The organism is Oleiphilus sp. HI0067 (genome assembly GCF_001635735.1).
Map to the genome: position 1 here is coordinate 1 of NZ_LWFI01000878.1, position 46312 is coordinate 46312.

Annotated in this window: 49 protein-coding genes and 2 pseudogenes; 24 read left to right on the plus strand and 27 right to left on the minus strand. The window is 44.4% G+C overall.

Going from position 1 to position 46312, the window contains the following annotated elements; all coding sequences use genetic code 11:
* From A3739_RS09680 to A3739_RS30815, 3 genes and pseudogenes are all read right to left on the minus strand, one after another.
* Positions 1–381: fatty acid desaturase (locus A3739_RS09680; protein WP_197472249.1), on the minus strand; the 381-nt coding region annotated here is incomplete at its 3' end.
* 151 nt (positions 382–532) lie between these two features.
* On the minus strand, positions 533–997 hold the full coding sequence (locus tag A3739_RS09685) for a nuclear transport factor 2 family protein (RefSeq protein WP_068480602.1): 465 nt from the start codon (positions 995–997) through the stop codon (positions 533–535).
* Between the two features lie 125 nt (positions 998–1122).
* Positions 1123–1806 (minus strand): annotated as a pseudogene (locus tag A3739_RS30815) (MBL fold metallo-hydrolase).
* Between the two features lie 359 nt (positions 1807–2165).
* On the opposite strand from A3739_RS30815, the gene A3739_RS09700 reads away from it, so the two are divergent.
* The 4 genes from A3739_RS09700 (at position 2166) to A3739_RS09715 (ending at position 5287) form a co-directional block, all read left to right on the plus strand.
* On the plus strand, positions 2166–2450 hold the full coding sequence (locus A3739_RS09700) for a LysR family transcriptional regulator (protein WP_068480604.1): 285 nt from the start codon (positions 2166–2168) through the stop codon (positions 2448–2450).
* Positions 2451–2501: 51 nt separating this feature from the next.
* Positions 2502–3287 carry an enoyl-CoA hydratase/isomerase family protein gene (locus A3739_RS09705; RefSeq protein ID WP_068480607.1) on the plus strand — a complete coding sequence of 262 codons (786 nt, stop codon included), beginning with the start codon at positions 2502–2504 and terminating at the stop codon, positions 3285–3287.
* A 103-nt stretch (positions 3288–3390) separates the two neighbouring features.
* Positions 3391–4362, plus strand: coding sequence for a nitronate monooxygenase family protein (locus A3739_RS09710; RefSeq protein WP_068480609.1), 972 nt, complete (start codon positions 3391–3393; stop codon positions 4360–4362).
* A gap of 238 nt (positions 4363–4600) precedes the next feature.
* Positions 4601–5287, plus strand: coding sequence for a zinc metallopeptidase (locus A3739_RS09715; RefSeq protein ID WP_068480612.1), 687 nt, complete (start codon positions 4601–4603; stop codon positions 5285–5287).
* A 225-nt stretch (positions 5288–5512) separates the two neighbouring features.
* Here A3739_RS09715 and A3739_RS09720 read toward each other — a convergent pair whose 3' ends face one another.
* The 3 genes from A3739_RS09720 to A3739_RS09730 form a co-directional block, all read right to left on the minus strand.
* On the minus strand, positions 5513–5953 hold the full coding sequence (locus tag A3739_RS09720; protein WP_068475432.1) for a DUF2141 domain-containing protein: 441 nt from the start codon (positions 5951–5953) through the stop codon (positions 5513–5515).
* 95 nt (positions 5954–6048) lie between these two features.
* Positions 6049–6417 carry a hypothetical protein gene (locus A3739_RS09725; RefSeq protein ID WP_068480615.1) on the minus strand — a complete coding sequence of 123 codons (369 nt, stop codon included), beginning with the start codon at positions 6415–6417 and terminating at the stop codon, positions 6049–6051.
* A 27-nt stretch (positions 6418–6444) separates the two neighbouring features.
* Complete coding sequence (locus A3739_RS09730) at positions 6445–6816, minus strand: hypothetical protein (RefSeq protein ID WP_082878345.1); 372 nt, start codon at positions 6814–6816, stop codon at positions 6445–6447.
* Between the two features lie 133 nt (positions 6817–6949).
* On the opposite strand from A3739_RS09730, the gene A3739_RS09735 reads away from it, so the two are divergent.
* Together A3739_RS09735 and A3739_RS09740 are read left to right on the plus strand one after the other, a co-directional pair.
* Positions 6950–7531, plus strand: a complete 582-nt coding sequence (locus A3739_RS09735) for a hypothetical protein (protein ID WP_068475193.1) — start codon at positions 6950–6952, stop codon at positions 7529–7531.
* Between the two features lie 33 nt (positions 7532–7564).
* Positions 7565–7810: a Rho-binding antiterminator gene (locus A3739_RS09740; RefSeq protein WP_068480618.1), complete on the plus strand. Its 246-nt coding sequence runs from the start codon at positions 7565–7567 to the stop codon at positions 7808–7810.
* Here A3739_RS09740 and A3739_RS09745 read toward each other — a convergent pair.
* The gene (locus A3739_RS09745) at positions 7807–8262 is read right to left on the minus strand and encodes a thioesterase family protein (protein ID WP_068480621.1); all 456 of its coding nucleotides are present in this window, start codon (positions 8260–8262) and stop codon (positions 7807–7809) included. The genes A3739_RS09740 and A3739_RS09745 overlap by 4 nt on opposite strands.
* A 20-nt stretch (positions 8263–8282) precedes the next feature.
* Positions 8283–9446 carry an iron-containing alcohol dehydrogenase gene (locus A3739_RS09750; RefSeq protein ID WP_068480624.1) on the minus strand — a complete coding sequence of 388 codons (1164 nt, stop codon included), beginning with the start codon at positions 9444–9446 and terminating at the stop codon, positions 8283–8285.
* A 140-nt stretch (positions 9447–9586) separates the two neighbouring features.
* Here A3739_RS09750 and A3739_RS09755 point away from each other — a divergent pair, with 140 nt between their 5' ends.
* Positions 9587–10462, plus strand: a complete 876-nt coding sequence (locus A3739_RS09755) for a crotonase/enoyl-CoA hydratase family protein (RefSeq protein ID WP_068480626.1) — start codon at positions 9587–9589, stop codon at positions 10460–10462.
* Between the two features lie 58 nt (positions 10463–10520).
* Here A3739_RS09755 and A3739_RS09760 read toward each other — a convergent pair whose 3' ends face one another.
* Positions 10521–11456 carry a LysR family transcriptional regulator gene (locus A3739_RS09760; RefSeq protein ID WP_068480629.1) on the minus strand — a complete coding sequence of 312 codons (936 nt, stop codon included), beginning with the start codon at positions 11454–11456 and terminating at the stop codon, positions 10521–10523.
* Between the two features lie 164 nt (positions 11457–11620).
* On the opposite strand from A3739_RS09760, the gene A3739_RS09765 reads away from it, so the two are divergent.
* From A3739_RS09765 to A3739_RS09815, 10 genes are all read left to right on the plus strand, one after another.
* A complete protein-coding gene (locus A3739_RS09765; protein ID WP_068501177.1) occupies positions 11621–12460 on the plus strand; it encodes a sterol desaturase family protein in 840 nt (279 codons plus the stop codon).
* Positions 12461–12639: 179 nt separating this feature from the next.
* Complete coding sequence (gene imuA, locus A3739_RS09770) at positions 12640–13353, plus strand: translesion DNA synthesis-associated protein ImuA (RefSeq protein ID WP_068480635.1); 714 nt, start codon at positions 12640–12642, stop codon at positions 13351–13353.
* A gap of 10 nt (positions 13354–13363) precedes the next feature.
* Positions 13364–14788 carry a DNA polymerase Y family protein gene (locus A3739_RS09775; protein WP_068480639.1) on the plus strand — a complete coding sequence of 475 codons (1425 nt, stop codon included), beginning with the start codon at positions 13364–13366 and terminating at the stop codon, positions 14786–14788.
* Positions 14788–17868 carry an error-prone DNA polymerase gene (locus tag A3739_RS09780; protein ID WP_068480641.1) on the plus strand — a complete coding sequence of 1027 codons (3081 nt, stop codon included), beginning with the start codon at positions 14788–14790 and terminating at the stop codon, positions 17866–17868. Before A3739_RS09775 ends, A3739_RS09780 begins: the two co-directional genes overlap by 1 nt.
* 1073 nt (positions 17869–18941) lie before the next feature.
* Entirely contained in the window at positions 18942–19376 is a 435-nt protein-coding gene (locus tag A3739_RS09790) for a hypothetical protein (RefSeq protein WP_068480646.1), read from the plus strand.
* 79 nt (positions 19377–19455) lie between these two features.
* A complete protein-coding gene (locus A3739_RS09795) occupies positions 19456–20562 on the plus strand; it encodes an HlyD family secretion protein (RefSeq protein ID WP_197472250.1) in 1107 nt (368 codons plus the stop codon).
* 346 nt (positions 20563–20908) lie between these two features.
* Positions 20909–22531, plus strand: a complete 1623-nt coding sequence (locus A3739_RS09800) for an FMN-binding glutamate synthase family protein (RefSeq protein ID WP_068480800.1) — start codon at positions 20909–20911, stop codon at positions 22529–22531.
* Positions 22532–22937: 406 nt separating this feature from the next.
* Positions 22938–23666, plus strand: a complete 729-nt coding sequence (locus A3739_RS09805; protein WP_068477877.1) for an SDR family NAD(P)-dependent oxidoreductase — start codon at positions 22938–22940, stop codon at positions 23664–23666.
* A 56-nt stretch (positions 23667–23722) separates the two neighbouring features.
* Complete coding sequence (locus tag A3739_RS09810; RefSeq protein WP_068478548.1) at positions 23723–24322, plus strand: 2-hydroxychromene-2-carboxylate isomerase; 600 nt, start codon at positions 23723–23725, stop codon at positions 24320–24322.
* A 193-nt stretch (positions 24323–24515) separates the two neighbouring features.
* Complete coding sequence (locus tag A3739_RS09815) at positions 24516–25514, plus strand: putative solute-binding protein (RefSeq protein WP_068478546.1); 999 nt, start codon at positions 24516–24518, stop codon at positions 25512–25514.
* A gap of 32 nt (positions 25515–25546) precedes the next feature.
* Here A3739_RS09815 and A3739_RS31385 read toward each other — a convergent pair.
* From A3739_RS31385 to leuS, 9 genes and pseudogenes are all read right to left on the minus strand, one after another.
* Positions 25547–25891, minus strand: a pseudogene (locus tag A3739_RS31385) (hypothetical protein); the annotation flags it as partial.
* A 154-nt stretch (positions 25892–26045) separates the two neighbouring features.
* Positions 26046–26690: an outer membrane beta-barrel protein gene (locus tag A3739_RS09825; RefSeq protein ID WP_156502517.1), complete on the minus strand. Its 645-nt coding sequence runs from the start codon at positions 26688–26690 to the stop codon at positions 26046–26048.
* A 174-nt stretch (positions 26691–26864) separates the two neighbouring features.
* A complete protein-coding gene (locus tag A3739_RS31390; protein WP_197472251.1) occupies positions 26865–26975 on the minus strand; it encodes an Ig-like domain-containing protein in 111 nt (36 codons plus the stop codon).
* Complete coding sequence (locus tag A3739_RS09830) at positions 26976–27209, minus strand: hypothetical protein (RefSeq protein WP_156502518.1); 234 nt, start codon at positions 27207–27209, stop codon at positions 26976–26978.
* Positions 27210–27297: 88 nt separating this feature from the next.
* On the minus strand, positions 27298–28416 hold the full coding sequence (locus tag A3739_RS09835) for a hypothetical protein (RefSeq protein ID WP_068478543.1): 1119 nt from the start codon (positions 28414–28416) through the stop codon (positions 27298–27300).
* Between the two features lie 24 nt (positions 28417–28440).
* Positions 28441–28758, minus strand: coding sequence for a hypothetical protein (locus A3739_RS09840; RefSeq protein ID WP_068478540.1), 318 nt, complete (start codon positions 28756–28758; stop codon positions 28441–28443).
* Between the two features lie 169 nt (positions 28759–28927).
* Positions 28928–29944 (minus strand): DNA polymerase III subunit delta, encoded by a 1017-nt coding sequence (gene holA / locus A3739_RS09845; protein WP_068478538.1) that lies wholly within the window; start codon positions 29942–29944, stop codon positions 28928–28930.
* Positions 29934–30467 carry an LPS assembly lipoprotein LptE gene (gene lptE, locus A3739_RS09850; protein WP_068478536.1) on the minus strand — a complete coding sequence of 178 codons (534 nt, stop codon included), beginning with the start codon at positions 30465–30467 and terminating at the stop codon, positions 29934–29936. The genes holA and lptE overlap by 11 nt, the downstream gene beginning before the upstream one ends.
* Positions 30457–33042: a leucine--tRNA ligase gene (gene leuS, locus A3739_RS09855; protein ID WP_068478534.1), complete on the minus strand. Its 2586-nt coding sequence runs from the start codon at positions 33040–33042 to the stop codon at positions 30457–30459. Before leuS ends, lptE begins: the two co-directional genes overlap by 11 nt.
* Positions 33043–33243: 201 nt before the next feature.
* Here leuS and A3739_RS09860 point away from each other — a divergent pair, with 201 nt between their 5' ends.
* The 3 genes from A3739_RS09860 (at position 33244) to bfr (A3739_RS09870) (ending at position 34497) form a co-directional block, all read left to right on the plus strand.
* Positions 33244–33456 carry a (2Fe-2S)-binding protein gene (locus A3739_RS09860; protein WP_068477645.1) on the plus strand — a complete coding sequence of 71 codons (213 nt, stop codon included), beginning with the start codon at positions 33244–33246 and terminating at the stop codon, positions 33454–33456.
* Between the two features lie 89 nt (positions 33457–33545).
* Positions 33546–34019: a bacterioferritin gene (bfr, locus tag A3739_RS09865; protein WP_068478532.1), complete on the plus strand. Its 474-nt coding sequence runs from the start codon at positions 33546–33548 to the stop codon at positions 34017–34019.
* Between the two features lie 10 nt (positions 34020–34029).
* A complete protein-coding gene (gene bfr / locus A3739_RS09870) occupies positions 34030–34497 on the plus strand; it encodes a bacterioferritin (RefSeq protein ID WP_068478530.1) in 468 nt (155 codons plus the stop codon).
* 30 nt (positions 34498–34527) lie between these two features.
* Here bfr (A3739_RS09870) and lnt read toward each other — a convergent pair whose 3' ends face one another.
* Genes lnt through miaB form a run of 5 tightly spaced genes read right to left on the minus strand, consistent with a single transcriptional unit; the run spans position 34528 to position 39712 of the window.
* Positions 34528–36039: an apolipoprotein N-acyltransferase gene (lnt, locus tag A3739_RS09875; RefSeq protein WP_068478528.1), complete on the minus strand. Its 1512-nt coding sequence runs from the start codon at positions 36037–36039 to the stop codon at positions 34528–34530.
* 33 nt (positions 36040–36072) lie between these two features.
* Positions 36073–36909, minus strand: coding sequence for an HlyC/CorC family transporter (locus A3739_RS09880; protein ID WP_068478525.1), 837 nt, complete (start codon positions 36907–36909; stop codon positions 36073–36075).
* Between the two features lie 20 nt (positions 36910–36929).
* On the minus strand, positions 36930–37379 hold the full coding sequence (ybeY, locus tag A3739_RS09885) for an rRNA maturation RNase YbeY (protein ID WP_068478523.1): 450 nt from the start codon (positions 37377–37379) through the stop codon (positions 36930–36932).
* Position 37380: 1 nt separating this feature from the next.
* Positions 37381–38370, minus strand: coding sequence for a PhoH family protein (locus tag A3739_RS09890; RefSeq protein ID WP_068478520.1), 990 nt, complete (start codon positions 38368–38370; stop codon positions 37381–37383).
* Positions 38360–39712, minus strand: a complete 1353-nt coding sequence (gene miaB / locus A3739_RS09895; protein ID WP_068478518.1) for a tRNA (N6-isopentenyl adenosine(37)-C2)-methylthiotransferase MiaB — start codon at positions 39710–39712, stop codon at positions 38360–38362. Before miaB ends, A3739_RS09890 begins: the two co-directional genes overlap by 11 nt.
* A gap of 191 nt (positions 39713–39903) precedes the next feature.
* On the opposite strand from miaB, the gene A3739_RS09900 reads away from it, so the two are divergent.
* The 4 genes from A3739_RS09900 to A3739_RS09915 are packed head-to-tail and all read left to right on the plus strand — an operon-like array spanning position 39904 to position 42658.
* A complete protein-coding gene (locus tag A3739_RS09900; protein WP_068478516.1) occupies positions 39904–40215 on the plus strand; it encodes a DUF1820 family protein in 312 nt (103 codons plus the stop codon).
* A 17-nt stretch (positions 40216–40232) separates the two neighbouring features.
* Entirely contained in the window at positions 40233–40637 is a 405-nt protein-coding gene (locus tag A3739_RS09905) for an MAPEG family protein (protein WP_068477754.1), read from the plus strand.
* Positions 40634–41320 (plus strand): tRNA (guanosine(18)-2'-O)-methyltransferase TrmH, encoded by a 687-nt coding sequence (gene trmH / locus A3739_RS09910; RefSeq protein ID WP_068501180.1) that lies wholly within the window; start codon positions 40634–40636, stop codon positions 41318–41320. Before A3739_RS09905 ends, trmH begins: the two co-directional genes overlap by 4 nt.
* Positions 41321–41329: 9 nt before the next feature.
* A complete protein-coding gene (locus A3739_RS09915) occupies positions 41330–42658 on the plus strand; it encodes an MATE family efflux transporter (protein WP_068478512.1) in 1329 nt (442 codons plus the stop codon).
* Between the two features lie 18 nt (positions 42659–42676).
* On the opposite strand, the gene A3739_RS09920 is transcribed toward A3739_RS09915, so the two are convergent.
* The 4 genes from A3739_RS09920 to cysN all read right to left on the minus strand — a co-directional run bounded on the left by A3739_RS09920 (position 42677) and on the right by cysN (position 46230).
* Positions 42677–43102 carry a hypothetical protein gene (locus tag A3739_RS09920; RefSeq protein ID WP_068478510.1) on the minus strand — a complete coding sequence of 142 codons (426 nt, stop codon included), beginning with the start codon at positions 43100–43102 and terminating at the stop codon, positions 42677–42679.
* A gap of 2 nt (positions 43103–43104) precedes the next feature.
* On the minus strand, positions 43105–43413 hold the full coding sequence (locus A3739_RS09925; protein WP_068476061.1) for a Bor/Iss family lipoprotein: 309 nt from the start codon (positions 43411–43413) through the stop codon (positions 43105–43107).
* Between the two features lie 100 nt (positions 43414–43513).
* A complete protein-coding gene (locus A3739_RS09930) occupies positions 43514–44530 on the minus strand; it encodes a nucleoid-associated protein (protein ID WP_068476062.1) in 1017 nt (338 codons plus the stop codon).
* 68 nt (positions 44531–44598) lie between these two features.
* Positions 44599–46230, minus strand: a complete 1632-nt coding sequence (cysN, locus tag A3739_RS09935) for a sulfate adenylyltransferase subunit CysN (protein WP_068478508.1) — start codon at positions 46228–46230, stop codon at positions 44599–44601.
* Between the last annotated feature and the right edge of the window lie 82 nt (positions 46231–46312).

Here is a 46312-nt window from a genome sequence, read left to right on the forward strand (position 1 = left end):
AAAGTCAGGGTCCTTGTCAGCTTGGTTAGTATGTCGATGATGAGTCATGTGCTCATATCTGTGCGACGCGTATGGCACTGAAATAAGTGGTGCGGCGAGGTAACCGCATAGATCATTGAGCCACTGAAGCTTTTTGTTATTCCCGTTAATGTTCCCATGCGCCGCTTCGTGCAGTGCGCTATAAGAAAAATAAGTCAAAGCTGCTAGACCAACGACCGCAGGAATAAGAGGAATATCACCTTGCGAATAGAAGTAGAGAAACGCAATTGTTCCGATCACAACGCTAAAAGTATATATGACGGTAAGCCAGCTTATTTTGCCCATGTATTTTTGAGCTGACGCGATAGCTTCTTTGTTGAGTTGGGTTAAGTCGTCTGACATATTAGCTCCATTACTATTCTTTTTTGGTGCTTCGTTTGGAGTGTCTATTACATGTCTTAATCAGACAATTTAGAACAGTATGTCACGCCATAAGATCGTCAATATCTGCCATGTAGTGCTACCAAAAAGAAGATTTTTAGCGCTCGTAGCATTATTTATTTGAGAAGTGCCCTTTTATAAACTGCGGGAAAGCCGCTTTGCCGTGGGTCTGTTTACTTATGATTTTAAGTTCCTCATCAAAGATGAAGTAATCAACGCCATGCCAGAAAAAGGGACTTCCGTTGCGCATTTTAAGCGCTTTGAACAAGAATTTATTGGGAAGGTTGAGACTCGCACTAGAAAGCATTTCATGCTGGCATGCCCACACAAAACTGGCCTGTCGTTTTTCCTGGTCGACAATCATGTTTTTTGGAATAAATGTGACCTTGCCATAAGCGCCATCAAAAAGACGTTGAAAAGCTTTTGTAATAGCGTTCTTTCCCTTTGCTGTTTTTCCGTTGAGATCTTTAAATTCTGACTGTTCAGCGAAGTAACTCATTACTTGGTCAAGGCGTTGGCTAGAAAAATCGTCATTAAAGCGTTCGATGAGTTCTTCAAGGTTGAATGTGCTTGGCATTAGATTTCCTATGTTTGGTATCAGATGATGGGCTAGAGAGGATGATGAGAGCCATGTTGTATTGTCACAAATACATCATGATCAACCTTGTGTTTGTTGAGGGCCTTCGTAAGTTGGATCGGTGGCTAATTCATTGGCTTATCAGTAAGAATAAAACTCCCCCAATGCATGCTAATAGATTGTTTAGACTTAACGTCTAAATGAATACGAACGGCTTCTTCAGGATTAACGTGCACTTCCTTCATAAACCATCGGGGTTCGTATGCGCCAATAGGAGTGAGCGCGAGATCAATAGGACCATGCTCATTACCTATATCTTTAAAGTCTTTGGAATATCCCGTATCTCCGGCGAAGAAAATTTTATGAGGAGTTTCATTAGATAGTGGGTTAGATTCAATAACCCAGCCCGCCCAGAGGGTAGGGTTAGGCTTTAATCCTCGTCCACTAAAGTGTTGTGTCGGTACACAATGAAATTCAATATCCCATATTTTGGTAGATTGCCACTAATCTAATTCAACCCAATTGTGGATGCCGCGTTTGTCGAACCAAACCCCACATTTAAGCGGGAGGATGAACTGTGGTTTGAAGTGTTCGTTGAGCTCAAGTACTGAGTTTTCATCAAGATGGTCGTAGTGATCATGCGAGAGAACAACGTAGTCGATTGGAGGTAAATCTTTAATAGCACATGCTGGTGGTGTCGCGCGTTTTGGACCGACGACTTGGGAAGGGGATGCGCGATCAGAGAATACTGGGTCGGTCAGAATATGCTTGCCATTAATACTGATCAGAAAGTGGCATGCCCAATCCATGTGGTTCCTTCACCGCGGTTCTTAATGTCATCAACTGATACAATCGGTAATTGTTTTGGTATGACTTTGGGCGCGTGTAATTTCCATCTAATAATATTGCTGAGCTTGGTATGCAGATTTCTTGTAATGGTGTTATTTCGAAATCGGCCTTTGTAATGGTGTTGTGGCGTGGTCATAAAGTTTGGGTATTGATGTTTTTATGATGACATCATATAAACGTTTACATGACAGTGTTTCTGAAAAAACTTGCTCGGGTATGACAATAAAATGAATAAGCCTGCGTTGTATGAACGCGATTGAGAGGGGCGCGTAAACTTTTTCAATACCTTGATGAGATTGTATCGACTTAAGATTATGAGATGAAAAACATCAATGATTACGCGTCGATCTCCTTGTTGCTTAACCATAAGGCTGCGTCTGCATGTCTCGTTGAATATGGCGGAATACCTCGAGCATCGAAGCTTACTGGTATCTCCTCATCAACCTATCACAGGCGCATTAAAGCGCTTGAGGCATATACGGGCGTAAAGCTCGTGGAGCGCATCAGAAGACCTCTTAAGTTGACCCATTACGGCATGGCCTACTATCACTGCTGCAGCGCGATGTTAGAACATGCAAAGGCAGCCAATAATGTGTTTGAATGAGGTCACTAAGGTCAATTATTGCCTTGTTAAAACAATAAATATGAGAATCCTATGACGTATCAAAACCTGAGCTTTACCGTTAGTGGCGCTGTCGCGACAATTTGTCTTCAAAGGCCCGATGCTGGAAATACCTTTAATCTTGAGCTGGCGAAAGAGTTTGAGAGTGTTGTTCGAGATTGTATGTATGCTGAGTCCGTGCGCGTTGTTGTGATAACTGGTTCGGGAAAGCTGTTTTCGGGCGGTGGTGATCTAAAGTACATGCAAGACAATTCAAGCTCGATCGACAAAGCTATTAAAGAGCTTGCAGACACTCTGCATTCGGCCTATTCAATGTTGGCACGCATGGAGAAACCTGTTGTGGTGGGTGTTAATGGCACCGCAGCAGGGATCGGTTTGAGTTTAGCTCTTCTTGGCGATGTCATCATTTCGGTAGACAAAGCAAAGTTCGCTACCTCATATGTAGGTATTGGTTTTAGCCCAGACGGTGGTCTGACTTATACGCTTCCGCGCTTAATCGGAGATAAACGAGCGCGCGAGTTAATTCTTACGAATCGTGTGCTGGGCGCGCAAGAAGCATTAGATTGGGGAATGATTACAACAGTTGTGACATCGGATGAGTTCGAGCCAGCACTTACGTCGCTAGCGGATAAATTAGCGCGTGGTCCGAGTAAAGCCTTGGGTGATGCGAAACGCTTGCTTCGTAATACGTATAACGAAACGCTCGAGTCCCAAATGCATCTAGAAGGTTTAGCGCTAGCATCTAACTCTGCTTCGCCTGACGGCAGGGAGGGCGTTGATGCCTTTGCAAATGGACGTAAACCAGAATTCAACAAGTAGTCGATGCATACAGCATTGACTATGTTTCGCGAGTTGGCCTTGTATATGGTCGAACGCTTCCACTAGTTAGCGACGCCTTGTGCGTTGCGTATAGAGAATGAATATGAAAACGAAAATTACAGAATTGCTCGGTGTTGAACATCCGATTATGCAGGGCGGCATGCATTACGTCGGTTTTGCAGAGTTAGCAGCGGCTGTATCTAACGCCGGTGGCCTTGGAACTATCACGGGTTTAACACAACGCTCTGCTGCCGATTTAGCGAACGAAATCGCAAAGTGTAATGACCTAACAGACAAACCATTCGCAGTTAACTTAACCTTTTTGCCTACGGTTAGCTCACCAGATTATCCGGGTTATATTGATGCGATCATTAAGGGCGGCGTTAAAGTCGTTGAAACAGCTGGACGTAGCCCCGCTCAGTACATGCCGATGCTAAAAGATGCGGGTATCAAAGTCGTACATAAATGCACCTCAGTGCGTCATGCTTTAAAAGCTCAGTCTATTGGTTGTGATGCTGTATCGGTCGATGGTTTCGAGTGTGGCGGTCACCCAGGGGAAGATGACATCCCGAATATGATTCTGTTGCCTAGAGCGCACGATGAACTCGAAATCCCATTCCTGTCTTCCGGCGGAATGGCCGACGCACGCTCTTTGGTTGCATCATTGGCTATGGGTGCTGAGGGCATGAACATGGGCACACGTTTTATTGCAACAAAAGAAGCACCGGTGCATGAGAATGTTAAGCAAGCGATTGTTGCTGCGACAGAGCTTGATACGCGATTGGTCATGCGCTCGCTCAGGAATACAGAGCGTGTGCTCGTAAATCCAGCGGTAGAAAAGATCTTAGAAACCGAAGCGAAGCTAGGTGCTGATCTTAAATTTGAAGATATTGCCGACGAAGTAGTAGGCGTTTATCCGCAAGTCATGATGGAAGGCACAGTTGATGCGGGTGCCTGGTCATGCGGGATGGTTGCAGGTTTAATTAATGATATTCCGACCTGTGAAGAGCTTATCTCAGGAATTATGGCGGATGCCGAAGCCATGATTTCTGAGCGTCTATCTAAGCTGCTTTAACGTAACTGTCTTGTCCTGAAATAAGTCGACACTTATTTCTCTTAAAACGCCTGATGAATTTCATCGGGCGTTTTGTTTTTTAAGGCTGTGCGTGGTTTGACATAACTTTGAGCATTGCTCAATGCCTCGCCCGGGATGTTCGCGTTGTATTCATCAATGTTTCGGTAGCCATTACCTTTTAATCCACTCGCTGTTAAGCTCTGTATACAGTGTGTATTGATTAATACGAACTTGTTGTATGTATGTAGTCTTAATTCTGATTGTGGTTGCGATCGTGCTAGGTCCTAGTCTTTGGGTGAAGCGCGTATTGGCGAAGCATGGTAAAAACATTCCAACTATGCCTGGTACTGGTGGAGAGTTGGCTGATCACCTTATTAAGCGTTTTGGATTGGGTGACGTAAAAGTTGAGCAAACTGAACTCGGTGATCACTACGATGATAACGACAAGATGGTTCGCCTTACTGCACCGCACTTTCAAGGGAAGTCATTGTCCGCGATTGCAGTCGCTGCGCACGAAGTAGGGCACGCCATTCAGTTTCACCGAAATGAACCGATTGCTCGACTACGAAAGCGCTTAACCCCTGCGGCAATAACAGTTGAGCGCGTTGCTATATTTATTTTGATGGCGGCACCTGCCGTCGCTGCGGTGTTGAAGGTGCCTCAAAGTGGCTTGTTGATAGCGGCCGTTGGCGTCATCGCGATGCTCTCTTCTGTTTTCATTCAGTTATTAGTGTTGCCTCTAGAGTTTGACGCTAGCTTTAATAAAGCTTTGCCGATTCTAATTGACGGTGAGTATATTACCGATGATCAAGTTGAGGCGGTTCGAGAAGTGCTTAGAGCGGCTGCATGGACCTATGTCGCTGGTACGCTCGCTAGTTTGTTACGTTTTGGTCGCTGGTGGGCAATCTTACGCGGCGTAACATAAGCCGCCTATTCCTTACCCGTTAATCTCCTAGACTTAATAGCTTCTATAACCGTTTTTGCTACTCGTTCTGATTGCTTGGCGATACAAACGCTTAGTACTCAATTTGCATTGGACTCTCCAATTTAGGTACCAAAAAGTGGCAACGATAGTTAGGATGGAACACATTAATCAAAAAGACAGTTAATAATTAACTGTCTTTTTGATAAGAATTTCTTTGAATAGTTGTTAGGTCTCAGAAAGCACACTGCTAAGTTTTATTTCTAGGTCCCTTGATAATACTGGATTGAATTTAGCTTGGTTAAAGGAGGGAGGGCCAGATTGTCCTTTCGCGTTATTCGAGAAGCCAATGGGTTCGATCGGTACGCCGGCAAAGCCGGTGCTAAGTTGCCCATTGCCGTCTTTGTCGTAGAAAACACTAACCGAATAGAAGTGGTTTTCCATGCCTGACAATTGAAACTGTACCTTGCCGTTTTCATCGACCTCTTGTCGCAAGGACATGAGAGGTTTTCTCAAATGATCAGAACTTGAATCAAACAATGAGAGTATTGCGGAGCCTTGATTAGGCGATGCGCCGCTCACTGTAATATTGACACTAAAGTCTTCTTCTCCGACAGAGTTGAAACTCAAAGCAAGTAAGCCAACAAGGCTGATAAGTTGACGCTTCATAGGCGTTCCTCTTTGTGTGACGCCCTAAGCGTAGTCAAAAAAGAAACAGCGTATGTAACGGTTTGCAACGGCTCGAAATATGGTGAAATAGCTGATTACGCTGGTTTGAACTTTAAGATCGCCGCGATACCAAGCAACACGATCCCAACGATATCAATCAACATGACTTTCTTTAAGGCTGCGTTATATTCACCTCCACCCAGCATAAGTACCAAAAAACCAGCCATGCTGATTAATGCCATCAACATCGCTGCACTCTGATATTTTGGTTCGAAAGCAGCGTATAAGATGAAGCCACCTAGTATCCCGAACAGTAAAGCCCGATGTCGCATAAGAAGTATTAGATCGTTTGATACAAGCTTGATTGCATAGGCATCATTGAGCTTTGCAGCACCCAATAAACCTAATATTGGAGCAAGATTAATGAGCCCTACGAGTACCAAAAGAATAGTGATGGCGTTCATCTGATTTCTCCTATTCCACGGCACTAGCTATGAAGACTGTGTCACCGCTTCAGACTGATCTAACTGATATTCTGGGGCGAGTAAGTAAGCCAGTGCTGCTATCGTGCCGGTCGTACAAACCGCGATGACCCAAGGCATAGGATTGATACCCCGGGCTTTTGCGTCACTAATCATCCAGCTACATATCAAGAAACAGCCAATCACCAAATCGAGCAATATTTGCAGGCTTCCGCTTGATACAAAGCCCGCTTCCCATACACCGAAGTAACCTACTTGGAGCATGACCCAGATGCTAAACACAGAAAAGCTCGTCAGTGTTATCCAGAGAAATGGCTTACGAATTGATGAACGCTGTTGTTTGACTACCGCTGTCGCGCTTGGGTTAGTGGTTTCACTCATAATGGCTTCCTCGTGTTGAAGGTTTGAAAACGCATAATCAGTGTTGGCTAGGTAAAGAATATAAACAATTACCTCAGAGGTAATTGTTAGATGGCCATTCAGTCGTGGTAATCTGAATGCTCAATGAACCCGCATGTTTTTTAAAAATGATGAGATGAGTATGGTGCAAGATGCCTTACCAATGAACCTGAAGCATCATGAACCTTACCCCGCAATTGTTGCAGACAGAAACTGGAATCTGCTGATGGCTAATGACGCGTCTCTGCGTTTAGTTGGCTTGTTGGGAGAGGTCGAAGATGTATGGCAAAAGGTCGATCCGAGCGGTGATAAAAATGTGTATCGCATGACCTTCTCAGAGCATGGAATGCGTCCGTTTATCTCGAATTGGGATGAGATGGCAATGCACATGATGCAGCGATTACAACGTGAGTTGAGTGCAGATCCAGAGAATGACTATCTAGCAGCCTTGCATAAGGAAATTGCTGCCGATTTTCATTACGAAGATAAAATAGGGCTGCTCGGAAATCCCACTCCGATTGCTCCGATTTTACCAATGCACATGACCGTTGGTGACGTGACGCTTAAAACCTTTAGCATGATCTCATCTTTTGGTACTGCACAAGATATCACCGCTGAAGAGATTAAGGTTGAAACCTTTTTTCCTGCTGATGCATTTACCGGGGTGTTCTTTCAGCGATTGGCTGAGAATGGATAAAATCAAGTTGATAGTAGTTTATGGAGAGTCTCAATGATTTCCTGCCAACAATACGATTACATTGAAATTGCTTGTACTTATAAATTACGCGTTCAGTTGTTTCTCAAGGATGCAGAAGTGGTGGAGGGCGTTGTGGTCGATACCGCTTATGATCAGCACCGAAATGAATGCGTGAAGTTGCGTATGGAAACGCAAGAAAACCTTGTAATTTTAGACACTGTGAAACGCATGAGGGCTCTGGATGAAAACCCTCACTTTCATGAAGTTGAGTTTGCTTAGACGAACTTTGCCATTCGAGTTACTAGAATAGCCTCTAGCGCAGTGCGTATTTTGTCTTGGATCGGGACAGGCTTGCCGCTTTCTCTATCGACAAAGACGTGGATGAATTGGCCATTTGCGGCTGCTTGATTTTCTTTTTCGCGGAAAATAGCAATTCCATAAGTTACGGAGCTGGTGCCTAGCTTGTCGACACGTAAGCCAGCTTCAATCTTTTCTGGATATGCGATCGCACTGTGGTAGTTACAGTGCGAGTTAACGACATAGGCGATCGTTGATCCATTGTGAATATCTAGACCGCCTTCCTCGATAAGATATGCATTTGCGGCACTATCGAAATAGCTGTAGTACACCACGTTATTCACGTGGCCATAAAGATCATTGTCGCGCCAGCGCGTAGTGATCGGGTGAAAGGATTTATAGTTCTGCCTAACTTCTGTTTCTTTATTTGCCACTGGTATGACGTCCTTAATAATTAAAATGCTGCGTGATAGATGGTTAAAGCATCTTCATAGCTTACGTCTCGCGGATTATTGACGAGTAATCGGGTTTGTAGCATCGCGTCTTTGGCTAACGTAGGTAAGAAAGATTCTTCAATATTCATCTCGCGCAATGTCGATGGTAGTCCCAGATCTTTAATTAAGTTCTCAATTTGATCAATCCATTGCTCGCAAATATCTTGGTTCGTCCCCGTAAAACTTTGATCAGGAAACATGACCGGAGCGAGTTGCGCGTATTGCTCTGCTGCTGAGTCGACGTTGAAGCGCAGCACGTACGGCAACACTAAGGAATTACTTAATCCGTGTGGAATATGAAAATGTCCACCCAATGGGTATGCGAGTGCATGTACCGCTGCGACGGGCGAGTTAGCAAATGCTTGTCCTGCATAGAGCGCCCCAAGTAACATTTTTTCGCGCGCTTCTAGTACATGGCCATGATGCGTTGCAGTAAAAATATTAGCAGTCAGCAGGCTAAGTGCTTCGCGGGCTAGCATATCTGAGATAGGGTTCTTTTTATGAACGCTGGTGTACGCTTCGATTGCATGTACCATGGCATCGACCCCCGTTGCGGCAGTCACGTGAGGGGGTAAACCGATTGTTAGATTGGCATCAAGCAAGGCTAGGTCGGGTAAGAAAATAGGCGATACCGCGCCCATTTTCGTTGTATCGCCTGTTGTAACGATGGCAACCGGCGTGACTTCAGAGCCCGTGCCTGCAGTTGTAGGAATTTGGATTAGTGGAAGTCGTATTCCTTTGGCATTTCCAACGCCGTAAATATCGTCAAGGCTTTGTGTACATTGAGGATGTGCTAATAATGCGATGAGCTTTGCAACGTCCATGGAGCTCCCGCCCCCAAAGCCAATAATGACATCAACGGATAGTTTTTTAGCCTGTTCTATGGCTCTTAGTACGACTTCTTCTGCGGGGTCTGGTTCTACTTCGCTGAAAAGGGTGTAAGAGATCTTGTTTTGTTCAAAACTCGCTATAGCTTTATCGAGCAAACCAAGTCGTTTGATGTCGAAATCTGTAACGATCATTACATGGTTATAGCCATGCTCGACACAGAGTTCACCTAGGTTGTCTGTTAGGCCGTTACCACACCTAATGTGCTGGCTAGTGGAAAAAGTAAAGCTGTTCAAATTGGCTCTCCGGTCGTTTGCTATGTTTGTTTTGCGGGAAGCTCGTCGTCTATTGATTGTCTTGGTGCGTATCCTCCATATCCTACAACAAGTCGTTCGTTATAAAGTATTGATCTGAAAAAATAATAGGAGCAACGCGCATGTATAAAACAATCAGTTATGTCATAGATGCTGACGGCATTTTAACGATTACTCTAAATCGTCCAGAGCAAATGAATTCATTTACCGTTGAGATGAGTGGTGAGCTTCGCGAAGCATTTATTCAGGCTGATGGGGATGATTCAGTGAAGGTGGTCGTTGTGACGGGGGCTGGCAAAGCTTTTTGCGCAGGTATGGATTTATCGGCGGACGGTAATGTATTCGGTCTTAATGAAGCGATACAACCTACTTTAGATGATATGAATGACCGTCTTGATGCCCCTGAGATTCATGACGGTATTCGTGATGAGGGTGGCAAGTTAACGCTCGAAATTTATAAATGTCGTAAGCCGATTATTGCTGCAATTAACGGTGCCGCGGTTGGTATTGGTGCCACAATGACTTGCGCAATGGACATTCGTCTCGCGTCCGAAAAAGCGCGGATTGGATTTGTGTTTAACAAGATAGGCATCGTTCCTGAAGCATGCTCCTCTTGGTTCTTGCCCCGTATTGTCGGTTTACCAAAATCATTAGAACTTTGCTTTACCGGTGACATTATTGATGGTGCTGAGGCAAAAGATATTGGATTTGTGACGAATGTATTGCCAGCTGAAGAGTTGCTTAATGAGGCTTATGCTCTAGCTCGTCGAATTGCTAAGCATAGTCCTGTTGCGCTAGCGCTTACTCGCCAGATGCTGTATCGAAATTCGGCAAAAGGACATCCTTTAGAAGCACATAAAATTGATTCTCTAGGGATGTTTTACCAAAGTATTGCTGACGGTAAAGAGGGCGTTAGTGCTTTCTTAGAAAAGCGGCCTGCTGAATATAAACAGAAATGCTCTACGGATATGCCAAGTTTTTATCCGTGGGAATATTGATTTGGCTTGCATTTAGTTGAACAAAAACTGCATTGGTTTCGACGTATTATGGCCGCTCTCATGACCCTGATTGTCTAAGTTTATCTAAGAGCATATTGATCTGACCGCGAAGCCAAGAATGTGCCTGATTATTGCGTTTGTCTCGGTGATAGATCATATATGCTTTGATTTTATTGGTCTCGAAGGGGAGCTCATAAGTTTCGAGTGGAAGCGTTTGTTGTGCATTTGCGGCAACTCTTCGTGGCACTGTACATAAGCAGTTAGTGCGTGCCGCGATAGCTGGCAGGCTCATCAATGAGCTCGCGCGTATTTTGATATCTCGTTGTATCTGTTTTTTGCCAAGAATAATTTCGGTTGGGCTGCCTTTATCACTACGCGGATGTAATGCGACATGTGGTGTAGATCGATATATCTCGGCTGTCATGATTTCATCCGTAATGTACGGGTTTCCCTTGCGTGCCATCACGACAAGATCTTCTTCAAATACATGTTCACAAATGAGTTCTTTGCTTTTGGGCTGTATGTAATCGATCGCAATATCTAGCTCTTTTAAGCGAATACGTTCCGTTAGGCTTGCGATTGAGTCGGCTTCAGGGTGAAGGTCAAAACAGATATTTGGTGCAACTTGTTCTAGATACTGAAAGAAAGCCGGGAATACGATGGATTCTGCGTATTCATTGGCTGCTATGGCGAAGGTGTTAGAAGCTGTTTTGGGGTCGAATTCTGCTTCAGGTTGAACTTGCTGCTGAATAGCAAATAAGGCATCACGTATCGGTTGTTTTAGTTCTAATGCTTTCGGTGTGGGACGCATGCCGCCGCGTGTTTTGACGTAAAGATCATCATTAAAAATTCCACGTAAGCGTGTTAATGCATTACTAACAGCCGGTTGGCTCATATGCAGCTTTTGCGCTGCGTTAGTGATGTGAGGGTCTTCTGCTAATACATCTAATACTACTAATAGGTTTAGATCTATCCCACGTAAATGACGTTGCATATCTTGTGCACCTTGAATCTTGATTATCTATATTTCATATAACCTAAATATTATAAATCCATTAGATCAATAACAAGGCCTTGCTTATCATTATGTTTAATTGGTGACAGTTCATTCGATCCTGATTATGGGATCAATGCAGGAAATAAGCGTAGGAAAGACTTATGGAAACGATAGTAACGAGCATTTTTTTAGTGTTGTTCATTATTTATGAGTGGGCAACGGGCAACTATAAAAAAGGAATTCTGAGTAAAACTGATTATAAGATGATTGCTATTTGCGCGGGGGCTATTGCCTTGATACAACGTCCATTAGTCATGTTAATGGTATTTGGTCTGGCAGGGTTTTGGATGGCGCCTTTAGCGGGATCGTTATCCTTTTTAGATGAACAATATTTTTGGCCAACATTGCTAGCATTCATCATGCTAGAAGAGTTTTTTCATGGTCTGGGCCATTGGTTTGCGCATAGTCGAACACCTAAAACTCGACCAATGCAGTTCCTGCATAAGCTGTTTCGTACCGCACACCGTCCACATCACTTGATCGGCAATGACGATGAGAAAGCTCGTTTAACTGTCGGGCAAAACTTTGTTGAAGGTTGGACATACTGGTTCGTCATGCCAAACATTTGGTTTAGTTTTATTGCCTTGTATTTAGGGTTAACAGAAGTGTTTGTGTACGGCATGATCTTTAAAGGCGTTTGGACGCTACATGTTCATACAAACTGGCAATATGATCTGTATTTCTTGAATCATAAGAATCCTATCGTACGCAAAATTGCTTACGCATTAGCACATGTATTTACTTTTCCGAATCAGCATCACCACCACCATGCACGCGGGCGTAACTCTGGTAAGAATTTGCAAAACGTTTTGTCGCTGTATGACTGGTTGTTCTGGGGAACACGTGTGATCGAGCTTGAGCCGCCAAAGCGGTATGGCTGGCGTCAAACAGAAGAAGAGAAAAATTCAGCCTTATATCGTTTCTCTGGAACTCTACGTTAAGCCTTGTGGTAAACGATAAAACCCGCTCATTGAGCGGGTTTTTTTATGTCTGCGTATTTTTGAACGGGGCATAGCTTCCTCAATAACAATCTCTCATCAAAACAAAATCTGTAACATTTTTGGGCTTGCCAGTAATTAAATTTAAACTATATACTGTATGTATATACAGGTTCTTAGTAATGAGTGATTTAATTAATTTAGTCGATGTTTTGCAGCAAAAACGATTGCTATGGCAAGGGCGTGAGCAACCATCAAGCCCCGTATTGGCTTCGTCTGGCTATGCCGTTTTTGATGAGAAATTAGCAGGCGGGTTTCCTGAAACAGGGGTCGTGAGTATTGAAAGTCAGGTAGGCATTGGTGAATTAAGGTTTCTTTCATCAAGGATATTAAAGGAGCAGAGCAAGAATAATGACACGCGTTTATTGGTTTTTATCAATCCCCCTGGCGTGTTATGCGCTGAGTTTTTTCATCATCAAAATTTTGATGTGAGTAAGATCTTATTGATCCAACCTAAGCAAAAAAATGATGCACTTTGGGCCGCAGAACAATGCTTAAAGAGTGGTGCTTGTGATGCTGTGTTGTTATGGCAAAACCAATTTGAAGTGCATCAAATAAAGCGTTTACAGCTGGCGTGTGAAGAAGGAAAGAGTTTGCAGTTTTTAATGCAGACGAAGGCGCAAAGTGGTCTGTCGCTACCGGTGTCATTAAGCATGTGTTTGACTGCAAGCCCGCAAGGTTTAAACGTAAGAATCAATAAACGTAAGGGAGCTTGGGACTTACCTGCGTTTACCTTAGATATGTCTCAATATTGGCCTACGTTTTCTCTGACACAACAAAAGCCTGCTTCTAACGTCATCCGTTTTCCGCAAACGCAACATCGCCAAGGCTTGTAAAAGGTGTTGTATGTCTCTGTGGATATATCTTCATTTTCCGGCCTTACAGCTTAACGCGCTCCAGTCTTCACCGAATGGTGATGCACTTAATACATCGCAAGGCATGATTGTGGTGGAGGGACGTAAAAACGAAATCATTCAGATGAACCAACGTGCCTCAGAGAATGGCGTCTGTTTAGGAATGGGGCTCGCGACAGCTGCGTCTATGTGTGAAGGGCTGTATGTCATTGAATATGATTCGGCACTTGAATCGGAAAAGCTTAAAGAGATTGCGCATTGGCTGTATATGGTGACGGCTAATATTAGCTTGGTGCCTCCGAATGGCATTCTGTTGCAAGCGAGTAACATGTTAACGCTTTACGATGGTCTAGCTAACTACTGGCAAGCTTTGGTTGATCAGCTCAAACATTTACCGTTTGAGTATTCCTTTGCTTCAGGGTTTTCCCCTTTTGCGGCACGCATGTTAGCCGGGAAAAGCTTTAATCAAATTTCTCAGTCTGAGCGTGCTTTATTTCAGGCAGTAAAGCAGTGTGATTTGTCAGAAACCGAGTTGAGCTCAAAACATATTACAACCTTAAATCGGGTAGGTGTTCATAGCATTGCGGATCTGCTACGTATTCCTTTGCCTGATATTGCTAAACGTTTTGGGTCTGATTTGGTGAATTATGTGGGGCGACTAACTGGGCTGTTTCATCATGTGATCGATTTTTACCATCCACCTAAGCAGTTTCAGCGAAGGTTCGATTTGTTATTTGAAATTATCAATCTGAAACTCTTGGAAAAGCCTTTACTCAAGCTACTCGCATTGCTCGAAAGCTTCTTAATAATGCGTGATCAATATGCGCATGAGCTGCAACTAGAGCTGTACTTGCGCGATGGCAATACTTCTACAGTGTTAGTGACTTCTGCTGCCGGTGAATACCAAAGTAAGGCTTGGTTGAGTTTATTCGTATTGAAACTTGAGTCCATGAAAGTGGCTTCTCCAGTGATACGTATTAGTTTGAGTGCTGTTCGTGTGGCGGCTAAGCAAGGCGAGGTCAGTGATTTATTTGATGGTAAGCAGGGGGCTTTATCGCCTTTAGAGCTTTTGTCTGTGCTGCAAGCTAAACTAGGTAATGAGTCTGTGAAAGGCATACAGGTGACGGAGGACCCACGGCCGCATCTTAGCTCTGCATTGTGCACACCATTGGAAAAAGCACCGTCGACGGTTCAGCCTGATCAAAGCTTGTTACGACCAAGTATTCTTCTGCCACGCCCGAAACCTTTGCGTGAAAAGGTCGCCATCATTAAAGGGCCTGAGCGTTTGTCTACTGGGTGGTGGGATGGTCAGGCAATGATTCGAGATTACTTTATTGCGCGAGCTGAGAACGGACGTTGGTTATGGGTATATCGAACGCCTAAACAGCAGTGGTTTTTGCATGGGATGTTTAGCTGATGTACGGACGATATGCGGAGCTGTTTTGCCAGAGCAATTTTTCTTTTCTTGAGGGTGCATCACATCCTGAAGAGCTCGTGATGCAAGCGAATTTTTTGAATTATGACGCGATCGCTATCACTGATGAGTGCTCGGTTGCTGGTGTTGTACGCGCGTTTACTGCCATCAAACAACATAAATTAAATGTGCAATTAATTGTGGGCAGTTTGTTGCGATTAGATGATAGCTTGAGTCTTGTTTTGTTATGTCCGAATCGTTTGGCATATGCAGAGCTATGTCGTTTGATTACTAATGCTAGACGACGTGCACATAAAGGAAGCTATGAATTATCTGAGTGGGATTTGATGTCTATCAAACACTGCTTTGCGATTTGGCTGCCGAAGGGAAATGATCATGACGCACATTGGGGAGCATGGTTAAAGAAATATTATCCTGAGCGTCTCTGGGTGGGTGTTCAGCGTCATTTGCAGCACAACGATAAAGATTATACACAGCACTGTCGTGCACTCGCTGAACACTTCCATATTCCGATTACAGCGTGCGGAGGAGTGCTCATGCATTCTGCTACGCGCTTGCCTTTACAGCACACTCTCACAGCGATTTGTCATGGCATAAGCCTGCAAGAGTCAGGGCATTTGTTGTTAAAAAATACGGAGCGTTCTTTGCGCTCTAAGAAAAAACTCAATGCCATTTTTGATGAAGCTCTGCTATATGAAAGCGTGCTGATTGCTCAGCATTGTGTGTTTGATATGGCGGAGCTGCGTTATGAGTATCCACACGAGTTAGTTCCTAAAAATGAGACGCCAATGTCTTATCTGCGAAAACTCGTCGATAAAGGTATCGCATTTCGATTTCCTGAGGGCATTAGTGACGAGATTCAGGCGATTATCGACAAAGAGCTTAAGTTGATAGAAGAGCTGAATTATCCGTTCTTTTTTCTAACGATTCATGACGTGGTGATGTTCGCTAAGCGACAAGGGATTTTGTATCAAGGGCGTGGTTCATCCGCGAATTCGGTTGTGTGTTATTGCCTTGAGATTACCTCGGTTGATCCAAGCCAAATATCTGTACTGTTTGAACGATTCATTAGTAAAGAGCGGGATGAACCACCAGATATCGATGTTGATTTTGAGCACGAACGGCGTGAAGAAATCATTCAATATATTTATCAAAAATATGGTCGAGAGCGCGCTGCACTAGCCGCAACAGTGATTAGTTATAGATTCAAAAGCGCCGTTCGAGATGTTGGGAAAGCGCTAGGCATCGCTGAAACACAGTTGGATTTTTTTATTAAAAATGTCAATCGGCGTGATCGCTCTTTGGGCTGGCAGGCGCAAATTATTGAACTAGGCCTACAGCCCGACTCTTTAAAGGGAAAACAATTCATTCAGCTGGTCAATGATATTGTTGGTTTTCCTCGTCATTTATCACAGCACGTTGGTGGCTTTGTCATTTCCTCTGGCCCCTTATATGAATTGGTTCCAGTTGAAAATGCCAGTATGGCAGAACGTACAGTGATTCAATGGGACAAAGACGATTTAGAAAGTTTAGGCTTGCTGAAGGTCGATGTGCTTGCGTTAGGCATGCTAACAGCGATTAGAAAGTCATTTGACTTGATACACCATTACTATGGTCGTCGTTTGAGTTTGGCAGATTTAACACGCATGCAAGACGATCCAAATGTTTATGCCATGATCCAAAATGCAGATACGGTTGGTGTGTTTCAAATAGAGTCTCGTGCACAAATGAGTATGTTGCCGCGCTTAAAGCCTAAAACCTATTACGACTTGGTGATTCAAATTGCAATTGTTCGTCCGGGGCCGATACAGGGCGATATGGTGCACCCTTTTTTAAAGCGTAGAAACGGCGAAGAGCCTATTGAATATCCCTCCGATGCTGTGAAAGAAGTATTGGCGCGCACACTGGGAGTGCCGATATTTCAGGAGCAGGTCATCAAGCTTGCCATGGTCGCAGCAGGTTTCACTGGTGGTGAGGCTGATCAATTGCGTCGCGCGATGGCAGCTTGGAAGAAGACTGGGGAGTTATTTCAGTTCAAGAATAAGCTGATAAAAGGAATGTTAGAGCGTGGCTACGAGTTGAGCTTTGCTGAGAAAATTTTTGAGCAAATTTGTGGTTTTGGTGAATACGGTTTTCCTGAGAGTCATTCTGCCTCGTTTGCGGTGCTGGCCTACGCATCTGCATGGCTGAAATACTATTATCCTGAGGCGTTTTATACCGCACTGCTAAATAGTTTGCCCATGGGCTTTTACAGTGCTTCGCAATTGGTACAAGACGCGCAACGTCATCATGTTTCTATACAGCCTGTATGCATTAATCGATCGATGATTGATCATGATCTACAAGGTGAAAACGCGAAAGTTATTCGCTTGGGCTTTCGTTTAGTAAAAGGGTTAAGCGTCGAAGGGCAAAACTTACTTGTTCGTGAGCGACCGCCCTTAGGTTTTAAATCTGTGAGCGAAGTGAAAGCGATCGGTCTATCTCGAAGAGATTTAGAGTCTTTGGCTTCTGCAGATGCGTTTAGATGTTTATCGGATAATCGTTATGAAACACGTTGGCAATTAATGAACCCTGAAAGTTCATTGCCATTTATGTCGAGCACCGTTGCAGAGGAGCCGATAGGTGATTTCAGGTTTAAGCCAAAGGATATTGAAAATCTCACGGAAGACTATGCCTCATTAGGCTTATCTCTCGATCATCATCCGATAACCTTAATGGAAAAAGCGAACCTACTGGGAAACTTTGTGCGATCGAATCAGCTTAGCCGTGTTGAGCATAAAAGTTTTGTGGATGTCGTTGGCTTGGTGACTGGCAGGCAATCACCAGGTACCGCTTCAGGGGTTACATTTATGACCCTAGAGGATGATACCGGGAATATAAATGTTGTTGTTTGGGCTGGCACCGCCAGAGCGCAAAAGCAGCCTTTTTTGATGGCGAAGGTGCTCAAAATTAAAGGGATTCTCGAGCGAGAAGGGGATGTTGTGCATGTTATTGCAGGTAAATTGACTGACATGACGCAGCATCTTAGTCAGCTTCGTGTTTCATCGAGAGACTTTCATTAGTTGGAAGATAAGTTAAGCTTATTTTTAGATAAGAAAAATAAGCTTTTTTATTCCTAATGAATGAAGTTTACTTACCTTTCAGTGCAATATTTTAGTATTTACTGACTAGGTAAGGATAAATATATGTTCTTCAGTTATAAAATCCTTACTTAGAAAGAATAACAAAAACAATATTATATGAGTTGGTGCTGTACGTTGGCTAAAAGAGGATTGCAGACGTCGAGATTTGAGCGGCGGTTGCTTCCGCCGTTAGACAATTGCAGATCTTGGCACTGAACCATTCTCGATGCCTACTTCAAGAAGAAAGGAGACCTTGGGTTCGGAGCTATCATAACTTGGGTTTAGTACGAAGATACAACAAAGCCGATGAAATTGTAGGCTTTGTTTTGATTTCCTCATGGCCAGAAGTAAAAGTTCAGATAAGGGGTGTACGACGTCTATGGCCCGAACTTAACGGCCCTTTCGCACTTGTAGTTTCCTTTGTTCAATTCAAGATGAAAGAAGACATTATTAATCGCTCTGCTAAATGACATTTAAATTCTTATTCAAATGCAAAGCACTAATTGCTAGTCTGACAACACCTTCGTTGCAACGAATAAGTTATACTCCTGAACTGATAATAAGTTTTGGATAGTCCTTGCTCAAAAGAGACTTTTAAAATATCCAGTAACTAAATATTAGTTCCAATGAGCATGCCCTCAGCTTTCAATAAATAAAACTATTCTAAGTAACTTTAATAAAGCAACGATTGCGCTACTGGTCTTTCATAACATTCGGTTAATAACGAGAAACAGCTAGGCTCTAGTTTGCAAACGCGAGAAGAAACGTGAAAATTTCGCAAAAAACTTGATACAGTTTCTATACCCCGTGTAGGTCCAGTTCGAAGCGTGACTCACGATAACATGCCATTAAATTATATGAACAAGTGTCTTGCTGAGGATCGGTAGCAATATAGTGCGTTTCTGACGTAACATTAAATCGCGTTTCGCAACAGGGCTCAACCATAGTTAAAGAGCGAGCATCAAGAAAAAACACAGAATCATAAATGACTATATTTTCCTAAGGAGAGATGATTGATTTCAGAAAAAGAGGGGGTCGGGCATGCGCAGCCTCATTGGTTTATTGATCCCGGGCATACGGACTATCTGGCAGTGATCGTTATCATTCTGCTTTTGGTAGGTTTGTATGGTGTTGTCTATCTTTACGCGGCATTTGACCGCTGGGCGGAACGAAAGTCATCAAATACACCGCTAGCTCGAACAATTCCTACCTTACTCGCTATCGCTTTAGTATATGAGATATTTCCCGTTGATCACTTTCATGCTTTCCTCCCTCTCAGTGCAATTCTTATAGCATTGATGGCGGACTGGTCACGTTTCCACCTACATAAATCATCGTCAGATAGACTACCAGCCCCACACTCCGGGATGGAGCAAGGTCATACTGGACAACATGAGTGTAACGAAGTTGATATGGTTAAAGGTGCTGACAAGGTGCGCGATGTTTGAACTTTTATTTACGTCGTTTCCTGCGGTCATACGTTATTTCCAGCTGCGCCGGCGCGGGGAGTCAATGACGGTTTGGAATATGAAAACAGCTGTTTTTTTGTGGGCGATAATGGCTTTTACTGTTTTTGTAGTTATTTTTTATTTTCACCCAAAAACGTATGCAGGCGTGGTGCCTTTTAGGACGGTTTCGGTCGTTGCTCAAACTTCAGGACCAGTGACAGACATTTATGTAAAAAATGGCCAGCGAGTAAATACCGGAGATCTTTTGTTTCGTATTGAAAATAGTGCGCAGCTCGCCGCATTGTCTGAGGCAGAGGCTCAATTGGCGGTCATTGAAGCTGAGCAAGCCAAAGCAGAAGATAACAAACTTATAGCTGAAGCCAGTGTTCGCGAGATTCAGGCTCGATTGGTAAGTCTGCGAGATGAACTACGCGATGCAAAAAGCATACTGAAACTAGGTTATGGTACAACAAATAATGTGATTGAGGCTCGGTCTCAAGTTCAGGTGGGAGAGGCGGATCTGGATGCAGCGAAAGCTCAGCTTGATCTTACTGATGTTGAACTAACCGAGGGTATCCCCGCAAGACTGGCAGCATCCGAAGCCGCGATTGAAAAAGCGAGAACAGCCTTGGATTTTACAGAGGTTCGATCGTTCACAAATGGAACCGTAACCCAGCTGGCACTCAGCGTTGGCAGCCCAACGACTACACTTGTATTGAGACCATCAATGGTCATCATTCCCGATCGACCTGAAAACACATCAGTACGTGTTTCTGCAGGATTTTCTCAGGTTTCGAAAACGACCCTTTATGAGGGAATGCCAGCAGAAATCGCTTGTGACACTAATGCGAGCCTATCTTATAGAAATGCAATACTTCCTGCACGGATCGTTTTACTGCAGCCCGCTGTTGCGACGGGTCAAGTGACCCCCAGTGATGACTTAAAAGATCTACAAAATGCATCACAGCGCGGAACAATTCATGCCATGCTGGAACTTATTCACAATGAGCATGAAGCCTTATTGCTGGATGGTTCGGGTTGTATCGTACAGACCTATACCAATAACTTGGAAGGGGTTTTCGGGCACATTGTCGCCGCTACCGGAGTTGTTAAAGCTGCAGGGCTTAGAATGAAAGTATTGGGTTCAATACTGGCTGGTATCGGCCTAGCAGGCGGTGAACACTAAGTGTCGATAGCTTAGTTCAAAAACGAATGAGAAATGTCCAACTCTATGATGCCAACGGAGCTTTGCAACTGATTTCTGCTAAAGGTTTGTATCACCCTTTCACTTCGGATAAAAGAACCTTCGGCATCTCAGATAGCCATTTGCAGACAGTTACGCCAGGTCTTGTTTGTGTCTGTCATTCTGAAGAGATCGGAACACCAGGGCCGCCATGAAGGACTCAAGGCGTACATATAATCTCTTCCGCCTGATCAAACATCGGAGGGTTAAATGTGTTTCAGATTTACGATGCCAATTAATTTAGTACGCCTTAAAATTGCAATGATATAGCAAATGAGTGGAGTATGTGATGACTGCAATGCAACAAGTTTTTTATTTGGTTTCTGTATTCGGAAACCTGCTATTTTTGTCACTTTGGATGGTGACCGGTCAAACATTTTTCACGGTTATGTTGGTACTGACTATCAGCTACTCTGTGGTCGGGTTTTACGATTTAAACTACAGTGCGCATACTTTAAACAGGCTGTACCCCGTCGTCGCACATATCCGCTATTTTCTTGAGTCTTACCGAGTTGAAATTCATCAATACTTTATTGCAAATAATACGGAAGAGCTGCCATTTAATCGAGAGCAGCGGTCACTTGTATATCAAAGAGCAAAGGGTGAAATTGATACGAAGGCCTTCGGTACAGAACGAGATATCTTCCAGCAAAACTATCTATGTGCCTGGCATTCGCTAGCCCCAAAAGAAGTTCACCCAGAACATATTAGAGTTATGGTCGGGGGGAAAGAGTGCAGAAAACCCTATTCCTGTTCACGCCTAAATGTTTCAGCGATGAGTTATGGTGCGCTGAGCCAAAACGCTATTGAGGCATTGAACAAAGGCGCAGCTAAAGGTGATTTCTTCCACAATACCGGCGAGGGCGGAGTCAGCCCATTTCACCTAAAACATGGAGGCAATCTGGTTTGGCAATTGGGTACGGCATTTTTTGGTTGTAGAGATATCCATGGTAATTTTTCCGATCGCGCGTTTAGTGAATTAGCGAACCAAGGCGCCATCAAAATGATAGAGATAAAGCTATCACAAGGCGCGAAACCAGCCCATGGTGGAGTGCTGCCGGCGGCAAAGATCAGTGATGAGATTTCACGTATCAGAGGTATCCCCAAGGATCGGGATTGTATTTCTCCTCCAGTTAATTCGCTATGCCGCACCCCTTTAGACTTGTTGAATTTTGTGAAACGATTGAGGGAACTATCAGGCGGAAAGCCCGTGGGTTTCAAATTCTGTATGGGCAACCCAGCAGAGTTTCTGGCCATCTGCAAAGCGATGTTGAAAACGGGTATTTCGCCTGATTTTATCTCGGTGGATGGGGCGGAAGGTGGAACGGGGGCTGCTCCTGTTGAATTTTCCAATCGATTGGGTATGGGATGCTTGGAAGCCACCTACATTGCTCATAATGCATTGCTTGGTTGTGGCCTGAGGAATGAGATACGCATCATTAGTTCTGGTAAAACCGCTTCTGGATTTGATCTTTTAACAAAAGTCGCTTTTGGGGCAGATATTGTTTCGGCAGCTCGTACCATGATGTTTGCTCTGGGTTGTATCCAGTCGCAGTCCTGCAATACCAATTATTGCCCTACAGGTATCGCAACACAAGACCCGGTGCGTTCCAAGGCGCTTAATGTCGAGAGCAAATCAGAGCGTATTAAGAACTTTCAAAAGGCAACCGTAGATAGCTTTTTAGAGCTGGTTGGCGCGATGGGTTTGGAAAACCCAGACCAATTGCAGCCCTTTATGATAAGACGCAGAAACGCAAATGGGCTGAGTTTTGAGGGCGGTCTAACATTTCCGCCGCTCACGGAGGGAGCTCTCATTAACGAAGAAGAACAAGCTGACGAATGGTCTATGTATTGGCAGGCGGCTGACGCTAATTCATTTACACCCAAAGAACTTCTTAAATTTTCCCCTTGATAACACCATCTAATGGACTTTTACAACGCAGATAAACTAATGCCTTTCCTGAGAGTTTAGTAAAAAAGAAGGCGTAACTAGTTTCGAATAATGTTGTTCAGTTCGTCCGTTCCCCCAAGAAATCTGCGTAATTAACATCAGAAATTTGGCTTAGCTTTATGTCGGCTTTTGTCTAGCAGCTGAAGTTTTAAGCGATGAAAGCATGACTTACTTTTCATGAATTTTGCTAGCGCTGAGTCTCGATTTAGTGCAGTTAATTCTCTTCTTGCAGCTTATAATGTTGATCCTTTAGAGCCCATATTTGAGTTCAATAATGCTTAGAAAAAACCAAGAATTCCTTACAATATTGAATTCTATTAAATTCAACAGCTTACAAAATGTAAGCCTTACAAAGGTTGCTTAATACATGAGCGATAAAAAAGTAGCACTTATCGTTGGTGCTGGAGATGCTATTGGCAGTGCGATCGCTAGAGAGTTTGCCCTGACGGGTTTGAGTGTATGCATGGTTCGTCGCAGTGAAGAGCTAGTCAAAGAGGCAGCCAAAGCACTTAATGATGAAGGCTATGAAGCACGTGGTTTTGGTGTGGATGCACGCAGCGAAGATGCAGTTCAGGAGCTATTCGAAAATATTGAGAACAACATCGGCGAAATCGGAGTGGTTGTATTTAATGTTGGGGCGAATGTGCCTATGAGTATTCTCGATACAAGTGCACGTAAGTTCTACAAGATATGGGAAATGGCTTGTTTCTCAGGTTTCCTTGTCGGAAGAGAAGCTGCTCGAGTAATGAGTCAGCGTAAGCGCGGAACGATTATCTTTACCGGTGCAACGGCAAGTGTACGAGGCGGCGCTATATTTGGCGCATTTGCCAGTGCAAAACATGGTCTCAGAGCCCTCGCTCAGTCAATGGCTCGAGAGCTTGGGCCAAAGAATATTCATGTTGCGCATGTTGTAATTGATGCGGCCGTAGACACACAGTGGATCCGTGAAAACCACCCCGAGTATCAAAAATTTGTAGAGAAGGATGGAGTCGTTCAACCTGCAGATTTGGCAAAAAATTATGTCATGCTTCATGAGCAACCACGCAACGCGTGGACCTTTGAGCTTGATGTCCGTCCATGGGTAGAGAAGTGGTAACGCTCTTACTATTAGCCAACCCAGCTTGAACGTAATTTATACATATAGGAATAACGATGAGTGATTCAGCAAAGCAAATTGAGTTTTATTTTGATTTTGGTAGCCCGACGGCTTACCTAGCGCACAAACAGCTCGCCAAGATGAGCGACAAATACAATGCTGATGTTGTTTATGAGCCAATGCTATTGGGCGCAGTACATAAAGCGACAAATAATACACCGCCGGGCTTGGTTCCTGCCAAAGGCAAGTACATGTTGTTAAGCGACATTCCGCGTTTCGTGCGTCGTTATGGTGTTGAATTCAAAATGAACCCGCACTTCCCAGTAAATACCCTGCAACTAATGCGTGGCGTATTTGCTGCAATGGAACTTGATTGTGTTGATGCCTATATCGATGTTGTCTATGACGCGATGTGGGTGAAAGGTCTGGATATGAGTAAGCCAGAGGTGATAGCTGAAGTATTGACGGAGGCTGGCATTGACGCCGCTGCGTTTGCAGAGTTAGTTCAACAAGACGAGATTAAAAATCAATTGAAAGAAGCCACAGAAGCAGCGGTTAAGCGCGGTTGTTTTGGTGCACCGACAATGTTCTTGGATAATGAAATGTACTTTGGCCAAGACCGTTTGGACTTTATCGAAGACGTCCTCAGCGCGTAATTTCGTTTCTGATCTGTGCCCTGTTTATTCATTGAACAAGGCACTCAGTTCAATAAATCAGCATTAATCACTTTCTATCAGACCTATTAAGGAGTAGCTTAGAAGCGCTTTGATAGGTATTTGTATGCAGTTACCTACGCATTCCAAGGCACTCGCTATTAAATAATAACGAATAAGAGGCCACGGTTTAGTGATGAATACTGCAACCAAAACGACCATTTTTATCTTCTGTGCACTATTTTCAGTGCAGTCTTTTGCTCTCGAAAAAAAGAAATATTGTCTTTGGGATCCTGTAGGGAAAACGGGGCCCGTAGTTGAGTTCTTTTCCGACCTTAAGCCAAAGGCTTTAGGATGGGGGCTTGATCTTGAATTCATCACTTATACCGATGAGAAAGTGGCATCTAATGATTTCAAGGCGGGCTTATGCGATGCAGTACATCTAACGGCGATACTCTCACGAAATTATGTGCCGTTCGCAGGCAGCCTTGACGCTATCGGAGGCATTTTGTCTGACGACGAATTGGATCGTGTACTGGTTACTCTAGCGAATCCTAAAGCGGGTAAATTGATGACCAACGGTAAATACGAAGTTGTGGCTTCGTTTCCGGTAGGATCCATGTTTGCTTTTGTGAATGATAAAAATATAGACACGGTCGCTGAATTTAGTGGCAAGAAAATTTCAGTGTTAAACGAAGATCCTCAGGCTTTGCAGTTGTCGAGCTTAGCTGGCGCCTCACCGGTTGGTACCTCGCTCGCAACGTTTTCAGGACAATTTAATAATGGAAACATCGATATTCTATTGATGCCAGCCTTGGCATATAACACTTTTGAACTGTACCAAGGGCTTGGGACAGATGGTGGAATTATTGATCATCGTTTCTATTATGGGATGCTTCAGACAGTCATTAATAAAGAACGATTCGATGATAACTTCGGCAATTTAATGCGTGAGTATGTAGTATCTCGTTTACCTTTCATCCACAAGCAGGTAAAAGATGCGGAAGCAGAAATACCTGCTAAGTATTGGATCAAAACCGATGCCGATACGAAGAAAGAGCTGGATCGTTTCAGTAAAGAAATTAGGGTGAGCTTGAAACAAGAAGGGAAGATGGATGCTAAGGCTTTGACTCTTCTTTGGAAGATTCGCTGCTCAAATGACCCCGCGCGGTCTGAGTGTGCGGCGCCAGAGTAGGCCGATACGTTCTAAATAATTGAAGCATATTGTCAGCAACAGTCCTGATATCGCCCAATCAAATGTGCCTCTGTTGCGATAGAGGTATCGTTGATGGCAAATACTTCGTACCCAAGTTTGACGGAAAGTAAAAATGCTAGAGTTTTAGCGACTCTCGCATTTTTAATTGAAGAGCTAAATATCTGTTTCAGTATGCCAAAAGCTGCTAGGGCATGAAGGCAACCGCTTAAGCCAGCATAGGAAATGGATAGCGGAAAGAATAGATAATACATACCTGTGATCGCTATTCCGCTAATAACAAATACGAGATTTAGGGTTTTTATACTTTTTAGGCAAGGAAGTAGATAAACGAGTAACAATAAAGCAGCCATGTTTTGGCTTAAGTGAAGTCAAGTTAGATGGCTAAAGTGCGCGCTTATCAGTCGCCAATACTGCCCTTCGAAAACCGCACTGCCGTCATACTGTAGTGTTGTCGTTAAACCAAATATCTGAATTGAGATACATAGCAGAACGACAAAGATGTAAGAGCATTTAGTTTGGGACATCTACAGTCAAACGCAATGAAATAAGGTCAACCTCACCTGCCATGCTTTGCCAGACTAAATCGAACATGCCATGTTTCATTGGACTTAAACTTATCCCGACGCCATATGCGAGATGATTGTCTTCTTCAGTCGTGACGCTGTCTGTATCGCCTTTAATCTTAGGGTCTAGATAACCAACACCACCGAGAATAAATGGTGCGAACTGGCTTTCCCACAGTTGAGTAAAACGATATGTACCCGCGAGCTCTAGTACGCGATATTCAATGCTTACATCGTCATATAGTGGGTCTGATGAGTTTAGTTTGATTGTATGGAAGTCATAATAACGTAGAGTTATCGAAAACTGATTCGTAAATTGATATCCCACACCCACAGCAAATGCAGCGCCATGATCACGATTTTGTGTCCAAATATTAGATGGCGCTTCTGGTTCAAGGTTAGAGTACCCAAAACTTAGATCTGCAATGAATCCTTTAAAGAACTGGTCTTCAAGAGGGGCTTGAGTTGCTGTTTGCGGCGATGAATCTAGCTGTGACTCATCGGCTTGCGCATCAGAGCTGATTAAACTTGTTATTAATGATGCTGCACAAACAAGTAAAAGAGACTGTGCGTGTTTATTACGCTTGGACATTAGATAGCTGCTAACGAGTAATGCAAACAATCCATTGAGCGAAGCCCAGCCGGCCGCCCCAGCTTTAGTTGCAACTTTTGTTTCAGCTCCGGCTCTTGCTCCGGAATTGATTTGCACTGTTACTTTAGCAGGAGGGCTATGCTTCAGTCCGTTATCAACCGCATCATAAAAGAATTAATCGCTACCTATATATCCGGGGTCTGGGATAAAAGTGAAACTGCCATCCAAATTAATCGTGACAGCGCCATGGATTGGAGCTTTATGAAGCCTTGCTTCTAGGCACAATTATAAAGGTGCTGTTGTATTTTGATCGTCTGAATCATTCTCAAGAAGTCCTGGGGCGGGGCGATCTAGGGTTTCACCTTCGTGAATGGTATAGCTGTCCGCGCCCGCAGTAGGTTGTTGGTTGCTAGGAATACTTATCCATCCAGTAGAGACTACATCAATAGTTACATAAGCTGATTTTCCCGATAGCTCATATTCAAATTGGTCTTGCCCGTAGTATCCGTTGTTAGACATATAATCGAACGAGCCATCAGGGTTCAGCGTCACAGTTCCATGAAGCGTTTGGGCTTTGAGTGAAACGCTGAGACCTCCTGGTGTTGAATCATTGGCTTAGCACCCCGTTAGCGGTCGAAACAATTAAATTCACCCCTTCATTTGTTTGGTAATGATCTGCATGCGCATAAAGTGTCTCATGCTTTTCATATGCGCCTATATCGACGGATGCGCCTTGTGCGCCGAGCTCTCCAAGAAGGTCTTCAGAGATTGGTGCTCCATCTCCGTAGAGTGCATCTGCGGTATTTCCTTGATCGACTAAGGGAGTGGATAAGGCGTTAGGGACGAAACAATTTCTATTGAAGCTTGCATTGACGCAATGAAGCGGGGACAGATTGAGCGCTGAGTCATCACCGTTGATACGGGATAAATAGTTGTTATCGTTTACCGCTCGCGCGAATACTCCAGTATCGTCCCAGTTCGCGGGATAAACTAAAGGTATTGTGTTTGTTGCCGAGTTGGTAGAAAGAAGAAGATTGTTGCGTGCAATCAGCTGCGCACTTCCCGCTAATTCAATGTGTGTTCCTTGAAAGATTTGTCCGATATTGTTGATTGTTTTCGACGTGTAGTACCAGGTGCTGTTAGTTAACGTTAAATCTCCGTCTATCACTTTGATCGCGCGAGTAGGGGTTGCATCACGCCCATCATAAACTGAATTACTGATTTCTACGCTAGCGTTTTTGAATTCAAGCGCACCCGAATCTAAACCATCAAAATAGGAATCACGGATAATAACGTTCTTGCTTGTACTGTCAGTCATTGATACTAAGCGGTCAGAAACGGCCCTGATAGCGCGGTTAGAGTTGTTCGAAAAGGCAGAATTAATAATGGTGAGATCGTTGTTGATGACGAGATCTTGTTGTCCGTTGTTGACGAGATTATCAAAGATCAAACTATCTTTGATTGTAAGAGAACCTCCGAGACCATGCACAATTAACAAGTCACTAGAACGTTGGCATACGAAGCCATAGATCGCGACGTTATCAAGTGTTACGTTGGCATTATCCGTATTGATAAACGTACTCATTCGGGTAAAGGCTAGATTCTCGATGCGAACATCAAGTGTCCGGCCCGCGCCATTTGCCCGGTTTACACGAAATAGCGTGCTGACTGGCTTGAGAATTGTTGCCCCGCCACCGCCTGGACCTTGATCAAACGGATAGCCCACATTTGTGAGGCCCGCAGTCGTAATCTAATGTTGGTGGTCATCGATAACGGGGCGTGAACTTCCAAGACCTTTGATCGTAATATCGTCAGTTACAAGAATTGGATTCTCAAAAGTGTAACGGCTTGAGCCGCCACCGGTAACGGGAACAATTGGGTTGCTGCTATCAAAGGAGCCCGGGACTTCAACAATATCTGCGCCTGGGTTGTTGTTTGCTTGCTCTATCGCCCAGCGTAAAGATCCATTACCGCTCGACTTGGAATTCGTTACTTTATAGCTTGCCGCATGTGAAAAGCTTGAAATGCAGACGACAACTAGACCGACAATAACGCTGTAGAGACTCATTCATAGTGTCCAAAATTGATCAATGACAATATATAACTGTAGTTGATTCTAGGTGTTTTGCGCTAAGTACTTGTTCTCATTAGGAAAAGACCATCATCGAATTTATCGAAGCGTGAATACCAATGATGATAATGAAAATTGTTAGGGTAAGTATGGGGGAGCGGAGGCGCTATTTGGGAGGGTGAGCAATGTGCATGGCGAGTTGCTCGATTAAAAGCCACGCAGGCTCCGATCCAAACACGCCTTTTGATGCGTCATCGATTTTCTTAAGCATGAGCGTAAGATCGTTAATGCTTTTGGTGTTTAAGCGTTTTGCAGCCGAGACATAGTCTGCTTGCTGCTGGGCAAAGATGCGTTTGCCCTTAAGGTAGGCGTCAACGCGTTGTTGTTGCCCAATAAGAGGAATCAAACCTTCAAGCACACGGACGTCACGACTAAGTGGCCAGATCATAGTGATTGGCAGATTACCTTCAGCTTTCAAATGACCAACTATGCTCGCAGTTTTTTTTGCTTGGCCACTAAGCATGGCTTTACTTAAATCAAATACGTCATAGCGAGCAGAGTCTTTGACTTCGTCCAAGATCATGCCAACGCTAATTGTGTTGTTGCCATGTAAAATTGCGAGTTTGTCTAGCTCTTGTTTCGCCGCGAGCGGGTTGCCCTCTAGGCGAGACGATAAAATTTCGAGCGCATCATAATCAATATTGAGCTTTAGTTTATTGGCGCGTTGACGCATGAATGTGAGAGTTTGCTGTGGTTTGATAGGCCACACTTGAGTTATGACCCCTAACTTATCAATGGCTTTACACCATTTAGCGCTACCGAGTGTCTTCTTATCAATTTTGCCCGCTTCGATTATCAGAACAGTGTCTTCAGGTGGTGCTTCGAGATATTGAACGAGTTTTTTTGAGCCTTCGGTACCGGGTTTGCCATTCGGCAATTTGAGCTCAATGATCCGCTTGGTTGCGAAAAGTGAGAGGGCATTACCTTCTTCTTGGAGAGTTTGCCAGTCGAAGCCCCGCTCAACCCGCAATACTTGTCGTTCGTCATAGCCTTGAGCTCGCGCCGCCGCGCGAATTTCATCTACGGCTTCTAATTGCAGCAGAGGTTCTTCGCCGCTGACCATGTAAACGGGCTTCAAGCCGCTTTTTAATTGCTGAGAAAGTTGTTCAGGTTTAACCTGCATCGTTGGCGCCGATACGGATGAGTGTTAGCTGACGAATGATTTCGCGCGCAATGCTTTTATCTAAGGCTTTCGTGAGCGTAGTTTTTTCGCGCTCTTTAGCGAGCAGGGCGTCTGAATTATGACGATAAATACGACGAGCATTGATCTCGTTACTGTATTTGGATTTTGTATTGTTTGCTTCTGAGAAGGTGAATTTTACGAGACGGGTTATTTCGTATTCGTCAGCACTAGCATCTAGGTTAATGGTGAATGCTCGTTCGGTGGAGCTTGCACTATCGATACTCAGCGTGAAGGTTGCATCATCATCCATCGTGACCTTATGCGCTTTAAGCTCGCGCTCTAAGGACTGACATAGCTGCCAGTGCTCAGCTTGATCGCATTCAAAATTTACAGAGCTAAACCCGAGAGAGCCTAACTCTGCTGTGCGAACGTGAAATCCGCAGCCTTGAATGAGCGCGCCGCTAGCGATAACGAGTAGCAGTGCTACCCGTTTTGTTGCGGCTTTGAAGAGCTTAGTTTGCAACGATGTTCACCAGTTTGTTAGGAACAACAATCACTTTGCGAATGGTGTTCCCTTCAAGGAATCTCTTGACGTTTTCGTCTTCCATCGCTTGTACTTCAAGCGCATCTTTACTGATATCGGCAGGAACTTCTAGCTTCGCACGAACCTTACCATTTACTTGTACAACGATTTGCTGACTTGTTTTTACAAGTGCACTTTCATCGCATAAAGGCCATGGTGCAGTGAGCACGTCGGCGTCATTTCCTAGTTCTTTCCATAGAGTATGACAGATATGCGGTGTAATCGGAGCTAGCAATAATACAGCGGTTTCAAGTGCTTCGTGAGAAACTGCACGGCCTTGCTCACTAACATCAACAAATTTACTAACGCTATTCATCAATTCCATAACAGCTGCGATGGCAGTGTTGAACGTAAGTCTACGGTTTAAATCGTCACTTACTTTTTTGATGGTTTCATGTGTCTTACGACGAACAGCTTTTTGTTCTTCGTTTAATGCATTCTGGTCAAGTTCAACCTTTCCGCCATTGGTCAGGTGGTTGTCGACATTTTTCCATAAACGCTTTAGGAATCGGTTAGCACCTTCTACTGCATTGTCTGACCATTCAAGCGATTGCTCAGGTGGAGCAGCAAACATCATGAATAAACGCACTGTGTCAGCACCGAATTGATCGATGATTGTTTGAGGATCAATACCGTTGTTTTTAGACTTCGACATTTTGCCCATGCCAGCGCTAAGAACTTCAGAGCCGTCTTCTAATTTGACATAGCGTGATACTTTGCCCTTGTCGTCAGTTTCTGCTTTAACGTCTGTTGGCGAAATCCAAATTTTTCCGCCTTGCTCATCTTCTTGATAGAAGCAATCAGCTAGCACCATGCCTTGACAAAGCAAGCGCTTAAACGGCTCATCACTTTCAACGAGACCAACATCACGTAATAGCTTGTGATAGAAACGAGAGTAGAGTAGGTGAAGAATCGCGTGCTCAATACCACCAATGTATTGATCCACAGGTAGCCAGTAGTTTGCTGCACTTGGATCAAGCATTTGATCATCGCTGTTCGGAGAACAATAGCGCGCGTAGTACCAAGATGACTCCATAAAGGTGTCGAAGGTATCGGTTTCACGGAATGCTGTTGCACCGTTATGGCTTGTCTTCGCCCACTCAGGATCACTCTTAATCGGTGATTTAACACCATCTAATTCAACATCTTCAGGAAGCTGTACAGGCAGCTCTTCTAGAGGCACAGGGATCTCAGTGCCGTCTTCCAAGTATTTCATCGGAATCGGTGCGCCCCAATAGCGTTGGCGAGAGACACCCCAGTCACGTAAGCGGTAATTCACTTTGCGCGATCCAGTTCCAGCTTCTTCAAAGTGCTTCACAATTGCTTCGAATGCTTCAGCAGAGGTTAAGCCAGTAAATTCGCCGGAGTTTACAAGAACACCTTTGTCGGTATAGGCCGACTCATGAATATCAAGTTCTTCAACTTCTTCCGATGCGATAACTTGTTTAATTGGAAGCTTGTACGTCTTTGCGAATTCATGGTCACGTTCGTCATGTGCTGGTACAGACATAACTGCGCCTGAGCCGTAGTCCTTCAACACGAAATTCGCAGCCCAAATAGGTACTTCTTCACCTGTAATTGGGTGTATTGCTTTGAAGCCGGTAGGAAGACCTTTTTTCTCCATTGTCGCCATATCTGCTTCGGCAACTTTGTTTTTCTTACAGTCTTCGATGAACTCACGCAAGTCGGTGTTGTTTTCTGCACCACGTGTAGCAAGTGGGTGTTGAGCGGCTACCGCTACATACGTTACACCCATCAGAGTATCTGGTCGTGTGGTATAAACGCTTAGCGTTTCGTCTGAGTCTTTGATGCCAAAGCTGAATTCAAGACCTTCTGATCGGCCAATCCAGTTGCGCTGCATCGTTTTAACTTGCTCAGGCCATTCATCAAGCTGATCTAAGTCGTTAAGTAGTTCTTCTGCATAATCGGTGATTTTGATAAACCACTGTGGGATTTCTTTGCGCTCGACAATTGCGCCAGAACGCCAGCCACGGCCATCGACAACTTGCTCGTTTGCAAGAACAGTTTGGTCAACAGGGTCCCAGTTAACAGTTGCGTTCTTTTTGTACACTAAGCCGCGCTCATATAGCTTAGTGAAGAACCATTGTTCCCACTTGTAGTATTCAGGGCGGCAGGTCGCTAATTCTCGATCCCAGTCATAACCAAAGCCTAATTGCTTAAGCTGACTTTTCATGTAATCAATGTTTTCGTATGTCCATTTAGCTGGAGCGACGCCGTTTTTGATTGCAGCGTTTTCTGCTGGAAGTCCAAAAGCATCCCAACCCATTGGTTGCATAACGTTTTTACCCAGCATGCGCTGGTAACGAGAAACAACATCTCCAATCGTATAATTGCGTACGTGCCCCATGTGCAGCTTGCCGCTAGGGTATGGGAACATGGAAAGGCAGTAGTACTTTTCTTTAGACGAGTCCTCGGTTACGGCAAAGCTATTGTTCGCTTCCCAAAAATCTCGTGCATTCTGTTCTATTTCTTTCGGAGAGTATTGTTCTTGCATGCTTCTTCTTAAATCAATGGAATACGCAACACCGCTTATCTATAGTGCGGTGCAAAAATGGGCACATAGTCTATCTTAGTTTTATGTGTGGGTGTAGACGCTTCAAACCACAAAACGACAACAAAAATAATTGGTGAATGTTGTTGATAATGATTCGTATTGCGACTATCATTTGCTCCGTTGTTTAAGTGAGCGAAAATAATGTTAGTTTGTTTGTGTAAAGGTGTTTCTGACAGAGATATTCATTCTTTGATGGATGAAGGCAAAACCTCTTTTCGTCAGGTGCGCAATGAACTGGGTGTGGCGACAAGTTGTGGTCAGTGTGCATGTACGACTAAAGAAATTATAGAAAATAGATTGGCTCAAGATAACGACAATACTTCTCTCGACTTAGCCTACGCGGCAGTCATCTAACTGATACTGATTCGTATCATTATTCTCAACTTTTCAATAACTTAAACCTTGCATATACTTGCCCTGATTCTTTCGAAGGGAGGTTTGCTATGCAAGGTGATGTATCGGTTATTCAAAAATTAAACGATGTGCTCGCGGATGAGCTTATATCGATCAATCAATATTTTCTTCATGCGCGAATGGCTAAGAACTGGGGATTATCAGTTCTTGATAAGGTCGAGTACAAAAAATCTATCAAGGATATGAAACAAGCGGACGCGCTTATTGAGCGTATCTTGTTCTTGGAAGGTATCCCCAATCTCCAAAAATTAGGCAAGCTGTATATTGGCGAAGATGTTCCCGAGATTCTGTCTTGCGACTTGAGGTTTCAGACGCAGTCTTTGGCAACCCTTCGCGATGCGATCGAGCACTGCGAATCACAGCGCGATTATGTGAGTAGAGATGTCTTGCGCGAACTTTTGAGCTATGAGGAAGAGCATTTCGATTGGATTGAAACTCAGCGAGATCTCATCGAAAAGATGGGGCTCGAGAACTATACGCAATCATTGCTAGGCGAAGAATAGGGGTTTTGAAATGAAAGGTAATCAAAAAGTTGTCGATACATTGAGCAAACTTCTTGCTGGCGAACTCACCGCGGTCGATCAGTATTTTATCCATTCACGCATGTACGAAGACTGGGGGCTCAATAAGCTTTATGAGCGTCTTGATCATGAGCGTGAGGAAGAAACTGATCATGCTGACCAAATGATCCGTCGCATTTTATTTCTCGAAGGAACACCAAATCTTGGAGTACGAGAGCCTCTCAATGTTGGAGCTGACGTTGTTTCAATGCTGAAAAGTGATTTAGAAGTTGAGTACTCTGTTATTCAAAATCTTAAGGATGCGATCGCTCTCTGTGAGCAAGAACGTGATTATGAAACACGAGAAATGCTTCTGGGTCAGCTAAAAGACTCAGAGGAAGATCATGCCTATTGGCTGGAGAAGCAACTTGGTCTTATCGATAAAATTGGATTGCCCAATTATTTACAGTCGATGATGTAAGGCTGAATTGTGTAGGAAAAACGCGGTTTTTTAGCCGCGTTTTTTTATGCCGAAAGATATGACTAGAATTAATAAGCAGAAGATGAGTGTAGGTAGTGAGCCGAGCTTAGTGAATGGTGTGCTGCCTGCAAATGTCTTCACTCTTCCTTCGAGTGTTGCTTGCTTAAATTGAGGGATGGATGCGCTAATTTTTCCCGTTTCGTCGATAATTGCGGTTAAACCGTTGTTAGTTGCTCGAATCATGTATTTACCATTTTCGGCTGCACGAATTTGCGCGAGTTGTAAGTGTTGGTGTGGGCCAATAGATGCGCCAAACCACGCGTCGTTACTAATGGTAATTAAATAATCTGCGTTCGCGGCACGCGATGCCACAAAATCTGGATAAACCACCTCATAGCAAATAAAGGGTGACGTTAGATTTCCATTTTGGCGCAATAGCTCTTGATCTTGCTTTCCTTTGCGAAAATCTGACATTGGTAGGTCGAAAAACGCGATTAGACCTCTAAGTATGTCTTGTAGAGGTACGTACTCTCCAAAAGGCACAAGCTTTTGCTTGTGGTAGATGCCCGAGGCATCGCCAATTCCAATAATGCTGTTGTGCATCACAGGACGCTTTGCTTCAGCGTCCCAGCCTCGATAAGGAATGCCGGTAATGATAGACGTGTTGTTGGCTGTCGCCTGTTTCGACATTTTGTTTAGCAAAGGTTTTGCTTGGTTGTAGAAAGCAGGAAGAGCTGTCTCTGGCCAAACAATCAGATCTTTATCCCATTGCGCTGCTGACATCTGTTCTAGCAATGCAACTGTTTTAGGTTTTTGTGCGCGTTTCCACTTAAGTTCTTGAGGTATATTAAGCTGCAGTAGCGCGACATTGATGTCTTGGTTCTGATCTTTTGTCCAAGTAACGTGGTTTAAAGCTACGGGAGCTAGCCATAGCGCTATCAATAGTCCCGCTATTGGCCCTGCGATTCGAAGTGATGGCTTATTAAATAGGAGAAGTGCTAGCCCTGAAGTGATTGCTAGAACAAGCGTTATCCCATAGCTACCGATTACTGGATAGTAACCATGTAGTGGGCCATGAAGTTGGGTATCCCCAACAAACAGCCAAGGGAAGCCTGTAAGAAATACACTTCGAACGAGATCGTTTAAGGTCCACAATGCTGCGAAGAGTAAGGTGTTAAGTTCGGCTTGTTTAGTCTTTAGCTTTGCATACACATAAAACATCGCGCCATGGAATAAGCCTAAGAATGCGACGAATAGTAGCGTCAGAATTCCCGCCAAAGCTGGGTGCGCATGGCCATAGGTATTTATGCTCACGTACACCCAAGATGCGCCGCTAGCAAACAAGCCGAAGCCAAACAGCCATCCCTGATAAAAAGCACGTTTCCCTGTTAGTAAATGATTTGAAGATAGTGCTTTTGTAATGAATAAAAAAGCGACAAGCGAAATGATGCTTGCGGGCCAAAAATTGAATGGACTTAGACCTAAGGTCTGTAATGCGCCTGCTACAAAAATAGCAAGCGAGCAGAGAAGTGTTGCTCGCATTTTTGACTCGCTAGCGCTTCAGCGCGCTTTTATTTATTTTTCGAATTTTAAAAGACGTACTGTGCGGCTATCCGCGTTTAATACGGTGACTTTGAATCCTTCGAACAGCGTTTCGTCCCCCCGATTTGGAAGGCAGCCGAAGCTTTTGATGACGCAGCCGCCGATGGTATCGAATTCATCATCAGGAATAAATGTGCCGAAGTGGTCGTTGAACTCTTCCACTGATGTGAGTGCTTTAACCGTCGACTCTGAATCGCTTAGAAGCTTAATATTCGCTTCCTCTTCGATATCGTGCTCATCTTCAATTTCGCCAACAATCTGTTCAAGAACATCTTCGATGGTTACTAAGCCCGACGTGACACCATACTCGTCAATGACGATAGCCATGTGAATACGTTTTTTCTTAAAGTCTTTTAGTAGCTCGTTTAAGCGTTTGCTCTCTGGAATTTTAGAAGCAGGTCGAATCAGCTCTTGGATGTCCTGACGCTTGAGTTCACCCTTAAGTGCGAGCGGTAGCAGGTCTTTAGCTAGCAAAACGCCTTCTACTTCATCATTTGATTCGCCGAATACTGGAAAACGGGAGTGCGCTGATTCGATGATGCTGCCGATGTAGTCTTCAGGATCAGCGTTAAGTTTGATGGCGATCATTTGTGAGCGAGGGATCATTACTTCACGCGCTTGCATTTGCGTGACTTGAATTGCGCCTTCAATGATGCTCAGAGCGTCGCTATCAAGAACGTTGCGCTGCTCGCTGTCTCGAAGTAATTCGAGAAGTTCTTCTGTGTTCTCAGGTTGATCGGAGAAAGCCTGAGAGATTCGTTCTAGCCAGCTCTTTGAAGCTGGCCCGGTACTCGGAGTGTCGTCGTTCATTAGTAGAACTAGTTTGCCTCTTACAAATAAGGATTATCGTAGCCTAAATCAGAGAGAATCGTAATTTCAAGTCTTTCCATCTCTTCAGCCTCGTCATCGTGAATGTGGTCATATCCTTGAAGGTGAAGCGTTCCGTGAATCACCATGTGCGCCCAATGCGCTTCCAGTTGTTTATCTTGTTCTTTTGCTTCTAGCTCAACAACGGGCTTACAGATAACTAGATCGCCAAGTAAATCGATCTCCACAAACTCGGGAGCTTCGAATGGGAATGACAATACGTTAGTCGATTTATCTTTACCGCGATACTCAAAATTAAGTGCGTGCGATTCTTCTTCTTCAACGATGCGTATCGTCATCTCGAGATGTTTCTCTCCCTGATACGCAGCGTTTGCCCAGCGCTCGAACTGATCAAGTGGAGGAAAATCGTTGTTACCGATTTCGATCTGTAAATCGATTGTGAGTTTGCTCATCTTAGCTCTGCTTTGCGTCGTGTTTGTCGTATGCTTCGACAATGCGCTGAACTAGAGGATGGCGCACTACGTCGGCCGAATTGAAATTCGTGACGCTGATGCCGGCAACATTGTTCAAGATTGTTTGGCATTCAGCGAGCCCGGACTTGGCGCCTTTAGGTAAGTCGGTTTGTGTAATGTCGCCAGTTATGATGGCGGTAGACCCAAAGCCGATACGTGTTAAAAACATTTTCATTTGCTCTGGTGTCGTGTTTTGGCTTTCATCCAGAATAATAAACGCGTTATTCAAGGTGCGCCCCCGCATAAACGCGAGTGGTGCGATTTCAATGACGTTTTTCTCGATTAGGCGCGCAACCTGCTCAAAGCCCAGCATGTCGTATAGTGCGTCATAAAGAGGGCGTAAGTAGGGGTCTACTTTTTGTGCTAGATCACCAGGGAGAAAACCGAGCTTCTCGCCGGCTTCTACAGCAGGACGTACCAAAAGAATTCGCTTTACTTCTTCTTTTTGTAAGGCTTCAACCGCACAAGCTACCGCGAGATAAGTTTTACCCGTGCCGGCGGGTCCAATACCGAAATTAATATCGTGCTGTTTGACGCGCTGAAGATACAAGATTTGATTTTGATTCCGCGCTTTGACTTGTAACTTAGGTGTTTTAATCACCGCATGAATATCGTTCATTGGCTGTGAAGTGACGAGCTCTTGCGCAGCTTCTTGAATATACAGTTGAACCTTTTCCAAAGAAATGTCGGGGGAGTGTTCAGTATCACGGTACAAATGCATCAGTATATTGAGACATGCTTGAGCTCGGGAATCATCTGTTGATGAAATGCTAAACAGCGCTCCGCGACGATTGATGCGTACGAGCAGTCGTTTTTCTAGATACTTGATGTTCTCATCAAATGGTCCGCAAAGCAGCGAAAGCCTCTGGTTGTCTTCAGGGCTCAAGTGCAAAGTCTTCTTTACACCTGTTGCAATAGAGCTAGTAGTCATTGTCGTCAATACGTTCGCCACGCAATGAGTTCGGATAAGCATCAACGATATCGACATCGATGAACCGACCAATTAGTGCAGAGTCGCTCCGATCTTGGTTTGCTTTGAAGTTGACCACGCGGTTGTTCTCAGTACGACCTTGCATTTCGCCTGGGTCTTTCTTAGAAAATCCAGTGACTAAAATGCGTTGTTGAGTACCGACCATGCGACGACTAATTTCATGTGCTTGTTGCGTAATGCGTTGCTGTAGTATGTGCAGGCGTTGTTTCTTCACTTCTTCTGATGTTTCGTCTGCTAGATCCGCAGCAGGTGTTCCAGGTCGAGCGCTGTAGATAAAGCTGAAAGATGTATCGAAGCCAATGTCGTTGATAAGCTTCATTGTATCTTCAAAGTCTTTTTCCGTTTCGCCCGGGAAGCCAATAATAAAGTCAGACGAAATGCTGATATCTGGACGATGCTTGCGTAAACGACGAATTTTAGATTTGTACTCTAACGCCATATGGCCGCGTTTCATTGCGGCCAAAATGCGATCGCTACCGCTTTGTACAGGAAGGTGCAGATGGCTTACGAGTTCCGGGACTGTTGCGTAAACATCAATCAATGCATCACTAAACTCAACAGGATGTGACGTGGTGTAACGAATACGATCGATCCCTTCAATGCCAGAGATAATGGTGATCAGCTCGGCAAGGTCCATGATGTCATCATCATGCGTGTTACCTTGATAGGCATTAACATTCTGACCCAGGAGGTTGATTTCACGTACGCCTTGTTCCGCAAGGTGGGCTACTTCCGCAATAACGTCGTCAGCTGGGCGACTGACTTCTTCGCCTCGGGTATATGGTACGACGCAAAATGTGCAATATTTACTGCAGCCTTCCATGATTGAAACGAATGCTGATGGTCCATCTACGCCAGGTGCAGGTAGATGATCGAACTTCTCTACTTCTGGGAAGGTGATATCCACAACACCCACATCAGAAGTCTTGGATGCATCAATCATCTCTGGAAGGCGATGAAGTGTTTGTGGACCGAATATTACATCAACATATGGGGCGCGATCTCGGATAGCTTCGCCTTCTTGGCTTGCTACGCAGCCGCCAACGCCGATCGTCAGTTCTGGATTTGTTTCTTTTAACTTCTTCCAACGACCAAGTTGGTGGAAAACCTTTTCTTGTGCTTTTTCACGAATAGAACAAGTGTTCAGCAACAAAATGTCTGCATCGTCAGGAGTGTCTGTCAACTCAACATCTTGATCGTCTTGAAGTAGATCTGCCATGCGCGCTGAATCATATTCGTTCATTTGGCAACCATGGGTTTTGATAAACAGCTTTTTGGTCATCGAAACTCTTAATACTCTTACGTGAAAAAAAGGGCGTGAATTATATCTAGTTAAACGCCCGAATTATAGCGGTTTTTTGTTACATGTGTTGGCAGGTTTCAGCGATGTTCTGAGCTGCTAAATGACTGACATTCGTTCGTTTTGTGCTATGATTCGCGACCTCGTTTTATCCGGTTTAGTAATGTTGTTTTATGGCTGCCAAGAAAACTTATAAAGTTGTTTTTTATAATCAGGACGAAGTGTTCGAAATATACGCTGCGCACGTTTTCCCGTCTGAAATGTATGGTTTCATAGAGCTTGAAGAAATTCTCTTTGGTGAGCGGTCGCAATTGTTAGTTGACCCTAGTGAAGAAAAGCTCAAATCTGAGTTTGCAGGGGTGACGCGCACATATGTGCCAATGAATGCAATTGTGCGCATTGATGAGGTAGAGCAGTGCGGAGTTCCTAAAGTAAAGCCAAGCCAGGTAGCGCAGTTTCCCGGCGGCAATAATTCCAAAAAATAAATAGTAAGGAGTAGGGTATGGGTAGTTCTCTTTTGCGTTATGCGCCAATGTATGCGGGCTTGCTTGCGATTTTAATTATTTACCTTGGTTATCGAGTCACTGCATTTCGCCGCGCTGAAAAGAAGAGCACAGAGCAAAACGATTGTTCTGTTGAGATGCGTTGTGCAATCCGTGCGCATGCAAATGCGCTCGAGAATATTCCACTCGCTTTAGTTTTGCTCTTCATGTTGGAACTTCAGTTCTTGAATCCAATTTTGATTCATGTTTTCGGCGGTATGTTTTTGCTGGGCCGCGTTCTTCATTCATGGGGTTTATCGCGTTTTGATGGGCCAAGTTTTGGTCGATTCTATGGCATGCTGCTGACATGGTTAGCGATGCTGGGCATGGCGATACTTAACATCTGGCTCTGCCTAATTCTATGACACCAGAGAGATACCGAAAGCTCCGCGAAACCTTAGATCGGCGCCAACCCGATTTAACAATTCTCGCGGAGCAGATCCACAAACCTCGTAATATTGCTGCTTTAGTTCGTACTGGTGATGCGGTCGGTATGCATGAGCTGCATATGGTCTGGCCGTGGGATAAGCATCGTCCATACTCGGGCACGGCAATGGGGAGTGATCGATGGGTTAACATCGTTCGGCATGAGTCGATGGATGCAGGTATCGAACTTCTCCAGACGCGCGGCCAAAAAGTTTATGCAGCACATTTGTCTGATACAGCGCTTGATTTTAGAGATGTAGATTACACCGAACCATGCGCCATTCTGATGGGGAATGAGAAAAAAGGCGTAAGTGATGAGGCTGCTCAGAAAGTTGATGGCCATATTATTATTCCCATGATGGGAATGGTTGAGTCATTTAATGTCTCAGTAGCCGCAGCGATTATTTTGAGCGAGGCGCAACGACAACGTGAAATGAAAGGCATGTATCATCAGACGCGCCTTGATGATCATGAATATTGGCAAACTTATTTTCGTTGGGCCCACCCAAGGATAGCCGAGTATTGCCATCAAAACGATCTTGACTATCCTGCCATCAATGAAGAGGACGGTGAAATTGTCGATCCTTCCGGTTGGTATGCTCGAGTAAGAGCCACTTCTTAAGGTTATTTAGTGATTACGAAGCTTATTCGCTTGGCTGTGCCGATGATTGTTGGGCAGCTGGCCTTTGCGTCAATGGGATTTATCGACACGGTATTGTTAGGTCAACTAGGTGTCGATACTCTTGCCGGCGGCGCACTGGGCGCCATGGTGTTTCAGTTTTTTCATATTGTTGGTATCGGGGTGCTAACCGCAACTGCGAATCTAATCGCGTTTGAATTTGGTAAAGATCAGCCAGATGGCATCCAAACGGCGCTTTTATCTGGCGTTTTGTCAGTACTATTTCTGTCAGTAGTGTTTGGCTTAATAATTTCGAACGCAGAGCCGATATTGCTAGCTTTAGGACAAGACCCCTTAATTATTCCTATTACTTCTACTTATTTGGATATTATTGTATGGGCGCTACTACCAGCGTTTACCTTTATCCTGTTGCGTAGCCTCGCGCTAGGTTTGGGTGATCCCTCTGCAGTGCTTCCAGTAAGTATTCTTGCGGCGGCATCAAATTATCCTATTAGCTATGTGTTGATGACCGGTGCTTACGGCTTTCCGAAAATGGGGGTGCAAGGTGTGGCGCTCGGCACCTTGATCGTTTCAATAATGATGGCGCTGGCGATGGCGGTGTTTATCTATAGAAAGGATGCGTTTAAGCCGTTTAAATTTTGGCGCCGTTGGAGACAGTTTCGGTTTTCAAATATCGTTGAAACCTACCGATTAGGCGTTCAAATAGCTATCGCGCATGCCATGGAAGTAGGCATGTTTTCGGCTGCGGCACTGTTGATTGGCGCAATGGGTGCTCAGGCGTTGGCTGCGCATCAGATAGTGCTTCAGTGCATCACGATGTCGTTTATGATTCCGCTTGGTTTATCGCAAGCTGTATCAGTGAAAGTCGGCAAGCATTACGGTGCAGGTAATCCGATTGAAACCAAGCAAGTGATTTTATACGCCCTAGTGATCGCGAGCGCGACAGCAAGCGCGGCAGGCTTGGTCTTTTGGTTGCTCCCTGATGTGTTGGTAGATCTTTTTGTTGATGAGGCATTAGGGCCAGACGAGTACCAGGCTCTAGTGGCCTTAGCTAGTTTGTTGTTACTGATTGGCGCCATGTTCCAATTGGTTGACGGGTGGCAGGTCGTTTTAATGGGTGTGCTCAGAGGCTTTAAACTTGGCGCATCTCCAACCATCGTCGCAACTGTTAGTTATTGGGGGCTGGGATTTCCTGCGGCTTATTTCCTGGGTGAGATGTTTGGCCCTGCCGGCGTATGGGCGGGCATGGGCTTAGGCTTAGGCTTAAGTGCAATCTTGTTATTTGGTCTTGTTGTTAAAACCTACAAGCGAGTGTTTTGAGCATACTTAATTGAAGAGCTAACGCTCTCGGCAAGAATACTCCACGCTCCATGTAGACCAAAGATCGAGCCATGCAGAGGATGCGTTATAGAGTAGAGCGTTGTCTAGCATGCTAAAAACAAAGTCCGTTGGAGTTACTTCGGTCGTGATTTGATTCCACTCCAGACCTGAGCACTCTTTATTTAACTGTAATGGGTTGCTCAGCTCGGCGACTGAAAAAATGGCGTGTTGATACCATTTTCTGTACCGAACACTGCTTGCTGCATCGTATTGTATGTCTGGCATATCTTCGGTAAACATACCTAGTGTCCAGTCAAAGCTTTGCTCAGGTTTTGGGTCGGGAACAACAGGGCCATTCTCAAAATGAATTACGGAACAGCCGCTTAGGCTTATCGTTGCTGCGATAGCAATGTATTTGGCTTGATGGAGGAAGTTCGTTTTCATGCTTATTTCACCTTCCGTTCGCACCACACCATTGCAGTACGTGGCATGTAGATTCCGAGTGTTCCGATTGCCCATGCAACATCAGTAAGCGTGTACTTGGTTTGTAGTTGTACGACTGGTCGGTTACGGCATACACGTTGCGTATTTACTTTGTGTTCACCAACAATTCCCCAGAGATAGAATGGCTTGCTTTCTTTATAGTGAGGACGATACAGGAAGTTAGGGTCTCCTGTTTCGGTGACAGTAATAGCTGCGCATGCAAATAACTGACTCGCAACAATGGCTAAAAGAACGATTCGTAAACACTTCATAGATGGTGATTTTTACTATTTGTTATTGCTATTAATTATACAGATCGGAGAGTAAGCGCACGTGATGCTGTCATCATTACGCGCGCTTGTTTTGAAGTTGTTAGTCTTCTTTATCCTTAATGAATTCGCTGAGTTGCTTCTTAAGCGATTTCGGAATTGCAGTAATGGTTAGCGTATCTGAGCTTTCGTCGTACAAAATCGTTTGCTGGAATAGGTCTGATGAAAATGAAAGACTTAACCCATTACCTTTGCCTGACAGGCGAACTAGGTGCTTTAACTTGCGCGTGTCAGGTCGCAATTCTTGTGTAGGTGCTATGTTAGCGCTCTGTTCAGCGAATTCTGCGAACTTGCTAGGCTTGTTTTCATCAAGGTAGCCTGAGAGTTCAGATAGTGGCACGGCTTCGCCCATTTGCTGCTGTTCAACACAAAAGTCATAAGCACGTTGGCGAACTTGCGCGGCCTCGTCTTTCTCTGTGTCTTTTGTGTAGTTCGAAAGAATTTCCATTAATGTTTCGGTTTCTTTCGCTATATCTACACTGTTTTCAAATCCAGCACTTTGTGAGAATGCCTCGCCTAGTTTAGAGGTGCCGCGGCCTTTTATAAGGCTTAGATAGGAAGTGTCATCGCTATCGCTTAACCAAGCGCTGATATCAACCTTAAGCGCTAATTCAAGCTTTGATGTGTTGAGATAGTCTACGATGGTTAATTCCGAGTTTCCGTCGAGCATAAGTCCGCTAGAATCTTCCAGTAAGAATATCCAAAACCGGTCGCCATCCGCATGTTCTTCATCGACAAATAGTACGTGTCGATCAAAAATTTCAGGGGTTTTATTAGCTAGCTCACAGAGATGATTAAGCGCATTCGTTGTCAGGCTGGCGAAGCTCAAAGAGCCATCATTAAATTCTTTTAGCCATGGCGTGAATGGTGATTGAAGTTCGGTTTCTGAGAACCTACCAAAAGCCTTGCCTGCTCTGAATTGGAACAGCTTTTTGTATTGACTAAAAAGAGCTTGATGGTCTGCGTTAGCGTCTTTGGTTTCTGTGCCAGTTAGGATTTTTGCTGGTTGGTCGTCTTGCCATCGAGTAAGGCGATGGAAAACTAAGTGTCTGATTGCCATGAGGTAAGTACTAAAAAATTAAAGGAATGAAGGTGTAGTATTTTGGCGAATACTACACCTTTTTCAGTTTAAATCGACTTAATTGCGTCAACAATTTGTGATTCAGTTTCAGCGCTTAAAGTGAGGTCAGTATTTGACTGTGCTTCGCCCGCGTAGATAACAATTGCACTCGAAGCTTTAATGGCTGTTGCAGCCTCGTTCAAGCTTTCTTGGCTAGTGAATTGAGATGCGCTCAAAGTGATAGATGTAAGACCTTGATCGAACAGCTTACGTTCAGTCGCTTGAACCAATTGTTCGGCAAGCTCTCCTGTGCACGCAATGATCTTACCTTCGTGACCAAAGCGCTTGCTACGTTCCTGGGCGGTCACTTCAGTCCATACTTGGGTGTCTGAACGGTCAGACTTGCTGACAATCATGCCCGCGCCAATCGTAACGTTGGTTAGACGGTCGATAATAATAAACGCACCGGTCGCCTTATTTTGATCATAAGGATCGAATGTCACCGCTTGATTAAGAGTCAGCTCACACAAAGAAATGCTATTTAATGCCAAGTTGTCGGCATCATTTTTCTCAAGCGTGTTAACGTCAACGGTGTGAATGATATTGTTGACCGAACCTGAGCTAAGCGTAGAGCCAAGCTTGATATCGATAAGCTTGCCAGGTTGAAGCTCCGCTTCGTTCATCCAAACGATGTTAGCCGTAAAGCTTTGACCCACGGAAGGTAAGTTACTTGGCTTAACTAGCATATCTCCGCGAGATACGTCGATCTCATCGTTTAGAGTGATGGTGATTGCTTGACCAGCAAATGCATTTTCATGCTCGCCTTCATACGTGACAATCGATTTAACCGTGCTCTTCTTGCCAGATGGCAGGGCCATCAGTTCATCACCTTTGTTAACTTCACCAGAAGCCACAGTTCCGCAGAAACCACGGAAATTAAGGTTTGGACGGTTCACGTATTGAACGGGTAGGCGGAAGTCTTGAAAGTTTCTGTCTTCAGCCACCTGAACGTTTTCTAGAATGTCCATCAAAGGGGCGTCAGTGAACCAAGGAGTCAGTTCGCTATTAGAAACCACGTTCGTACCTTTCAGCGCTGAAAGTGGAACAAAGCGGATGTCTTTGAGTTGTAGGTCAGACGCGAATTCAAGGTAATCAGCTTTGATTTCGTTGTAACGCTCTTCGCTATAGTCAACGAGGTCCATTTTGTTGATCGCAACGACTACGTGCTTAATACCTAAAAGAGAGGCAATAAAGCTATGACGGCGCGTTTGCGTCAGAACGCCATGACGTGCATCGATCAAGATAATAGCTAAGTCAGCCGTTGATGCACCTGTCGCCATGTTACGTGTGTATTGCTCGTGCCCAGGTGTGTCCGCGATGATAAATTTGCGTTTCGCTGTTGAGAAGTAACGGTACGCAACATCGATCGTGATGCCTTGCTCACGCTCAGCTTGTAGGCCATCTACAAGAAGTGCAAGGTCAATTTCACCCTCGTTGGTACCGCTCTTAACGCTGTCTTTTTTAATCGCTTCCAAATGATCTTCATAAATCATGTGAGAGTCGTGAAGTAGGCGGCCGATCAGTGTGCTTTTACCGTCGTCAACGCTACCACAGGTCAAAAGTCGCAAGAGCTCTTTTTGCTCATGCTGCTTCAGATATTCATTAATGTCTTCACTAATTAGTTCAGATTGGTGTGACATGATTATTCTCTTTGTTTGCCTGTAATCAGGCGTGCTACGTAATAAAATTGTGTTGTTGCGTGTATGGTTCGCGCGCTAAAAA

Coding starts and splice junctions, on each gene's coding strand:
- A3739_RS09685 (WP_068480602.1), bottom strand. CDS start 997: ATGCCAAGCACATTCAACCTTGAAGAACTCATCGAACGCTTTAATGAC.
- A3739_RS09700 (WP_068480604.1), top strand. CDS start 2,166: ATGAAAAACATCAATGATTACGCGTCGATCTCCTTGTTGCTTAACCAT.
- A3739_RS09705 (WP_068480607.1), top strand. CDS start 2,502: ATGACGTATCAAAACCTGAGCTTTACCGTTAGTGGCGCTGTCGCGACA.
- A3739_RS09710 (WP_068480609.1), top strand. CDS start 3,391: ATGAAAACGAAAATTACAGAATTGCTCGGTGTTGAACATCCGATTATG.
- A3739_RS09715 (WP_068480612.1), top strand. CDS start 4,601: ATGTATGTAGTCTTAATTCTGATTGTGGTTGCGATCGTGCTAGGTCCT.
- A3739_RS09720 (WP_068475432.1), bottom strand. CDS start 5,953: ATGAAGCGTCAACTTATCAGCCTTGTTGGCTTACTTGCTTTGAGTTTC.
- A3739_RS09725 (WP_068480615.1), bottom strand. CDS start 6,417: ATGAACGCCATCACTATTCTTTTGGTACTCGTAGGGCTCATTAATCTT.
- A3739_RS09730 (WP_082878345.1), bottom strand. CDS start 6,816: ATGAGTGAAACCACTAACCCAAGCGCGACAGCGGTAGTCAAACAACAG.
- A3739_RS09735 (WP_068475193.1), top strand. CDS start 6,950: ATGTTTTTTAAAAATGATGAGATGAGTATGGTGCAAGATGCCTTACCA.
- A3739_RS09740 (WP_068480618.1), top strand. CDS start 7,565: ATGATTTCCTGCCAACAATACGATTACATTGAAATTGCTTGTACTTAT.
- A3739_RS09755 (WP_068480626.1), top strand. CDS start 9,587: ATGTATAAAACAATCAGTTATGTCATAGATGCTGACGGCATTTTAACG.
- A3739_RS09760 (WP_068480629.1), bottom strand. CDS start 11,456: ATGCAACGTCATTTACGTGGGATAGATCTAAACCTATTAGTAGTATTA.
- A3739_RS09765 (WP_068501177.1), top strand. CDS start 11,621: ATGGAAACGATAGTAACGAGCATTTTTTTAGTGTTGTTCATTATTTAT.
- imuA (WP_068480635.1), top strand. CDS start 12,640: ATGAGTGATTTAATTAATTTAGTCGATGTTTTGCAGCAAAAACGATTG.
- A3739_RS09775 (WP_068480639.1), top strand. CDS start 13,364: ATGTCTCTGTGGATATATCTTCATTTTCCGGCCTTACAGCTTAACGCG.
- A3739_RS09780 (WP_068480641.1), top strand. CDS start 14,788: ATGTACGGACGATATGCGGAGCTGTTTTGCCAGAGCAATTTTTCTTTT.
- A3739_RS09795 (WP_197472250.1), top strand. CDS start 19,456: ATGAAAACAGCTGTTTTTTTGTGGGCGATAATGGCTTTTACTGTTTTT.
- A3739_RS09800 (WP_068480800.1), top strand. CDS start 20,909: ATGACTGCAATGCAACAAGTTTTTTATTTGGTTTCTGTATTCGGAAAC.
- A3739_RS09805 (WP_068477877.1), top strand. CDS start 22,938: ATGAGCGATAAAAAAGTAGCACTTATCGTTGGTGCTGGAGATGCTATT.
- A3739_RS09810 (WP_068478548.1), top strand. CDS start 23,723: ATGAGTGATTCAGCAAAGCAAATTGAGTTTTATTTTGATTTTGGTAGC.
- A3739_RS09815 (WP_068478546.1), top strand. CDS start 24,516: ATGAATACTGCAACCAAAACGACCATTTTTATCTTCTGTGCACTATTT.
- A3739_RS09825 (WP_156502517.1), bottom strand. CDS start 26,690: ATGTCCAAGCGTAATAAACACGCACAGTCTCTTTTACTTGTTTGTGCA.
- A3739_RS09830 (WP_156502518.1), bottom strand. CDS start 27,209: ATGTCTAACAACGGATACTACGGGCAAGACCAATTTGAATATGAGCTA.
- A3739_RS09840 (WP_068478540.1), bottom strand. CDS start 28,758: ATGAGTCTCTACAGCGTTATTGTCGGTCTAGTTGTCGTCTGCATTTCA.
- holA (WP_068478538.1), bottom strand. CDS start 29,944: ATGCAGGTTAAACCTGAACAACTTTCTCAGCAATTAAAAAGCGGCTTG.
- leuS (WP_068478534.1), bottom strand. CDS start 33,042: ATGCAAGAACAATACTCTCCGAAAGAAATAGAACAGAATGCACGAGAT.
- A3739_RS09860 (WP_068477645.1), top strand. CDS start 33,244: ATGTTAGTTTGTTTGTGTAAAGGTGTTTCTGACAGAGATATTCATTCT.
- bfr (WP_068478532.1), top strand. CDS start 33,546: ATGCAAGGTGATGTATCGGTTATTCAAAAATTAAACGATGTGCTCGCG.
- bfr (WP_068478530.1), top strand. CDS start 34,030: ATGAAAGGTAATCAAAAAGTTGTCGATACATTGAGCAAACTTCTTGCT.
- lnt (WP_068478528.1), bottom strand. CDS start 36,039: ATGCGAGCAACACTTCTCTGCTCGCTTGCTATTTTTGTAGCAGGCGCA.
- A3739_RS09880 (WP_068478525.1), bottom strand. CDS start 36,909: ATGAACGACGACACTCCGAGTACCGGGCCAGCTTCAAAGAGCTGGCTA.
- ybeY (WP_068478523.1), bottom strand. CDS start 37,379: ATGAGCAAACTCACAATCGATTTACAGATCGAAATCGGTAACAACGAT.
- A3739_RS09890 (WP_068478520.1), bottom strand. CDS start 38,370: ATGACTACTAGCTCTATTGCAACAGGTGTAAAGAAGACTTTGCACTTG.
- miaB (WP_068478518.1), bottom strand. CDS start 39,712: ATGACCAAAAAGCTGTTTATCAAAACCCATGGTTGCCAAATGAACGAA.
- A3739_RS09900 (WP_068478516.1), top strand. CDS start 39,904: ATGGCTGCCAAGAAAACTTATAAAGTTGTTTTTTATAATCAGGACGAA.
- A3739_RS09905 (WP_068477754.1), top strand. CDS start 40,233: ATGGGTAGTTCTCTTTTGCGTTATGCGCCAATGTATGCGGGCTTGCTT.
- trmH (WP_068501180.1), top strand. CDS start 40,634: ATGACACCAGAGAGATACCGAAAGCTCCGCGAAACCTTAGATCGGCGC.
- A3739_RS09920 (WP_068478510.1), bottom strand. CDS start 43,102: ATGAAAACGAACTTCCTCCATCAAGCCAAATACATTGCTATCGCAGCA.
- A3739_RS09925 (WP_068476061.1), bottom strand. CDS start 43,413: ATGAAGTGTTTACGAATCGTTCTTTTAGCCATTGTTGCGAGTCAGTTA.
- A3739_RS09930 (WP_068476062.1), bottom strand. CDS start 44,530: ATGGCAATCAGACACTTAGTTTTCCATCGCCTTACTCGATGGCAAGAC.
- cysN (WP_068478508.1), bottom strand. CDS start 46,230: ATGTCACACCAATCTGAACTAATTAGTGAAGACATTAATGAATATCTG.